Raw genomic sequence first — 57,671 nt, forward strand, 5'->3', positions numbered from 1 at the left:
CCTTTTTCTTCTTACCTTTTTTCTTCTTCTTAGGTTTCTCCGTATGGATAACCTCTTCATCGATTTGCTCATATGGATACCACGTACGTAGTCCCCAACGGTTGTCTCCCAATGTAATGAAACGACCATCAATATTTAAATCTGTATAAAACTGAGATATTTTAGTTGCAACCTCTTGTTCTGTTAGCTCTAGCGTTTTTGCAATTTCGTCAACTAGTTCTTGGAACCCAATCGCATCTTTTCTCCCTAAGAAAATCTCATACGCCACTTCAAGCATTGACATTTCTTTAATTTGGTCTGGTGAGTATTGATTAAGACTCATCAAGGCACTCCCTTTCTATGTAAATAACTGCAATTTTTGGTAAAACATGTTGTATGTAATGATGTAGGCTATGCTGTTTTATAGAAAACTGCATGGCTTTTTAAAAAATAAAAAAGAGTTCTGTAAAATACATATCATTCATTATAAACAAAATCAACCACTTTATGCCAGTCTAATAATTTTTTGGCACTATTTTACTTTATTCAGCAGAAGTTCCCACTAGTATATGCGGTGACATTGACCGCAAATTTAGGAACTAGTTCAGAAGATTTTAACCAATGATTGAATATAGTAAAGCCTCCGGCGGATGCCTCAGATTTTTTATCGGAGATATTCTCGCGAGCTCGAATAAAATCTGGGCGCAAATACGCCAAGGCGCATTTGATTAGTATACCACTACTAAATTAATAAAGCTTGTTGCTGTGAAGAGCCTTAATCAAAATGAAACATTTTATAAGGCTGAGCTATATAAAAAATAAGCTCAGCCTCTATTGTTTACATATTTCTGCGGTATTGTCCACCAACTTCATAAAGAGCATGTGTGATTTGGCCAAGGCTTGCTACCTGTACCGTTTCCATCAACTCCTCGAAGATGTTTCCATTGTTTACGGCAACTTGTTTTAAACGTTGTAATGCTTCTTCTACTCTATCCTTATTGCGTTCATGAAATTCACGCAGATTATTTATCTGAAGCTCTTTTTCTTCCTTCGTTGCCCGAGCAAGTTCGATATTATTTAAATCTTCCTCCGTTGGCGGATTTGGATTTAAGTACGTATTCACACCAATAATCGGCAACTCACCTGTATGCTTTTTCATCTCATAATGCATGGATTCATCCTGAATTTTTCCACGCTGATACTGTGTTTCCATGGCACCTAGCACACCACCACGGTCATTGAGTCGATCAAACTCTTGAAGAACCGCTTCCTCGACCAAATCAGTCAGCTCCTCGATAATAAAGGAACCTTGCAATGGATTTTCATTCTTCGTTAAGCCATGTTCTTTTGTAATAATCATCTGGATCGCCATTGCACGCCGTACAGACTCTTCTGTTGGTGTTGTAATCGCCTCATCGTATGCGTTTGTATGAAGGGAATTACAATTATCATGTAAGGCCATAAGCGCCTGTAAAGTAGTACGAATATCGTTAAAATCAATTTCCTGGGCATGTAGCGAACGTCCCGATGTTTGCACATGATATTTAAGCTTCTGGCTTCGCTCATTTGCACCATATTTTTCTCTCATGACAGTTGCCCAAATACGACGTGCAACACGGCCAATCACCGTATATTCCGGGTCCAACCCATTGCTAAAGAAGAAGGAAAGGTTTGGCGCAAAATCATCAATATGCATGCCACGGCTTAAGTAATATTCCACATACGTGAACCCATTCGAAAGCGTAAACGCAAGCTGCGAAATTGGATTCGCACCCGCTTCAGCAATATGATAGCCAGAGATTGAAACAGAATAATAATTTCGCACTTTATGGTCAATGAAATACTCCTGAATATCCCCCATCATCCGAAGAGCAAATTCCGTTGAGAAAATACACGTATTTTGACCTTGATCTTCTTTTAAAATATCAGCCTGCACGGTTCCGCGAACGGTCTGAAGTGTTTTTGCCCGCACCTCTTGAAACTCCTCAACCGTTAAAATACGACCAAGCTCCTGCTCACGTTTTTCGACTTGCTGGTGAATCGCTGTATTCATGAACATCGCTAAGATAATCGGTGCCGGCCCATTGATGGTCATCGACACAGAGGTGGAAGGCGCACATAAATCGAATCCGTTGTACAGCTTTTTCATATCATCAAGGGTACAAACGCTAACTCCACTCTCGCCAACTTTCCCATAAATATCTGGGCGATATGCCGGATCCTCGCCATATAAAGTCACCGAATCAAACGCTGTACTTAATCGTTTCGCATCATCATCCTTAGAAAGGTAGTGGAAGCGGCGATTCGTTCTTTCTGGAGTTCCTTCTCCAGCAAACTGACGCTTGGGATCCTCTCCTTCCCGCTTAAACGGAAAGACGCCTGCGGTATACGGGAACGCACCCGGTACATTTTCCTTATAGACCCATCGTAAGATTTCTCCAAAGTCCTTATAACCTGGGAGTGAAATCTTTGGTATGGATAATCCAGAAAGACTTTTCGTCTTTAAAAGAGTGACAATTTCCTTGTCTCGAATCTTCGTAATGAATTTTTCACCCTTGTACGTTTCCTTCAATGTTTCCCAGTTCTCTAAGATTTTTTTAGACTCTGCAGTCAGCTTTGCTTCATACTCTTTCTGAAGGGTTTCAAGTGTAGAAAGAACCTCTTCGTTTCCAAGCTCCTTCACACTTTCAATGGTACCGCTGATTTGGAATAGCTTCCTAGCAACTTCAACCTGGGCCGAGGCTTTCTTATGATAGTTTCGAACACTATCTGAGATCTCACGCAAATAATAGCGGCGATCATTTGGAATGATGACATTTTGTTTTTGAACATCTGCCTTCTTATCAAAAGTAGTAGACCAGCCTGTGCCCATTTTCTCGTTAATTGTGTCAACTAGATTGGCAAATAGGGCATTTGTTCCTGGATCGTTAAATTGACTTGCGATTGTTCCGAAGACTGGCATGTCTTCATAGTCTTTTTCAAATAAAAGATGACTACGTTGATACTGCTTTTGGACTTGACGTCTCGCATCCTCGGAGCCTTTTCGCTCAAATTTATTAATAACAATGAGGTCCGCATAATCGATCATGTCTATTTTTTCGAGCTGTGATGGTGCACCAAACTCGCTGGTCATGACATACATGGAGATATCACAAACTTCCGTAATTTCAGCATCACCCTGTCCGATCCCACTTGTTTCAACAATAACCAAGTCGAATCCAGCTGCTTTTACGACAGCGATTGCATCTTTAATAGCAAGTGATAACTCCGTCTTAGATCCCCTTGTGGCAAGACTACGCATATACACCCTTGGTGAAAATATTGCATTCATTCTGATTCGGTCACCAAGTAGAGCTCCACCTGTCTTTTGCTTTGTTGGGTCAACAGAAAGAATTGCTACCTTTTTATCATCAAATTCATTTAGGAAGCGGCGAATTAATTCATCGGTTAAGGAGCTTTTACCAGCGCCCCCTGTTCCTGTAATCCCTACAACCGGGACACGTTGTTCAAGGTCTTTTACTTTTTTAATAATGGTTTCTGTTGCGACTGCCAGCTCGCCGGACACATCAATTTGATTTTCAGCAATTGTGATGAGCTTCGCGATTGCATTGTAATCCCCTTGCTGCAAAAGTGTAAGCTCCTCGGTAAGTTCTGTGCTAGTCGGATAGTCACATTCCTTCAGCATTTTGTTGATCATCCCTTGAAGCCCTAGGATTCTTCCGTCTTCAGGTGAAAAGATTCCTGCGATGCCATATTCATGGAGTTCCTTAATTTCGCGTGGGATGATAACACCTCCGCCACCACCATAAATACGAATATGGGATGCGCCCCGCTCCTTCAGGAGATCATACATATATTTAAAATACTCGACATGGCCACCTTGATAGGATGAGATTGCAATTCCTTGTGCATCCTCTTGGATTGCTGCGTTGACAACCTCCTCGACTGAACGATTATGCCCAAGGTGAATCACCTCTGCCCCGCTTGCCTGCAGGATACGACGCATAATATTAATTGAGGCATCATGCCCATCAAACAAGCTCGAAGCCGTAACAAAACGCACATGGTTCTTTGGACGATATACTTCTACCGTACTCATTTTTATTCCCCCAGTCGTGCTGATATTGAAAAATTGACGTCCCTTTTTGCTGTGGACACCATGACATAGCAATTCCTTTACCGAAAACACTATTTCTTACTCGAAAGACACCAACACCGATTTACTCTACACTTTCTATTCCCTTTAACAGCAACTCTGTTTGCATATCGATATATTCCTCTATCGTGAAAAGCTTGCGCATTGCCCAACGGCGAAAACCCCACATTTGGCCTTGAACGAAAATATTATGTGCGACAAGCTCCACCTGTTTTTTAGGTAAATGAAGTTCACCATTTGAAATACAGTCCTCAATGGCCTTTTCAAACATCCCTACCATTTCGACCTCTTTATTCAACACATATGGAAGTGCATCCTTTGAGAGTGACTTTGCCTCTTGATAGAGGACAAGCACTTCATCCTGCATCTCATCCATGACGACGAAGTAATTGTGTATCGCAAGTTTCAAGCTCTCGATACTACCTTCTTTCGTGTTGATCGCCTGCTGAAGCCGCTCCTGTACCTGGTCATAAATACTATCCACGACCAAATAGAGAACATCCTCTTTTTTTCTAATATATTCATAGAGCGTACCAATACTAAAACCTGCTGCCTTTGCAATTTCTCTCGTTGTAGAACGGTGAAATCCCTTTTCCTTAAAAAGAGTCACTGCACCCTTGATCATCTGGTCGCGCCGTTTCTTAATCAACCGCTCATCCTTCACCGAAGCCGGTACATCATTCCTTCGCATATCCTCACTCCCTGCTGGGACAGGGGGACAGGTTCGTTGTCCCACCATTTTTTTCTTGGGACACAGAACCTGTCCCCTTGACCCACTATTTTGTAAGCATCCTTGAGATAACGAGACGTTGAATTTCTTGGGTACCTTCATAGATTTGAGTGATTTTTGCATCACGCATATAGCGCTCTACAGGGTAATCTTTTGTATAGCCATACCCACCAAACACTTGAACGGCTTCTGTTGTTACCTTCATTGCTGTGTCGCCCGCAAATAGTTTGGACATAGCCGATTCCTTCCCATATGGAAGTCCTTCTGACTCTAACCATGCAGCTTGATAGGTTAATAGACGAGCCGCTTCCACATTTGTTGCCATGTCAGCTAGCTTGAAGCCCACACCCTGCTGGGCTGCAATTGGCTTACCAAATTGAACACGTTCCTTCGCATATTCTGTTGCAGCATCAAGTGCACCTTGTGCAATTCCGACCGCTTGCGCAGCAATTCCATTACGACCACCGTCAAGTGTCATCATCGCAATTTTAAAGCCCTCACCCTCTTCGCCAAGAAGGTTTTCCTTTGGCACACGGCAGTCTTCGAAGATTATTTCAGTTGTTGGTGAAGAACGAATCCCCATCTTCTTTTCCTTTTTCCCAACAGAGAAGCCAGGGAAGTCACTCTCGATAATAAAAGCACTTGTCCCTTTATGTTTAGAGGTAGGGTCTGTTAAAGCAAACACTACATATATATCAGCAATCCCACCATTTGTAATAAAGATTTTTGATCCGTTTAGAACATAGTGGTCTCCATCAAGCTTTGCTGTTGTTCTCATGCCACCTGCATCAGAGCCCGATCCTGGTTCTGTCAATCCATATGCACCGATTTTTTCACCTTGTGCCATTGGTCGTAAGTATTTTTGCTTTTGCTCCTCACTTCCAAACTTGTAAATCGGCCAGCCTGCAAGGGATGTATGAGCGGAGAGTGTTACCCCGGTTGATGCGCACACGCGTGAAAGCTCCTCAACTGCGATACAGTATGCGAGATAATCACTGCCAATCCCGCCGTATTCTTCTGGCCATGGAATCCCTGTTAAGCCAAGCTCCGCCATTTTATCAAAGATTTCACGGTCGAAACGCTCTTCTTCATCACGTTCTGCAGCTGTTGGTTCTACCTCATTTTTGGCAAAATCTCGCACCATTTTACGAATCATTTCATGCTCTTCTGATAGCTTAAAGTACATATCTGTTACCCCCACTTATATTAGAATGATAGTTTTAGGACAGAGGGACAGGTTCGTTGTCCCACCAATTTTTTCCTGGGTCACGGAACCTGTCCCCCTGACCCTATAAATGCTTACTGATGACGATTCTCTGGATTTCGCTTGTGCCTTCGTATATTTCGGTTATTTTTGCGTCTCGGAAGAAACGCTCGACTGGATAGTCTTTTGTATAGCCATAGCCGCCGTAGACCTGGATTGCTTCGGTAGCTACTTCCATTGCTGTCCTCGATGCAAATAGCTTAGCCATGGATGCTTCCTTTGCACACGGCAGTCCCTGTTGGCGTAAAAAGGCAGCTTGATAGACTAGAAGTCTTGCCGCTTCCACATTTGTCGCCATATCAGCTAGTTTAAAGCCAACACCTTGGTGGGCCGCAATTGGTTTTCCAAATTGATAACGACCTTTTGCATAGTCGACTGCATGCTCCAGTGCTGCCTCAGCAATACCTAGTGCCTGTGCGGCAATCCCAATTCGCCCCACATTTAGGTTTGCCATCGCTACTTTGAAGCCTTCCCCTTCTGCACCAAGTACGTTTTCTGCTGGCACCTTTACATCCTCGAATGTGATTTGAACGGTACGCGAGCCAGAAAGCCCCATTTTGTGCTCATCTTTTCCGATGATAAAACCTGGCGTGTTTTTCTCAACAATAAAGGCTGTAATTCCTTTACTACCTGTTTCATTTGGGTTTGTTCGAGCAAATACGATGTAGACATCTGCTTCTCCACCGTTGGTCACAAAAAGCTTTGAGCCATTTAATACATAGTGGTCATCTCGTTTTACAGCCTTTGTTTTTAAACTTGCTGCATCAGATCCAGAGCTTGGTTCTGTTAAACAAAACGCACCAAGGTATTCTCCACTTGCTAGCTTCGGGATATACGTTTGCTTTTGCTCTTCTGTACCAAAGGATAAAATAGGATTCGTTCCAACGGAGGTATGAACCGATAAAATAACCCCAATTGTCGCGCTCACTTTTGATAGTTCATGAATGGCAATAATATAGGAGATAAAATCCATATCTGATCCACCATATTTTTCAGGACTTGTAATGCCCATTAATCCAAGTGAAGCCATCTTTGAAAGGATCGCTCGTGGAAACTCTCCATTTTCCATACGCTCCACAAATGGCGCAATTTCTTCCTTTGCAAAATCACGAACCATTTTTCTCATCATTTCTTGTTCTTCCGTAAACTGAAAGTTCATGCTGTTTCCCTCCAATTTGAAGGTGGATTCTTGGTGCTTTGGCATATTTGTTATAGTCGGCACACTATGTCCCTCCTAGCCTTCGTACGTGTAAAATCCACGGCCAGACTTCTTCCCTAACCAGCCCGCTTTTACATACTTTCGAAGCAATGGACACGGCCTGTATTTGTCATCTCCAAAACCTTCATGAAGGGTTTCCATAATATATAGACAGGTATCAAGTCCGATAAAATCCGCAAGTGTTAGTGGACCCATTGGATGATTCATCCCGAGCTTCATGACTTCATCAATTGACTCTTTTGTGGCAACACCTTCGTAAAGGGTATAAATTGCTTCGTTAATCATGGGCATTAAGATACGATTGGAGACGAAGCCTGGAAAATCATTCACTTCAACCGGAACTTTGTTTAAGGTTTTTGTCATATCTTCAATCACTTGATAGACTTCATCAGCTGTTGCTAAGCCGCGAATAATTTCTACTAATTTCATTACTGGAACTGGATTCATAAAGTGCATACCAATTACTTTTTCTGGGCGTTTTGTTGCAGCTGCAATTTCTGTAATTGGCAGAGAGGATGTATTTGTTGCCAATATGGCATTCTGAGGTGCGATTTCATCTAGTTGAGAGAAAAGCTTTGTCTTGATGTCCATGTTTTCAACAGCTGCTTCAATCACTATGTCAACATCACTTGCATTTTGAAGGTCAGTAGACTGTGAGATTCTGCCTAATGTAGCCGACTTGTCTTCTTCTGACATCCGACCTTTATCAACTTGGCGAGTTAGATTCTTCGTAATGTTCCCTATCCCACGATCAAGGAATTCCTGTTTTAAATCATGGAGCTTAACCTCATAGCCCGCCATCGCACAAACCTGTGCAATCCCAGACCCCATTTGTCCTGCCCCAATCACCATTACCTTTTTCACGCTCATAAAAAAACCTCCTCATTCGGCGACGGTTCCAACGGTCCCTGTCAGCACATATATTTTTTATATTCAGCCTTCGAACAGTCACTCCTCGTTAAACCTGAATCATAATGGCGTCACCTTGACCGCCTCCGCTACAGATAGCTGCAATTCCAATGCCTCCACCGCGGCGTTTTAATTCATGAATAAGCGTAATAATTATTCTTGCTCCACTTGCTCCAATCGGATGACCAAGTGCGACCGCTCCACCATTGACATTCACTTTTTCAGTATCAATCTTTGCAATTTTTCCGCTCGTTAATGCGACAGCTGCGAAAGCTTCATTTATTTCAAATAAATCAATCTCGTCAATGTTTTTACCAGTTTTCTTTAGAAGTTCGTTAATCACAAGTCCTGGCGTCTTGGGAAAATCCTTTGCTTCTACAGAAATCGCCGCGTGAGCCATGATCGTTCCAATAGGCTCTTTTCCATCGCGCTTCGCACGCTCCTCACTCATCAAAACAAGTGCGGCTGCACCGTCATTTACACCGGGAGCATTCCCTGCTGTAATCGTGCCATTTGGACCAAACACAGAAGGTAGCTTTGAAAGTTTTTCAATTGTTGTATCTGCTCGTGGTGCTTCGTCTTGATTTACAACAGTAACAGCACCCTTTCGGCCCTTTACCTCTACAGCAACAATTTCCTCCGCAAGCTTTCCTGATTCAATCGCTTCGACTGCACGTTGCTGACTGCGTAACGCCCATTGGTCCTGTTCTTCACGTGAAATTTCAAGTTCTTTTGCTACCTCGTTTCCATATGTCCCCATATGTACACCTTGGAAGCTACAAGTTAGGCCATCATGAACCATTAGATCCTTCAGACTCGCATCACCCATTCTTAGGCCAAATCTTGCTTTCGGTAAAAAATAAGGAGCATTGCTCATCGATTCCATGCCACCAGCGACGATTACTTCTTCATCACCTGCTCGAATGATCTGATCTGCAAGTGTGACACTGCGAAGCCCTGATGCACATACTTTATTGATGGTTTCCGTCTTTACCTCCCATGGAATCCCTGCATGTCTTGCTGCTTGCCTTGAAGGTATTTGACCTTGACCACCTTGCAAAACAGTTCCAAAGATCACTTCATCTACCGCATTTCCTTCCAACCCAGCACGTTCTAACGCTTCCTTAATGGCAATGCCACCAAGCTCAGATGCTGTTAAGGAACTAAGACTTCCACCAAGTTTTCCAAATGGAGTACGAACACCACTTACAATTACTGTTTTCCCCATGCTCACAACCTCCTTGATATTATGAAATGCGTAATGTGATAGTTTATAGGCGACAAAACAGGACGAGTACTGTCAAAAGCAAATTTTGCCTTCAGAAGCGATTGGCTTGTGACCCCAAGCCAATGGCGCCTAGAGCTAAACACCGAAAACTGAGTTTGAACTCAACTATCAATTGCTTACATCCTAAATTTGTCGAAACCGCTTACATTTTTCTGACTGAACGCTCGCTCGAGGCTTTGTCTCAAAGAAGGAGGCGTACTATGTACACCTCTCTTTGTCTTTTATTCTACTATTCTTACTTGAGTATTCTATATTCCTATTTTACAACATTCACTTTGGAAGATAAATCATAAATTACCAGTAATTATGATGCAATCTCTTTCTTTTCTCCGACGACTGATTTTTCAAGAATCTCAGCAATATCATACGTACCAATCTGATCTTCTACTTCCTTCGCCTTCGTGCCATCGCTTAGCATTGTTAAGCAATACGGACAGCCTGAACCAATCGTTGTTGGATTTACTGCAATCGCCTGCTCTGTTCTCGCCACGTTAATACGTGTTCCAGTATCTTCTTCCATCCACATGAGTCCGCCACCAGCGCCACAACACATACCTGTTTCACGGTTACGTTCCATTTCAACCAACTTCACACCTGGAATTTGTTTTAGTATTTCACGTGGTGGGTCATACACATCATTGTAACGTCCTAAATAACAGGAGTCATGCCATGTAATTGTTTCATTCACTGGATGTTTTGGTACTAGCTTCCCTTCCTTAACTAGGTCATACAGTAACTCTGTATGGTGCAATACTTCCACACCTTCAAGACCTAAATCAGGATACTCATTTTTGAATATATTGTATGCGTGAGGGTCGATTGTGACAATCTTCTTCACTTCTGCTTTTTCAAACTCGGCGATATTGTTTGTAGCAAGCTCTTGGAATAAGAATTCATTTCCTAGACGTCGTGGTGTGTCACCTGAGTTTTTCTCTTTGTTTCCTAGGATTGCAAATTTCACGCCAGCTTCATTCATTAGCTTCGCAAAGGAAAGCGCGATTTTTTGGCTTCGATTATCAAATGCACCCATGGATCCAACCCAGAATAGGTATTCGAACTCTTCTCCGGCTTTTTTAGCCTCTTTTACAGTTGGCACATGAACATCTTCGCGTACTTCACGCCAGTTTTCCTTTTCCTTTCGGTTAAGTCCCCATGGATTCCCTTGACGTTCGATGTTTGTCATTGCACGCTGTGCATCGGCATCCATTTTACCTTCCGTAAGAACAAGGTAACGACGTAAATCGATAATTTTATCAACATGCTCGTTCATAACTGGACATTGATCTTCACAGTTACGGCATGTTGTACAAGCCCAAATTTCTTCTTCGGTAATGACATCGCCAATTAAACTAGGGCTATATGCTAACTCTGACGTCGCAGCTGATTCACTAGCACCTTGACCTGCTGAAGCTAGTGCTAATTGATTCCCTTTTGTATGAGAGAACGCAACAGCCGGTACCCAAGGAACACGTGAGGTCACAACTGCACCCGTCTCTGTTAAATGATCACGTAACTTTACAATCAAATCCATTGGTGACAGCATTTTACCAGTGCCTGTGGCTGGACACATATTTGTACAGCGACCACATTCCACACAAGCATACATGTCAATTAATTGTGTTTGTTTGAAATCTTGAATTTTTCCAACACCAAAGGTTTCCTGTGTTTCATCCTCAAAATCAATTTTTTCAAGTTTACCTGGACTACCAGTTCTCCCTAAGTACACATTTGCTGGTCCTGCGATTAAGTGAGCATGCTTTGATTGTGGTACATATACTAGGAATGTTAATAGGAATAATAAGTGAATCCACCATGCTACGTAAAAAATGACAATTGAAGCTGTCTCACTAATGCCTCCTAAGGCAAGTGAAATCAAGGATGCAATTGGCTCACTCCATGTCGCTTCATGACCATGCCATACGATTCCCGCTCCGTTACCTAGTAATACGGAGAGCATAAGTCCACCAATAAATAGAAGAACAAGCCCAGATTTAAAACCTCTTTTTAGGCGCACTAGCTTTTCAACATAACGGCGATGGAAGGCCCACACGACCGCAACTAGAATCATAAACGTAACGATTTCCTGGAAAAAAGTGAAGCCTGCATACAATGGACCTAGCGGAAGATGCGAACCAGGTTGTAAGCCCTTCCAAATAAAATCAATTGCACCAAACTGAACAAGGATAAAGCCATAAAAAAACATGACGTGGATAGCTCCACTCTTTTTATCCTTTAATAGTTTTTTCTGACCAAAAACGTTGACCCAAATTCGCCCAAGGCGTTCTTTAACTTTCCCGTCAAACTCCACTTTCTTACCAAGTTTGATATATGCAATTCTTGTCTTAATCAAATATACAAATAGATAAAGTGCGTAAGCGGTTACAGCCAGGAATGCAAGAAGGTTTATCAGTAAGAGGGTATTCATTTGTTCAGACTCCTTTCGATGATTTTTATTTGATATGCTACAATTTCAAATTCGTTCTTTCGCGAATTTGCACTGGGTCGAGATTACAAACTCGACTGAATGAAATTAATATTCTGACTACACTATCCATACTTCCATTATATAATGAATGAGCATTCAGTCAATGCTTTTTTATTCGCAAACTCAAATAATCATTCCTTTTTTTGTATAGACTAAGAGAACGCCATCAAGTACAAGTTCAAAAGGAGGATGAAAAGGACCAAGAAGTTCAAGGCGGCGAAGCTTTGAGTACCGGAACGTATGCAATTAATACGTGAGGAACGGAAAAGCAAGCCAACGAAGAAATTCGATGTGTCATTTTCACCGGACTTTTTGGACTCCTCATCATAGGAGGGGTATATTTGCGCACTATCTTCTGGATTGTCCTTATTATCATTATTCTATTACTGCTACTCCGCCTTGATTACAGTCTCGGAAGAAAAAGTCACTTAAAAAAAATGGTTAATCATGAATATCCGTTACGTAACAGCGACTTAACCATGTATACGACTGGTGAACAGCTTTTTTCAGACCTCTTTGAAGAAATTCACCAAGCAACCAATCACATTCATGTTGAATTCTATATTTTGCAGGATGATAAATTTAGCAAGGAATTTGTAAACCTTTTAACAAGTAAATCCAAAGAAGGTGTCGAGGTTCGTCTACTGCTAGATTGGGTTGGAAGTAAGAATGTTACGAAGGAAATGGAAAAGACACTTACTGACGCGGGAGTTCTACTTTCATACAGCAACAAACCCACTTTTCCCTATTTGTTTTATAAGCTCAACGCCCGAAACCATCGAAAAATTTCAATCATTGATGGGAAAACAGGCTATATCGGAGGATTTAATGTCGGGAAGGAGTACCTTGGGCAGGATAAAGAGTTTGGTTTCTGGCGTGATTATCATTTGAAAATGACAGGTGAGGGAGTTGCCGATCTACAAACACAGTTTCTAAAAGATTGGGTACGAGCGACGAATGAGGTATTTACAAACCAGGATTCCTATTACCCACAGCTGCACCAAGGGAATATGGAGACCAAATTAAGCCCAACAGATGGTGCCTATTTAGAGGATAATTTTATTCATTTGATTAAGCAGGCTGAGAAAGAGATTATTATTGGGTCGCCTTATTTTGTTCCTAGTGAGCGTATAAAAAGGGAACTGATAAATGCAGCAAAGAAAAACATCAAAATACGTGTTCTGCTTCCGCAAAAACCAGATCATCCATTTGTTAAAGAAGCAGCCTATCCTTATATGGACGAGCTCACAAAAGAAGGTATACACTTTTTTATGTACACCAAAGGTTTTTATCACGCCAAGGCGATTTGTATTGATGATAAGATTTGCGATATTGGTACGGCAAACTTTGATAAAAGAAGTCTGTATTCCAATTATGAAATCAATTGTTTTATTTATGACAAGGAGTTTATTGCTCACATTAAAAATCGCGTAGCAGAAGACTTCGCAAACTCAACTGAACTTACAAGAGAAGAAATTGATCAAGATATGTCCAAGAAATGGTTGTTAATAAAACTCTCTACACTTTTTTCGCATTTTTTGTAGGTAAATTAGATTCGCTTTTCGCAGGTTACTGCTGTTAAATCAAAGATACGGTTCATAATCGGAAGTTTTTTGCACTTTCAACAAGTAACATAACCAAAAAGAGGCACCCGACTGGGTGCCTCATCTTTGTATGAGCGGTGCTATCCATTGGAAAATCTTAAAACCTAAATAGATTCCAATAATTCCTGTTACTCCAGCTAGCGCAGGCGGTGCTGGGATTGGAAGTTTTAGTAGTGCAAACACAAAGCCAACAATTAATCCAGTAAATAATGCAATGATTACCTCTTTCATATATGTAGCCTCCCTTTTCATTCACTTCCCTCATTATTCCCGACAAAAAGACCCTCTACTCATGGAGTGAGGGTCTACTTGGATTACATCTTCTCTGGCGCAGATACACCAATTAGCTGTAATGAATTTTGTAAGGTTATTTGAACAGCCTTCATTAACGCAAGACGCGCTTTTGTTTTATCGAGATTTTCTTGGTCAAGCACCTTTTCTGCATTGTAGAAGCTGTGTAGTGCTGCTGCAAGTTCATTAATATAATTTGTAATACGATGCGGAATTCGCTTTTCTGCTGCTTCCGTTACAGCTGCAGGGAACTCCCCAAGCTTTTTCAACAGGTCAATTTCTTTTTCAGAATTAATATAGTCTAGCGCAAATTCCCCATCTAGTGAGATATTTAACTCCTCACCAGAACGAAGCATGCTACAAATTCGTGCATGTGCATATTGTGCATAGTAAACTGGGTTTTCGTTTGATTGTGATACAGCTAGATCTAAGTCAAAATCAAGATGGGTATCTGAGCTTCTCATTGCGAAGAAATAACGAACAGCATCTAAGCCTACTTCTTCAATCAGGTCACGCATTGTAACTGCTTTACCTGTACGCTTACTCATTTTCATCTTTTCACCGTTCTTAAACAGGTGAACAAGCTGAATGATCTCTACTTCAAGTGTATCCTTCTCATAGCCTAATGCTTGAATTGCCGCTTTCATACGTGGGATGTAGCCATGGTGGTCTGCTCCCCAAATATTAATCAGCTTTTCAAAGCCACGTTCTAGCTTGTCCTGGTGGTACGCAATATCAGGTGTTAAATACGTATAGGAGCCATCATTTTTAATTAAAACGCGGTCCTTGTCATCACCAAACGTCGTCGAACGGAACCAAGTAGCTCCATCCTCCTCGTAAATATGTCCTTTGTCACGAAGAGCTGCTAGGGCTCTATCAATTTTTCCGTTATGGTAAAGGGATGTCTCAGAATACCATACATCAAAACGAACGCGGAACTCTTCCAAATCATTTTGTAGCTTCGCCATTTCGTACTTCAAGCCATACTCTCTGAAAAAGTTAAAACGCTCCTGTTCCTCAACGTTTACATATTTATCGCCGAATTCTTCCGCAAGTTTCTTCCCAATACCAACGATATCCTGTCCGTGGTATCCATCCTCAGGCATCTGGGCATCCATTCCTAAAGCTTGCATATAACGTGCTTCTACAGATTTTGCTAGGTTGTTAATTTGGTTTCCAGCATCATTTATATAATATTCACGAGAAACATCATAACCTGCTTTTTGTAAAATGTTGCTTAGCGAATCACCAACTGCCGCCCCACGCGCATGTCCAAGGTGTAGATCACCTGTTGGATTTGCTGAAACAAACTCAACTTGAAGTTTCTGATTGTTTCCAACCGTTGTTTCTCCATATTTGTCGCCAGCTTCTAATATAGCTGGAACTAAATCTGTTAAGTATGTATTGTTCATATAAAAGTTGATAAATCCAGGTCCCGCAATTTCAATTTTTTCAATAGAAGCTTTGGATTTATCAAAGTTAGCTACAATGTCCTCTGCAATCATGCGAGGTGCTTTTTTCGCAACACGCGCTAGCTGCATCGCCATATTCGTTGCATAGTCACCGTGTGCTTTTTCCTTAGGTAACTCTAAAATTACTTCCGGGATTTGCTCTTCTGAAGCAAGTCCAGCTTTTAAAACTGATTCTTTGATTTCCGTTTTCAAACGTTCTTTTACTTGATCAACTACGTTCATCTAGTTTCGCTCCTTAAATGTAATGGATATTTTATATAATCCTGACGCTTCACCCTGGAGTGCAAGCTCGTATGATAAAAACAAACTTCCTTTTCGAGAATGGTTGTACCATTTATATTCGATGTTATTTGTTTTTGTCGTAAGGTTATAGGTTCCATACTGATTTTGGAATGATCCATTCGTTATTTCGCTCTTACGGTATACTTGTCTCATTTTTACATGTCCTGACCGAAGGATGAGAACCTCAGTATCCGAAATTTTAACGATAGTTTTCACCGTACCTGTTTCTTGCTTTTCGTCAAATTGCAAATAGGTATTGTTTCCCTTTATGTAGTATAGACCATTTGCGTCAAAAGCAACATTCTCTTTTCGCAAGCCATCCCTTATTTCCGTAACAAATTTAAGTTGAATTGGTGTTCCATCTTGTGAAACAGTACTCATTTTCACACATCCTTACATGTCCTTAACTTTACTAGTATAAGACATTCTACAAAACGATTTCAAATTAAAAAAGAAAACTCGGCAAAAGCCGAGTTAATAAGAACTACTAGTACTAAAAAAATTAGTGCCTTGTTGCTTTCACATTTAGGAATACGTTGATCACAAATAGAACAATGGAGAGTGTTGTTACCGTTCCACCAATTGCAATAAGTGGCTCTATCGCCGTGTTACCAAGCATTAAGAGTGTTAATCCGATCATCATCACGGGTAACCCAATATTATGAAGCCAAAAATGCGCTTTTCCAAGTTTCGATTCCCCTGCTGCCGGAAATAAATAGTACACAATACCCGCTAACCCCATCGATGCCCAACCAAGTAGGTTAATATGGACATGAACTCCTGTTAATGTGTAAGAATGTGACATGGACATACCCATTCCAATGAACACCCCAATCACAAAATACAGACTGGCCATTTTTATAAAACGAATCCCAACCATCTAACTCCCCCTTTTCACGTAAAAATCTAGTTCAAATGTAGTATATTCAACTAGGAAGAAGGAATTGTCATAATTTTTAAAAATCAAATACAAGATAGTTGGGATCTCTCTCAAGGACATTTCTTCATCGAAATCAGTTCAGTATGTCTTTGAAAACACTCCTCTAAGACATTTCAAAGTAATACTTATTGAAAGTGCCTTTGACAGCCTTCCTCAAGATAAAATAGATAGCCCTCGCGGTGTGGATGTCCTTGAGAAGGCTCCTCATGGACATTTCACTCTCTACTTTATATCGGTTCTGTCTCTGAGTCAGAACAGAAATACAAAGGAAGCCTGGGCCACACGACCCAGACTTTCTACTTATTTTTTCTGTACCCAACCTAAAATCATCTCTCGAATAAGCTTACTCGCCGTATTCGCTGTTTGTTCAGATGGATCATAAATCGGTGCAACCTCTACTAAATCAGAGCCGACTACCTTAATATCTGCCTTAGCAATCTCATGAATTGCCCCCAATAACTCTTTAGAGGTAATCCCTCCTGCATCCACGGTTCCAGTTCCCGGTGCATGCGCAGGATCCAACACATCGATATCAATCGTCACATACACTGGACGACCCGCTAGCTTTGGAAGAATCTTTTTCAACGGCTCTAGCACTTCAAACTTCGAAATGTGCATGCCATTTTCCTTCGCCCATTGAAACTCTTCCTTCATACCTGAACGTATTCCAAATGAAAAGACATTTTCCGGACCAATTAATTCCGCAATTTTGCGAATTGGTGTTGAGTGAGAAAGTGGTTCCCCTTCGTAATTCTCACGCAAATCCGTGTGCGCATCCATGTGAATAATCGCAAGGTCTGGATATTTTTTATACACAGCCTTCATTACTGGCCAGGATACTAAGTGTTCTCCACCCATTCCTAATGGATATTTTCCAGCCTCTAGCACCTGATCAATGAACTCTTCAATCATATCTATGCTGCGCTGTGGATTACCAAATGGCAGTGGAATGTCACCTGCATCGTAATATTTTACCTCTTCTAATTCTCTATCCAAATATGGACTATATTCTTCAAGTCCAATTGATACCTCACGAATTCGACTAGGGCCAAAACGCGAGCCTGGTCGGTAACTTACTGTCCAGTCCATTGGCATGCCATAAATGACAGCTTCGCTTTCCTCGAAACTCGGATGGCTTTTGATAAACACATTTCCTGAATAAGCTTCATCAAATCTCATCATAATCCCCCATTACTTCACTAGGTCTGCAACAAACTTTGGTAAAACAAATGCTGCCTTATGAATGTCCTTCGTGTAGTACTTTGTCTCCATCTCATGGAAACGGTCATCACTTACTTCAAGTGGGTCATATTTTTTTGAACCAATTGTAAATGTCCACAGACCACTTGGGTATGTTGGGATATTTGCTAGGTACAGACGTGTAATTGGGAAGATTTCCTTCACGTCACGCTGCACATTTGTGATTAATTCTGGTGTAAACCAAGGATTGTCCGTTTGCGCTACAAATACTCCATCATCCTTTAATGCCTTTGAAATACCTGCGTAAAATCCTTTTGTAAATAGGTTTACTGCTGGACCAACAGGCTCCGTTGAGTCAACCATGATGACATCATACTCATTTTCACTTTGTGCAATATGCATGAACCCATCATCAACCTTCACGTCTACACGAGGGTCATCTAGCTTTCCTGCGATTTCAGGAAGGTATTTCTTTGAGTACTCGATTACCTTTCCATCTATATCAACTAAGGTCGCTTTTTTCACACTTGGGTGCTTCAAGACTTCACGGATAACCCCGCCGTCTCCGCCACCTACTACTAGTACATTTTCAGGATTTGGGTGTGTGAATAATGGTACATGCGCAACCATCTCATGATATACGAACTCGTCCACTTGAGTCGTCATAACCATGCCATCAAGGAGCAGCATGTTTCCAAATTCCTCTGTTTCCACCATATCTAGCTTTTGAAATTCTGTTTGTTCTGTATGTAAGGTTTGTTTAATTTTTGCTGTAATACCAAAGTTCTTTGTTTGTTTTTCCGTAAACCATAATTCCATTTTTCTAACATCCTTTCTCTTGAAAAAATAAGGGATTTCATATTCCCTTATCTTTCCCTATTCCACAAATAAAATTGATCATTTCTACTCTAACTTCAAAAAGTATAGAACAAACGGACAAAATTGCAAGAAAATTTTTCATTAATTAGCAAATAAATGTTTAAAACACAGGAAATGTTTTCATACTGATTGATATATGTCTGCTAAGAAACGCGCACTGCGCCTTCTTATCGGCGATAAGCACAAGAGAAAGTGCAACCCCAAGGCGCTTCTTTGACTTCCGAAGCAATTAGCCTCTTACCTCGCGCCGTTGTCGCCTGGAGGTATATACGGATAACTAATTTTATTTCAAAAAAAGACTTTTAAATAAAGAGAGATTTAGTAAGTAGAGAGAGGTGAACCCCGTGGAGATTATCACAAATGAACGGTTTAAAACGGCATTAAAAATTATGCGTGCCTGTTTTATCATTGGTTTAATCTGTTGTGCAATTGCAGCAGTCGGCCTTTTAGGCGTGCTTGTTTATGCGAAAACACAAGGGGCACCTCCTCTAGCGGTTCCTCTATCTACCCTTTTCTATGCAGAAGATGGGACGTTAATCGGTGAAGAACGACATCATGGGGAAACAAGATATTGGGTATCCCTTGACGATATATCGCAATCCGTTATCGATGCTACCGTCTCCATAGAGGACAGAAATTATTTTGACCATAATGGCTTCGATTACAAACGTATCGGGGGTGCCATTATTGCTGATATTAAAGCGATGGCGAAGGTTCAAGGCGCTAGTACACTCACTCAACAATATGCAAGAAACCTATTTTTGGAACACGAGAAAACGTGGAATCGGAAATTGACAGAAGCACTTTATACGATTCGACTTGAAATGAATTATTCTAAAAGCGAAATTCTCGAAGGGTATTTAAATACAATCTATTACGGACATGGGGTATACGGGGTTGAAGCCGCGGCCAATTATTATTATGGAAAAAGGGCTAGTGAACTCTCTCTTGCAGAGGCGTCTATGCTTGCAGGTATCCCAAAGGGTCCAACCCATTACTCGCCGTTAGCAAATTTAGAAAAAGCAAAACAGCGTCAAAAAATCGTACTGTATTCGATGGTTGAAAATGGCCTATTATCTAAAAAGAATGCAGAACTTGCGCATCAGGAAGAACTTAGTTTTACAGGCAATAAAATGGCAGGAAGAGAGGACATTGCTCCCTATTTTCAGGATGTTGTCAAAAAAGAACTTCATTCAAAGCTCAAGCTTGATCAACAAACCATTGAAACCAGTGGGTTACGTGTTTTCACAACATTAGATACAGAATTACAAAAGATCGCTGAGGAAGAAGCTGCTTCTCATATTAAGCCTGAATCAAAGATTCAAGTAGGGTTTGTTGCGATGGACCCAAAAAATGGTGCGGTACGTGCGTTAATCGGTGGCCGAAATTATGAGGAGAGCCCTTTTAACCGAGTTACACAGGCAGAACGTCAGCCTGGTTCGACCTTCAAGCCGTTTTTATATTATGCGGCACTTGAAAAAGGATACACGCCATCCACTCCCATTCGAAGTGAAATGACGACTTTTTCATATGATGACGATCGCTCTACCTATACACCAAGAAATTATAAAAATTACTATGCGAACGACACGATAACTTTAGCTCAAGCGATTGCCTTATCTGATAATGTCTACGCGGTAAAAACACATCTATTCTTAGGTGACGGCGAACTTGTTAACATAGCGAAAAAGTTGGGCATCACGAGTAAGCTAAAAGATGTCCCATCCCTTGCACTTGGTACTTCAGGGGTGAAAGTAATTGATATGGTGAATGCTTATAGCACGATTAGCAATGGCGGAAATTTACATAAGCCTGTCTACATTACGAGAGTTGAAAATTACAAAGGTGAAGTAATATACGAGAACAAACAAGAGCCAAAAAAGGTACTTGATGAGGATCTCGCTTTTGTTACAACACAGCTTATGACCGGTATGTTTGATAAAAAATTAAATGATTATACAGCTGTTACAGGAACAACTATCAGCAACAAACTAACGCGTTTCTATGCTGGGAAATCCGGTTCGACCAACACGGATAGCTGGATGATTGGGTACTCTCCGCAGCTGGTGGCGGGTATTTGGACAGGGTATGATCAAAATGAATCGATCGATATCACGGCTGAAAAGCAATATGCAAAAAACATTTGGGCTGGGTTTATGGAGGAAGCGCACAAAGATATCGCGCCAACTCCTTTTAAACCAACAGAAGGCGTCGTTGGAGTGTATGTAAATCCAGATTCTGGCCTACTGCCAACTAAGGATTGTCCTGTTTCTAGGCTAACCTATTATAAAATTGGTACCGAACCAACGGAATACTGCTCAAAGAACGCAGACGAAGAAAAAGAAGAGAAACCTGATAACAAGAAGGAAGAAAAAGAGAAAAAAGGGTTGTTTAAACGAATTTTTGATTGGTTTTAAAATGAGGCACATGTGGGTCGTGGGTCAGGGGGACAGGTCCCCTGACCCAAAAGTGCGGAATGTGAAACGCTTATGAGAAAGACCGTTGAAATATAGTTATCACTCTGAATGCTCTTCAGATCACTTATGAAAGGCATTTTTGCTTGTGTTTTCCACTCGTTATGCTCTTCATTCCTCTCTTGAAGGGCTTTTCGCATGTGTTTCTCACCAAATTTGCTTTTCATAGCTATTATGAAGGGTATTTCGCTCTTGTTTCTCACTAGATATGCTCTTCATATCGCTTATGAAGGGCAATTCCAACATGTTTCTCACTCAATTTGCTCTTCATACCACTTGAATTGCTCAGACCCCACTTCCGTAGGGCCTCGCGAATACGCTATGAAGAAGTATTTTACAAAAACGAAACCCCCAGGCTGTGTAGGTCCTGGGGGTTTCTATGTCCTAGCTTCAATGTGTATACATTGTAGATTAAGTGTACTTTATTTTAGGAAAAAAGCTCAAGCATTAGCTTGTTTGTTCACCAAACTGTCACAATTAGAGCGATGGTTTTATTTGTCGCCGTTTACGTTCAAGCCCTCTTTTAATTCGTCACTGGAATTGTCCCATATCTCTTGGTTATGGTTTTGCAAGAAGTCGGCTAATAACTTCTTGGATTTATCATCCATAAAATCAACCATAATATGACGTTTTAACGACTTATCCATTTTGTTCACATGTTCTGGAAGTGATTTATAGCCACGTCGAATTTCACGGTCTACCGTCATTTCACAAGCCGTTACACCTGCATAATATGGACCTACTTCTTTTCGATCAATCGTAACCCAGACCAACCAAAATGGCTTTCCGTTTGGTACATCCGCTTTATTCGGTAGGAACTTAATACCTTTTTCCACTACACTTCTCGCGTGCATGGCACCGACATCTACAAACACATCTTCATTTTCTATATCAACGAAAACCGGCGAGATATTTTCTAAGCTTAGTGCACCAATTCCATATCCTTTATGTCCATCTGTTGGATCATTTTTAATAATGTTAAAAGCGACCTTTTTTTTATTTTGATCCACGTTATATCCACCTTTCCATTCAAATCATTATCAACCATTTTACCACAGTAGTTCCCAATTTTATAATCCGAGGATTGGTCGGAAAATAGCGACCAGCAGGCCAGTAATGGAATACACTCCATTATAAATAAATGGGTAAAGGAAACGGCCTCCCAGTGGTGTAATGACTAGTACAAGAAATAATACAATTCCCAAGCCTTCATATTGCGTAAGCTTTGGTCGAATCCTAGCCGGCACTAAATCCTCTATAATGCGATACCCATCCAGAGGTGGAAATGGAAGCAGGTTGAAAATAAATAGTACTAAGTTAAGGCGTACAAACAGGTTAAAGAATGTTTCAAGACCTTCCCCGTATGCTATAGGCAAGGCTGCGAATACACCCGTGCGGATAAAGACCATATAAATTAGTAGTGCTAGAGCTGCTATGACAAGGTTACTAAGCGGTCCTGCTACCGAAACAAGGATTCCTGCAAGCCGTGGTCTTTTAAAATGAAATCGATTCACAGGTACTGGTCGCGCCCAACCAAAACCAGCGATGAAAATTAGGATTGTTCCAAACGGATCTAGATGCGCAATTGGATTTAATGTCAATCTTCCCTGTCGCTTTGCCGTATCATCACCAAACCGATACGCAACATATGCATGTGCGAATTCATGCACGGTGAATGCGACCAAAAGTGTAATGACTACATACGGTATTAACTGCCAATCAAATGCTAAAAATGAAGATAATTGTTCCACAGGATTTCCCCTTTTTCTAGTAAATTCACTATTTTCAGTATACAATACTATTAGAAACTTTAGCGTAAAAATCTACATAAGAATGGAGAATTGATTATGCCGTACGTAACAGTAAAAATGCTAGAAGGACGCTCAGAGGAACAAAAAAAGGCGTTAGTAGAGAAGGTAACAGCTGCTGTGTCTGAAACAACAGGTGCACCGGACGAAAAAATTGTTGTCTTCATTGAGGAAATGACAAAAAATCATTACGCGGTAGGCGGCAAGCGCCTAAGCGATGAATAGAAAAAGACAAACCCGTGGTCATGTAGCCACGGGTTTACTTGTAGGAAGCACTTAATTACTTTCCAGACTTGAAAAATATACCGCCACATTTTTTGAGTCTTTAACTCCTAGCAGCCACTATTTTCCACCCCTATGAATAACTTCTCTGGGAAAACTAACCTAAAAAAAGGAACAGTATTTATCCCATTTAGTCTTGCAATCTGAACTATAAACGAATATTATAGTAAAGTCTTTTTAAAACGTTCGCCTTTGGAGGTATTATCTACTATGTTTAATCTATCTGAATTAAATACAAACGTAAGAAAGGAAGTTCTCGCAGGGATTACAACTTTCTTTACAATGGTATACATCGTTGTCGTCAACCCTGTCATTTTATCCGATGCGGGTGTTCCCTTTGAGCAGGTATTTTTAGCAACCATAATTGCAACCGTGGTGGGAACGCTATGGATGGCGTTTTTAGCAAATTACCCGATTGCGATTGCTCCAGGCATGGGTTTAAACGCCTTTTTTGCCTATTCTGTCGTGGGAGCTAATGAAAACATTACCTATCAAACAGCATTTGCTGCTGTATTTGTAGCAGGTATTCTGTTTGTCATTTTATCTCTCACACCATTTCGAGAGAAACTAATTGAGGCAATTCCACAAAACTTAAAACATGGAATTACTGCCGGAATCGGTTTATTCATCGCATTCATTGGTTTACGTCTTACAGGAATCATTACAGCGCACGAGACAAACTTAGTAACACTAGGCGACTTACACTCACCACCTGTACTCTTAGCACTTGCTGGCTTAGCAATCACACTGATTTTAATGTCGCTCAATGTAAATGGGGCTTTATTTTTTGGAATGATCATCACAGGTATCATCGCATATTTCACCGGACAGCTTGAATTTAAGGAAGGATTTTTGAGTAAGCCATCTCTACCTGAAGGATTAATCATAGCGAATCCCTTCACTGCGATCGGAGATGTTATTCAATACGGACTATATGCGGTTGTCTTCTCGTTTTTACTTGTGACCATATTTGATACAACAGGTACAATGGTTGGAGTTGCACAACAGGCCGGTCTAATGAAAGGAAACAAAATGCCTCGCGCAAGACAAGCACTACTTGCAGATTCAGTTGGCACAACAGTTGGGGCGATGTTTGGAACAAGCCCGACAAGTGCTTATATTGAATCATCGACTGGAGTTGCTGCGGGTGGCCGTACGGGATTAACCTCTGTAACAGTTGCAGTCCTGTTTGTACTTGCTGCCTTTTTTGGACCTTTGGTCAGCGCAGTATCTGGAATCTCTGCAATTACAGCACCAGCCCTAATCATTGTTGGCTCACTCATGATGGGAAGTATTGCAGAAATTAAATGGAGAGAACTAGATGAAGCCTTCCCAGCATTCTTAATCATTTTAAGTATGCCACTGACATCTAGTATCGCAACTGGAATAGCGTTAGGCTTTATTTCATACCCTCTTATGAAAGTATTCAAAGGAAAATGGAGAGAAGTTCACCCGCTTGTGTATTTGTTCGCGGTACTCTTCTTCTTCCAGCTCGCTTATTTACCGCATTAACTGAAAAGCGCAAGGCGCCTGCCTATCGGCGACAAGCATAAGGCAATCGCTTCTGAAGGCGCTTTTTGCCTTCAGAAGCGATTGACTAGACCATAGAGCCGATGGCGCTGGAACTGGACTACAAAAAAACTCGGCAGATCATATTCTGCCGAGTTTCTTTTTAATGTTTTACTAGATTACGAAGGGAATCAATATAACGATAGGCCTCTTCGACTTCCTCTTCTGTATAACGCTGTTTTGCTTTTAACGTAAATACCTTTTCTTTCACTTCTTCTTTTTCAAGACCATCAAAGTATAATACCGTGGATACAAGCTCTAAGAAGCGTGCGGATTGATTATTTAAGGCTTGCATACAATCATCCAATGGGGGCATGTCCAATTGATAATGACCTAAGAACTGCTCTCCCTTTTCTGTTAACGAATAGCGGTATTGGTAGTAGCCACCCTTTTTCTCTTTTACCTCATCTAAAAATCCTAAATTACAAAGCTCCTCCACTCGAAGTGTTAACTCCTCTGAGTATGGTCCGTAAAAATGGAAGTTGTATTTTTCGTAAAATGGATAATCAATCTTCTTTGCAATATAGATCATCTTCTGCAACTTTTTCCGTCCTGTAATTTCCCCTGATGCAGCGAATGCCTTCATTACTTTTGCATGTTCTGTTAACAAACCCCTTCATCTCCTCACCAAAAATTGACCAATAACATATACACCCTAATGTAGGTTCTCAACATAACCCTCACTGGGCGCTTTATTTTTTCAGTTTGTATTTCCTGAATAACGTTATATACCTAAAGCTTCTTTGATTTTCTGTTTCGCTTGGTTGTCATCTGGTAGATTTTCAATCATATCTTGTGAAAAATAAAGTTTATGATCTGTTCGTCGTTTACCGGAAATAGCATCCACAATTTCGGATTGCCTTGATAATTCACGGATTTCTCCATTTGGCATCAATAGATTAATTGGAAGTCTTTCCTCTTCCTCACCTGGACGGTAAAAATCGTATGGTAAATCTGACGAAGAATCGACGACTAAATAGTATTTAGGGTCAATACCCGCTTCTTGGAAAAGAGACGTAAGCTCTAGAAGCTTCATCATTTGTGCACTTGGGTCAAACTCCACATATTTAAATAGATTACGATTTAAGAAGCGACGGCACAGATCCGATAAAATAGCATCATCTTCGTCTTGCCACACTTGAAAATAAAACGTTACTGTCGCTTCATCTAATTTTACATAATCTTGTAACGTAAGCTTTTCTTCAAAAATAGAAATAAAATGGATTGGTTCTGTTTTAAAGGAGTAGTTTTCCTTGTACAGTTGTTTTGCACGATGGAGTATCTTTGTTAGGATAACCTCTGAGCTCCTGGTCACAGGGTGGAAATATACCTGCCAATACATTTGGTACCGACTCATGATATAATCCTCTACCGCATGCATCCCACTGCTTTTAAAAACAACCTGATCCTCCTGCGGCCTCATGACTCGCAGTATTCGTTCCATATCGAAGTTTCCGTAACTAACACCTGTATAATACGCATCGCGAAGTAAGTAATCCATGCGATCCGCGTCAATTTGACTGGAGATTAAACTCACAACTAATTTATTCTTATACGTCTTCGCAATCACTTCTGATACCTTTTTCGGGAAGTCAGCTCCCACTTGCTTCAGAACACTATTGACTTCCGTGTCCCCAACAATGATTGCTTGTGTAAATTCCTCATGGTCATAGTGGAATACCTTTTCAAATGAGTGTGAAAATGGACCATGTCCAAGGTCGTGAAGGAGGGCTGCACAAAGGCATAATAATCGTTCCTCTTCATCTAAGAATGGTCGGTCACGAAACACATCATCTATGATTCTTCGTACAATTTCATATACACCTAGCGAATGAGTAAAACGACTATGCTCCGCCCCATGAAAGGTAAAATAGGTTGTCCCTAGTTGGCGAATTCGGCGTAATCTTTGAAACTCCGATGTTGCGACAAGGTCCCAAATCACTTTGTCCTGTACATGAACATAGCGATGAACTGGATCCTTAAACACCTTTTCTTCACTTAATTTCCCATTGGAATTTGTCATGTATTCAACCTCTTCCATACTGGCATGCTACTATTATATATATTTATCTTAGACAAAAAAACCCAAAATTCATCAAAAGTCTTCAAGAAATAAGACAGGACTAGCAATTTCACTGTTTGGAAAATTTTTCGACATGTATGAAGGTTTCGAGGTAAACTTTGAAATGCCTGCAAAAAACAATAAAAAATCACCTTTTCTCGTGGTGAGAAAGGCGATGTTTAGTCCTTTTTCAGCTTTTTCTCGATTTTTTCAATCAATTCATCCTCAGTCGGAGCTGATACTGGACGATTATTGACAAATGCGAATGATTTTTTTCTCCCTGGTCCGCAGTAGGATTGACATTTGATATCAATGGAAGCTTCCCCATCTACCTGCTTAAGACGCGGAACTAAGGTACTAATATTTGTTGCCTGGCAATCATCACAAACACGAAATTCATTTGCCATTTTTCGTACAATCCCTTCATGAAAAACTAAATATATTTTATGGTCACGAGAGCAACCATCATGATTAAATTCACTACACGGTATTTTACCTTGTCCCGTTTTTGTTTGCAAGGGAACGATGGATATTTCAATAATTCTCCACAAGTACAAATTTGGGACTTTTGCATATTTTTAATAAATTAATCTACTATCCTTTTATGTTTATGGTATAAAGTTTGAATCTATTGACCAATATATGTAATAACCTAACGCAAATATAAAAGATATATTGGGAGATGAATAAATATGAAAGAAAGACAAGATGCTTGGACAGAGGAAAATGATTTATTACTAGCTGAAACTGTATTAAAACACGTAAGAGAAGGAAGTACTCAATTAAATGCATTTGAAGAGGTTGGCGACAGATTAAATAGAACATCCGCTGCCTGTGGTTTCCGCTGGAACGCTGTTGTACGCCATAGCTATGAGAAGGATCTACAACTAGCGAAAAAGCACCGCAAACAACGCCAAAGAGCCCTTGGTAGAACACAACCTGTAAAGAAACAGCTTTTGTATACACCACCAACTCCGAATCTCGAAGAACTTGCAGAAGAATTGCCATTATTTACGTCTGAACCAACTAGAGTAAAACAAGAGGTACCAGCAGCACAGTATTCTGTGGCTAGACCAACTATGACAATCGATTCTGTCATTTCTTATCTACAGTCCATGAATCAAAGTAGTCTTGGGGTTGAGGCCCTAAAATCCGAGAATGAGAGATTGAAAAAAGAAAAAAATGAGATTCTCCGTAAAAATGAAGAACTTGAGAAGAAAATTGCTCAGCTGGAGCAAAGTGCAGAAAACATCCAAGAAGACTACGAAACACTCATGAAGATCATGAACCGTGCGAGAAAACTAGTCTTGTTTGAGGAAGAAGAACGTCCTGCCACAAGCTTTAAGATGGATCGAAATGGCAATCTGGAGAAATTGGCAGAATAAAGTAGATAAACCCCTGGCTGTTTGTTAATACAAACGGCACAGGGGTTTTGTTTTACCATGGGCCTACTTTTTCAAGTTCTACTTTTTCAATCGTTTTTTCTGGTGTGAAGTAGAACATTACAAATATCGATTCAATACCAACCTCTAAATAGCTCTCTTCCAATAGGGAACTTTGTATTGTGTAAACATATCTTCCAATGTCTTGAAACTCACCGTCTTTCACCGCATCTATTGGCAGATGATCCACCAATAGTTGATAAGCTTCCTCCACATTTGTAATAGGTTCTTTAAATGTAATCACGGGTAGTTCACAACGACCGGCTCCGATTGTTCTACATTTAAGTACGGTTTTATCAGTCTCGTACTCCCGATCTGATTTCTTCTCCATATTGAGTGCAAGGTGCTCTAATTTATCGTAAAGCCCACCTTTTGCAGTGGTCGCAATCGTTTTCGCTACAATTTCGCCCTTTTCAAACGCATATTTTTCTTCATCCAGCTGTACTACTTCATCTTCTACCTCAACCACTACATCTGTTTCATCTATTTCACCTGTTTCCTCAACGGGTGCAGCAGTATCTGTCGCATTTTTCTCAACACCTGTTACAACGACAAATCCTACAATCATAACAAGGACAATTGCTGCTACAGAACCCGCTACTTTGCTAGCAACAAAGGCTTCTGTAACACGTTCACCCAATCTTTTAACAGCTCTATTTTTACCATTCGATGCTCTTCTTTCAAATAGTTTCCGAAATCCCTCACTTAATAATTGGAATGTTAATAAAAGCAGTGTAAGAGCCAGTGCTGGAGACAGTGGAATCCAAACGGCCTTCATAACTTCATAACGGGCTGAAGATAATAACCCTGGCCAGTCAAAGGTACCCGTTTCAGAAGTATAACCTGCCTCCTCATGGAATACTCCACCACCTGGATTATAAAGTATGTTGTGCTCAACAAAATATAGAAATAAAGCAAGCTGCCCCAGTAATAATGTGACACGTGCCAAATCATTAAAAAAGGTAACAACCAAACTTTGTGAAATAGTAGGTAAATAGTGAAGTACTGATAATTGGAATGGAGTGCTCCCCACTGTCACACTTGCTTGCACATACTCTTTTTGTGACACATCATAAATTTCATGTGCAAAAATATAACTAACTCGTCCTACCTCAATAAGTGCAAGAAGGAGTACCTTCCAATATACCCCGTTCTCCAGGTTTTCTGTTGGTATAAGTTCCATTAATAAAATAGCTGCAAAAATTGTTGGTATACTACCAAACAGGGAGTACCAGCCATTGGTTACCATGTAGGCAATTCCTTTTTTGGTAGAAGCTAAAAATGCTAATGGGACTGCAATCAAATAACGAATCACGGTTATAAGAACAATGATTTTTAACGTATCCTTTGCACCAAGAATAATCTGACTTAAAATGTCCCGCGCTTCCCTGTCAGTCCCTAATAGGTCTTCCTGAGAAGGGGGAAATGGCGCTCTCCCAATGGAGCCATCCTCGTAAAATCTCAATCTATGTTCAGGTGGAGAGTCATCAACAAATGGTAAATGTGGTCCAACAAAGCTAATAAATAACATCAATCCGAAAAGAATTAAACCTGTCCAAAGCGACCAATTTTTCATGAGTCCCCCTCCTCCCTAGTATCCAGGCTTTACAAACGAAATAATGAAAAGCACAAAGAACCAAATCGTTACGTATTGAATCATTACTTTTGTAATCTGCATCCATATATTACGTTTTTCAACCTCGTATTTGTTTTGCCAAATGACAGATACAATTCCTGTAAGTAATAGAAGCATGACAAAACAGAATGAAATCTCCACAATTAGACCTATTTCTGGATAGTCCGCATACGGCTGGTTTTCTGGGACTCCTAGATTCAATCTTTTAATAGACACCATCATTCTCCAGGCAGCACCTTTATATTCCATTAACCACTCGACGATTAAGAGATTGGACAACACATAGGTCATGACAACCCCAATATGCTGCAAGATCGAGCGTAAGCATTTTTTAAGAATATGTTTATGAATGACGAACCTTTCAGACAGACCTTTTGCGCGCGCATATTGAATATACATTTCTCCATCTTCACTAGATAAAGTCGTAAAGGTAACTCTTGCAAAATACATCATCGGATATAAGGATACAAAAATACTCGGTAATATAAAGTTAAACCACTGGTCATGTCCAAAAAAGTCAATAAAATTAAAGTGAATTAAAATGACCCATTGTAATACGATAATCATAAAAAAATCTGGTAAGGAATTTATGAAAGAGGTTAAACCGGTACCTAGCACGTTCAAATATGTATGTCGATTGCGATAATCAAAAATTCCCTTTGCCATCCCAAAAGCAATAGCAAGGACAAAAGCTGTCACGATAACAGATAAGCTTCTCGGAAAATTTTCGAGGACAATTTCTTCATAGGTTTCCCCACCTTTCGTTGTCCCAAGACTTCCCTCCGCCAAGAAGTTGCTGAAGAATTGTCTGATTACCTCCCAGCTTTCGGATAAAGGAAAGATCTCTTTTAGCTTTGTAAAAAATGAGGAAACATCCCCATTCCCTAAAAAGTAGGAAATCCCGACAATCACGAGGCCAAAATATAAAATAGAAATGAAATCTCTTCCATTAAGTAGTTTTACTCTCTTAAGCAACTTAATCCCCCCTTCTACCAGACTAGTTAATTGTAAAAAAATAGAAACTCGCACCAATATCCTACCATAGATATTATTTTCAGAAAATACCTAAAATATAAAACATATGAAATTCCACAAAAAAAGCCAGAGAATTATTCCTCTGGCTTGGTAAATCTCATTTATTTTTGAAATAGTTCGATCCATTCTCCGTCTGGACCTGTAAAGAAGATATATCTTGCTCCACTTGGAAGAGTCGTGATTGCTTCATCAATAAACACAACACCATGATCCTTCACTCTCGCAATCTCCTCCTCGATATTGTCAACAGTAAATGCGATGTGGTGCACCTTTCCCTCTGTCGGAAGGTTTGGGTTATAACCGGAAATTAACTCAATGACGGTTTCATCTGAATCACTAAAACCAAGGAACGCTAGCTTTAGGTTCGGATCGACATGGTCCTGCTTTTCTAGTAATTCCAACCCTAATACTCTCGTATAAAACTCAATGGTCGTATCTAAATCCTTTACTTGAATCCCTACATGTTCCAATTTTTTAAGCGGCATTTTGCTCTCTCCTTTTTCGAATAGCTTTTGGTCTATATTTTACACCAATATATGTGACCGCTAGTGCTAACACTAGTACCGATCCTTTTACAATTTCAAATGCATAGTATGGTAGATTCAACATGGTTAATCCATTTAATAGGACACCAATTAGCGCTGCTCCAAAAAAGGTACCAAGAGCATTCGGCTTCCCTGCACCAAGCACTGAGAATCCGACAAACACAGCGGCTACAGCCTCCATTAATAACGATGCACCAGCATCAATTTGCCCTGACCCTACACGAGCACTAAACAAGATTCCGGCCATTGAGGCAAACACACCTGAGACTGTGTATGCAATCAGCTTCACTTTGTTCGTGTTAATACCTGATAATCGTGCTGCCTCTGCATTTCCACCAGTCATGTATAAAATTCTTCCCCATCTCGTATGGTTGAGTACCACGTACGCAAGTAACACGAAGAATAACATAATCCAAACAGGAACTGGCAAACCAAGCATTTCTCCTTGCCCAATCCATAAAAATGCCGTGCTGAACTCTCCAGGTGCGGTTCCACCACTTGTTAACGGCATATGATTATAGATTGAGTATCCTTCTGTATAGGTACGGTGAAGACCAGATACAATGTACATCATTCCGAGAGTTGCCAGTAAATCCGGTATCCCTATTTTTACAATAAGCAAGGTATTCACAAGCCCTACCGCAACCCCAACTAGAAGTGGCAACAATAGTACAACCCAAAGTGGCAGTTCATACCACACCATTAGTGAGGATGTAATGACAACTGATAATGACATTGTTGACCCAACTGATAAATCAAATCCGTCAACCACTAGGGTGAACGTAACCCCCAATGCTAAAAGTGTCACAATCGATATTGACCGTAGAATGTCTGATAAATTTCCATATGAGAAAAATGCATCATTTACAAAACTAAAATAAAGTAAGATAAAGCCCATTAATAAAACGGCCCCGTATTTAAACAGGAAGCTGATGATATTCCCTTTCATGTACTTCTTCCTTTCCACCACTAGCATACAAGAGAATTTTATCCTGAGTTGCCTCTTCTCCTGATAACTCTTTTACAATTTCCCCGTCATACATCACAAGGATTCGATCGGAAATCCTAATAATTTCATCAATCTCACAAGAAAAATAGAGAATTCCTTTTCCTTCATCTGCTAGAGAATGTATGAGCTGAAAAATATCCTGCTTTGCACCAACGTCTACCCCTTTGGTCGGTTCATCAAACAAATAGAGATTTGCATTTCGTGAAATCCATTTCCCGATCGCTACTTTTTGCTGATTTCCACCGCTGAGATGTTCAGCTAGTGTTTCTGTATCATTTGTTTTAATCCCAAGGAGTTCAATAATTGAGTTGGCATGACTCTTTTCCGCCTTACGGTTCATCAATAGGTGCTTAGAGAATTTTTTCAGATTTGTAAAGGATAGATTTGTAGAAATTGACTCGTGAATAAACAGACCTTCCTTTCGACGTTCTTCTGAAATTAGGGCCATTCCCGCTTCAATCGCTTGTTTCGTATGAGTAAAAGTAGCTGATTTTCCTTTTATTCGTATATTTCCTTGTACACTGGGACGTAGGCCAAATAGCGTCTTCGCAAGCTCTGTCTTTCCAGCACCAACCAAACCGACTACCCCAACAATCTCACCCTCTGAAACTGAAAAGGATAGGTTGCTAAGCTTTTCACCATCATCAAGGTCGCTAACTTCTAACAATAAATCACCACGAATAGCATTTCGCTTCACAGACTGTTCATTATAGGAATTTCCAAGCATTGTCTCAACAACCGTCTGTTGTGTAACTTCTTTCGTCGAAAAAGTGGTGATTGTCTTTCCATCACGCATGATCGTTAACCTATCACAAATCTCAAACACTTCAGGTAACCGATGGGAGATAAAAATACAGCCCACACCCTTTTCCTTCAGTGTTGCGACAATCTCGAATAGGTGCCTTGTTTCTTCAATCGACAAAGGTGCCGTCGGTTCATCAAAAATAATCACCTTTGCCTCATGTGCCAATGCTCTCGCAATTAACACCAATTGCTTTTGAGCAAGTGATAGCTCGAGTGCCTGCTTTGTCATTGGTATGTCTGTAACATGTAAAAGCTCTAGAATGGAGGCTGCCTTCTTATGAAGCTTTCTTTTAGAGAGGAACAAGCCTTTTTCAGTAGAAAAGGTATCTAGTAAAATATTTTCGGCAACAGTCAGCTGCGGCACAATCACGGTGTCCACCTCTTGGTATACACAATGGATACCATGGCTCTTTGCATCCCTTGGGGAACGAATATCAACTGCTGTACCCTCTAGTGAAATCTCACCCGAACCCAGTCCATACGCGCCTGAAAGAATCTTGATGAGTGTGCTTTTTCCTGCTCCATTGGCTCCAAGTAAAGCGTGGACTTCCCCTTTCTGGAGTTCAAACTGAGCCTGATCAAGTGCAGCCACACTTCCAAAGCTTTTTGTAATTCCCTTCATTTCTAATAAAGGCATCTACTATCAACCTCCTTCCTAAAAGACCTTGCTGTTTGAAGACAAGGCCTGTTATTGTAATTGGTCAAACGTTATTTCCTCCACCAGTCTCATTTTGTCGTTTTGGTGATTATGGGATATCTGTATCCTCACTCAATCGGTTCAAGTCTTTTGACGGTACGGATACGAGCTTTCCGTACCTTCACTGCGACAACTTAACCTGTGTTACGGTATGATTACGGTCTTTTCTTACCTTCACTCCACTTGGCTCAGTCTTGTGACGGTAAGATTAGTAAGTTTCCGTACCTTCACTGAAACAATTCTCAACCTGTGGGTACGATTGTTTTATAAAGCCGTCAGAAAGAAATCTTGATTTTCACTTACTCTCCAGCTTCTAGTTTTTTCAACTCATCTGTGTATCCTTGTTCGCTTTTACCCCAGCCTTCAATGTACTGGTCAAGATCAGCAGTTGTAATTTTCTCTGCTGGTAGAGCATCCTTTGTCACAAATACTGGCTCAAGTTTCACTCGTTCTGGTGTTTCGTCACCATTTAGTTTTTGGTATGCATAACGAACCTGAATACGTCCGATGTCCTTAGGATCAACCGCTGCAGACGCGACCCACGGGCTGTTTTCTTCTTGGATCATTTGTAAATCCTCATCACTCATATCAATTCCGTATACTTTAATGTCAGTGCGTCCTGCTTGTTGAATAGCACGAACTGCTCCTTTTGCAAACTCATCCCATGCTGCCCATACAGCTGTGATTTGACCTTCTTCAGGATATTGCTTTAAGATTGCCTCCATTTGAGACTGTGTATCAAGTGCTGTATTTGCTGTTGCTGCACCAAATGTTGCAACTTCTTTAATGTCAGGATTGTTATTCAAAAACTCTTGATATGCAACTTGACGTCTTTCCATTGGGGCAAAGCCTGCCACCCAAATTTTTACGATATTCGCTTTTCCACCAGCGTCTTCTGCTAATTTTTCCAGCGTCATTTGCGCCATTTGTTGGTCACCTTGTTCAAGGACAGTAGTACCCTCTACCTCTACTTCTGCATCAAACACAACAACCGGAATTCCTTTGCCTACTGCTTTTTGCACACTGCTTTGAAGAGCTTCCTTCGTACCGTGGTCAATTAAAATTGCATCAAAACCTTGGTTTATCGCTGCATCTACATTTGAAGCCATTTTTGCTAAGTCCCCATCAGATGTGAAAACAGTAGTCTCGCCAGCAAAGCTTTTCACTTGCTCCTCTACCCCTTCAATATACTGAGCTGAAAATGTACCTAGGTTCTGCTGCATGATCAAAGCTATTTTTTTATTCGCTAACGGATGATCTGAATTCTTAACTTCTGTGCTATCTGTTTTTGTTGTTTCTTCTGCTACCTTTGGTTGGCAGCCGACCAATACCGCTAGGATTAGTAAAATGGTAAATACGTATTTTGATAGTTTCATTGTGTTCTCCCCTTTTTTTGTATGTAATCATTGTTTTCATATCTATTTACTGCGTTTAGAAGCTATCACTCTCCTGTTTTTCGAGGCCTTCTTTTTAAGATATAAAAAAGCCCCTTTCTTAGGTCAGAAAGAGGCTTGAAGTATCCAAAAGTCTTCTCACCTCTTATCTACCAGAAGAAACATTCTTCTGTTGGAATTAGCACCGTGCCTTACGGGTATGTAACCCGGCGAAAGCTTTCGCCCCATTTCACAATGGTATTACGGTCGGTTGCTGGGCATCGTCGGGCCAAATCCCTCCGCCTACTCTTGATAAGAGAAAATACAGCAATACTATTCAATTATGCCTTTGCGTAGTAGCGCCCGATTATTTTCGAGCTTGCTCGAAAGTTTCCTTTGAAAAATCGAGGCATCCGCCGGAGGCTTTACCTTTTATTCAGCTGGGGTTAATCCCAGTTGAATAAAGGTAATTAATCTTCTTGACGAGAATAATACCACGCCCAAAAATGAAATTCAATATTTTTATTATAAAAAATATTTGAATAGTGGAAAGTGGGATTTTGTCGAAAGATTTTGCTAACATGCAATTATTGTGCGGGAAGGCGCAATTCTCAAAACGAGGGTGCAATTTTCCCCTATGTAGGTGCAATTCTCAATTTGAAGGACCAATTATGCCCAACGACGGTGCAATCCCACAAAATTAAGTAGTACCTAACGCAAAAAAACCGGGAACCCCACCCCCGGTCAAAGTGCTTTTTCATTCCGATCTAGCACTCGTACATAATTTTGTTCAAATAACTGCATTTCTTGCTCTGTAAGCTGTGAAGCAAAGATATGCTCACTTTCAGTTTGTAAAGTTTGCAGTAGACGTAGCATAATCTCCTGGACAGTAATGGTTGGATCCACTAGTTCCGCTAAGGATGCCATCGTTTCTGGCTTGATTGATGGATAGACAAACTTTGTCTCCTCACCTTGCAAGCCAGCTTCATAAAACTGACGAATCACATCGGCTCGATGTGAACCACTACCTGTGACTCCCAAATAGATTTGAACAGCAACGCCATTTCTAAGTCTCCGTTGTGAAATCCCGGCAAACTTTTTCCCGTTTATACTCAAATCATAGCTACCTGGGCAATATGATCCCACAACTTCACGGGCAACAATATCGACATTATGGCTTTGAAGCATTTTTCGAATCAGTTCAAGCATCGTATCATAGCCACGATTGATATCAATCTTTTTTTCCGTTTCAGGGAAAATAAGTGAAATGTTAAGGACTCCTTCGTCAAGTACCACTGCTAGTCCGCCTGAATTTCGTACTATCACCCGATACCCCTTTGATTCAAGGAGTTTTATCCCATCCTGAAGGTGTGGCAGTTTTGTATCTTGAATTCCCAAAACAATGGTTTGATGATGGACCCAAGTCCGTGCGGTAGGTGCGGATTCCCCTTTTCCCACAAACGCACATAATGTATCATCTATTGCAAATGACTGTAACGCATCAAATTGATATCCAAGGCTGGATTGATCAATAATCCGCCAGCTTGGCTGCTGTAAAAGACTCTCGTTCATACGGCATACTCCTATATGTAAAAAGTACTTAATTATATCATATCTGAGACGCAGGTGCCCTGTCGCACCACAAAATGGAAGATGGGATGAGATTTGGGTCAAAGAACCTGTCCCCTTGACCCACAAGGTGCACGTCCCGCCATAAATCAGAAATCGATATGACATTGGGTCAAAGAGCCTGTCCCCCTGACCCACTAGAGCAATCCCATCCCTCTGCGCAATAGAAATAAGCCAGGCAGCAGCCTAGCTTGTTTTATACGTCAAGGTTTTTTACGTATTTTGCGTTTTCTTCGATGAATTGACGACGTGGTTCGACCTTTTCACCCATGAGCATTTCAAAGGTTTCGTTTGCATCAATGGCGTCATTTAAGTTTACTTGAAGAAGAGTTCTTGTTTCAGGGTTCATGGTTGTTTCCCATAGTTGCTCTGGATTCATTTCTCCAAGCCCTTTATAACGCTGAAGCGCCGGTTTTGGACTCTCCGGTAAGCCAGCAAGAATTTCTTGCAGTTGTTCATCATTATACGCATATTGAATCTTTTTACCTTGTTGTATTTTATACAACGGCGGCTGCGCTACATAGATATAGCCGTACTCGAGCAATTTTCTCATGAATCGATAGAAGAACGTAAGCATCAGTGTACGAATATGTGCTCCGTCAACGTCTGCATCCGTCATAATGACAATTTTATGATATCTAGCTTTTTCAATAGTAAAATCGTCCCCGATACCAGCTCCGAAGGCCTTAATCATCGTTCCAATTTCGGTATTATGAAGGATTCGATCCAACCTTGCCTTTTCCACGTTTAAGATTTTTCCTCTTAGCGGTAGGATTGCCTGAAAATGACGATCTCTTCCTTGCTTTGCCGAGCCTCCCGCAGAGTTACCTTCTACGATATAGATTTCACTAATAGACGGATCCTTTGAGGAACAATCTGCTAGTTTACCAGGTAGAGTTGAGATTTCGAGTGCATTTTTTCGTCTTGTTAGCTCTCTCGCTTTTTTGGCAGCCATCCGAGCTCTAGATGCGAGAATTATTTTATCTATGATTTTTTTCGCAAGTGTAGGGTTTTCTAATAGAAACTCTTCAAATTTTCGTGAGAAAACTGAATCTGTGACTGTTCGCACTTCTGAATTTCCAAGCTTTGTTTTCGTTTGGCCTTCAAATTGAGGTTCAGGATGTTTAATCGATATAATGGCTACGATCCCTTCCCTGACATCCTCTCCAGAAAAATGAGGTTCATTCTCTTTCCCAATTCCACTTTTCTTATAATAATCATTGATCAACCGGGTTAATGCGGTTTTAAAACCAGCCTCATGTGTACCGCCTTCATACGTATTGATATTGTTCGCAAAGGAAAGCAGTAAACTATCATATCCTTGATTATATTGAATCGCAATTTCAACAGAAATTCCATCTTGGTTGCCCTCCATATAAATCGGCTCATCAAGAATAATCTCCTTCGAACGGTTGAGTAGCTCGACATAAGATTTAATTCCACCTTCATAGTGGTAGTTATCCTTGCGTCCTTCGCCTCGTTTGTCCTCGATGTTGATTGATATCCCCTTATTTAAAAAAGCCAGCTCACGCAAGCGGTTGGCTAGGACCTCATATTCATATTCGCGGGTTTCCGTAAAAATTTCATCATCGGGTGTAAAATGAATTTTCGTTCCCGTATAATCTGTTTCGCCAATTATCTTTAAATCTTCTTGTGGAACACCTCTTGTATACCGTTGATAGTGAACTTTTCCATCACGGTGAACAAACACCTCTAATTCACTCGAGAGCGCATTTACAACCGAAGCACCTACACCATGAAGTCCTCCAGAAACTTTGTAGCCTCCGCCACCAAATTTACCACCGGCATGAAGAACTGTTAGTATTACTTCCACAGCCGGCCTTCCCATTTTTTCATGATTCCCGACTGGAATTCCACGGCCATTATCAGTTACTGTGATACTGTTGTCTTCTTCTATAATCACATTGATTTCATCACAGTATCCAGCAAGGGCTTCATCAATACTATTATCAACAATCTCCCATACGAGATGATGAAGACCCTTTGCCGATGTTGCTCCTATATACATACCGGGGCGCTTTCGTACTGCTTCAAGTCCTTCAAGTACCTGTATCTGACTCTCATCGTACGTGTTTGTTACTGTATTCGCTTGTTCCATCCTCCGATGCACCTCTACTTAGTTAACTATATTTGCTACTTCATGTGGTGAAGATTTACTCATCTTGTAACTAATCATTCGATTGATCTCTTTAGAGATGGCATCAACAGACTTATCCAAAGATATCGCTAACTCTTTGAACAATATTTTTTGAACATAAAGTAAGATTCTACGGTCATGCTCACTTACCTTTTTATCAATTATTTCAAATTCGTATTTTTTACACATTAGGGTATTGATAATCCCTGCTATTTCCATCCGGCTTCCATTCGCTACTCTTTCCGAATATACCTTGTTCCGATCCGTACCGTTTTCAATCCATTGAATACCGGGTAGTCTGAAGGATTCAAGAATCTCTTCTGCCTCACTACGGTTAATAATTCCTTGCATTCTAATTCGGTCATTGTCTACCGGGTTATGGATAGTTAGAGTGCTATCTTCAATTGGGTGTATTACATAATAGCTGCGAGTCGTACCTGAATATGTTTTTTCACAAATGTCATCTATTCTGCAAATTCCCATATTTGAATAAATAACTAAATCCCCAATACTAAACATTTATCATGCTCCTATCCAATGGATTGTCAACTCAGTTGACTAAATCTATCATAACCCAGATATTACAAATTGTCAACTTGGTTGACATTTATACATACTTTATGTATAGTTGTTCCGATATTAAAGATGGAAGTGACAATATGAGCCAGGAACTACAAAACTTAGACTTACTTGACCTAATAAGTGAAAGACATTCTCAACTTCGGGAAATTGCTGAGGTATTATGGAACGAACAAAGCGATATCACGATTTCCAATTCAGAATGGTACATCATGTCTCGAATTTATAAAAAGCAACCTACCATTGCCTATGTATCGAAAAATGTTGATTTTACTAGGCAAGCAACTCATAAATTCATTAAAAACCTACGACAAAAGGGCTTAGTTAACGTAATGAATGTTCAACATAATAAAAAGGAAAAATGTATTGAATTAACTCCTCTTGGAGTAGAATGTTACGAAAAAAATGAAGCACTTAAAGCAACACTCGAAAAAAAAATTGCTGAAAAAATCGGGGAAAAAGAACTCCTGTTCCTTAAGGACATATTGAAATCCGATTGGGGAATATAATGGGTCACGGGGACAGGTACTCTGTCCCACCAGATATTGGCAGACTGGGTCAGGGAACCTGTCCCTCTGTCCCACAAAAAAATGGCCATGCACATCGCATGGCCATTTCTACGTTATAGGGCTTGTGCTGCTGTGATTAGCGCAAGTTTGTATACGTCCTCTGCGTTACATCCACGTGAAAGGTCGTTTACTGGCTGGTTTAGTCCTTGTAAAATGGGACCTACTGCCTCAAAATTTCCTAGTCGTTGGGCAATTTTATACCCGATATTACCCGCTTCGAGACTTGGGAATACAAATACATTTGCATCACCCTTGATCACGGAATCAGGTGCTTTTTTCGTTGCAACAGATGGTACAAATGCAGCGTCAAATTGGAATTCTCCATCTAATACGATAGTTGGATCCATTTCTTTTGCAAGTTTAACGGCATCTACTACTTTTTCTGTTTCAGGAGATTTTGCAGAGCCCTTTGTTGAAAAGCTTAGCATTGCAACTCTTGGCTCAATATCAAACATCTCTGCTGTATGAGCACTTTCAATTGCAATTTCCGCTAAATCTTGGCTATCTGGCGCAATATTGATCGCACAATCAGCAAATACATATTTCTCATCATCACGCACCATGATGAAGACACCCGATGTTTTCTTCACACCTTGTTTTGTTTTAATAATTTGAAGAGCCGGACGAACAGTATCAGCTGTAGAATGTGCTGCCCCACTTACTAATCCATGTGCTTTTCCAGTGTAGACAAGCATTGTACCGAAGTAGTTTTCATCTTGAAGAATCTTGCGTGCATCCTCTTCCGTCGCCTTGCCTTTACGTCTTTCTACAAAGGAAGATACCAATTGGTCAAATTCCGGATAGGTAGCCGCATCGTAAATTTCAACACCATCAAGGGAAACACCTAGTTCATTCGCCTTGCTTTCAACTGCAGCTTTCTCGCCAACCACAATTGGTACGAGTACCTTTTCGCTTGCCAAACGGCTTACAGCGGTTAAAATTCGCTCATCTAGTCCTTCTGGAAAAACAACTTTTAGGTCTTTTCCAGTTACCTTTTGTTTTAATTCTGAAAATAAATCGCTCACTTTACATCCTCCTAGACTGTTGTGCATTGAATAATACCAATGCAATTAATTATGTAATCATCAAAAGAAGGGGTATTTTATCCCGCATACCTTGATTGCCATCCATAAGGATACGGCACTTTTCACAAATTTAAAACCAAAATGCATTAAAAATTCTGTGACAGTATTATGACACTACCCTAAATTTTCCCCAACAACGTACTAAATTACTCACAGCCTTACACAAACACAGGTTTATAACGCAAAAAAAGAGAGCTTTTACGCCCCCTTATTGTACCCCACCGTTTTATTCTCTTATTTGGCCGTTTCCACGGATTATAAATTTCGTTGAGGTAAGTGCAGGTAATCCCATCGGCCCACGTGCATGTAGCTTTTGCGTACTAATCCCGATCTCAGCACCAAACCCGAATTCAAACCCATCCGTAAAGCGTGTTGACGCATTGTGATAAAGTGCAGCTGCATCAACTTGGTTGAAAAACGCTAACACATTTTCTTCCCTTTCTGTAACGATGGCTTCCGAATGTTTTGAGCTATAAGTTTGAATATGTGAGATAGCTTCTTCTAAATCAGGGACGACTTTAAGCGCAACTGTTAGAGTCAGGTACTCTGTTTCCCAATCTTCTTCTGTTGCCTGTAATAATGTATGATCTAATGCCCTTGCTGCTTCGTTCGCACGAATTTCAACATTCTTGTCCTTTAATGTTTGAATCAGTACATCAAAATGCTTTTCCGCCCAGCCCTGATGAACAAGAATCGTCTCTGCAGCGTTACAAACGGATGGTCGTTGTGTTTTTGCATTAACAGCAATCGCCACTGCCATATCTCTTTGTGCACTTTCATCAATATATATATGACAGTTCCCAACACCTGTTTCGAGTACTGGTACAGAAGCATTGTTCACCACATTTTGGATTAAACTTGCTCCACCTCGTGGAATAAGAACATCCAGATATTCAGTGAGTTTAAACATTTGCGATGCCGTTTCTCTACTCGTATCTTCTAGTAATTGAACAGCTTCACTTGGTACTTCCGATGTTTCAAGAGCGCGATGAATCACCGCTACGATTGCTTTATTTGAATGAATGGCAGATGAACTCCCACGTAATAGGACTGCATTACCAGTTTTTAAGCAAAGTGTGGAAGCATCTACTGTCACATTAGGTCTTGCTTCATAAATCATCCCAACAACACCAAGTGGAACACGAACCTTCTCGATTTGCAATCCATTTGGACGGTCCCATCCCTCTAATACTTCACCAATTGGGTCTGGTAATTCAACCACCTGACGAACTCCTACTGCCATGTCCTCAATTCGTTCTTCTGTTAGTCTAAGGCGATCAAGTAGATTATCACTCATACCCTTTTCTCTTCCAGCTGCCAAATCCTTTTCGTTCTCGGATAAAATAAAGTCTGTTTCCTGTAGTAATTGTGAGGCAATTCGGTTTAATGCCTCATTTTTTTGCTCAGTCGTACATAACCCCAATTGGGTCGCCACATCGCTAGCCAGCTTTGCTTTTTGTAGTAATTCACTCATTTCAATTCCCTCTCCTTTGTCAGAGTTACCCAATTGTCTCGATGAATGACTTCCGCTTTATTGGAGGTAGTCTGTACCTTTGCTATGTCACTAGATAACCCTTTTATTTTTTCAAGCTCGTCAAACGAGTAGTTTATTTGACCTTTTCCAATCAGCTTTTCATCTTCATTCAACACTTCCACAACATCACCAGACTTGAAATATCCTGCTACCTTTTTCACACCCGCTGGCAATAGGCTCTTCCCATGTAGGATCACAGCATGTTCGGCGCCTTTATCAATGATTACTTGACCCGCAACTTCTGAATGAATCCCGATCCATTGTTTTTTATTTTTAAGTGAAGTCTGAGTTGGATATCCAATGTAGGTTCCATCACCTTTACCAGAAACAATATCCACTAATTTATCCGGTCCTTCCCCTTTTCCGATAAATATCTTAACTCCGAACGAGGTTGCTGTCTTTGCTGCTTCTAGTTTTGAGCGCATTCCGCCTGTTCCAACCTTCGAACCGGAACCCCTCGCAATCGCAAGAAGCTCTTCCGTAATTTTGGGTAAGAAATTATATCGTTTTGCTTGCGCATTCTGGTGAGGGTTTCCATCATACAGACCGTTTATATCGGTTAGTATGATAAGTGAATCCGCATGGACAAGGCCACTCACTAACGCAGAGAGCATATCATTGTCACCAAAGGTTAGTTCATCAACAACGACTGAATCATTTTCATTAATAATTGGGATGACGCCACGCTTTAACAGTTCAGATAGCGTTGAGTATGCATTATTGTATTGTTCTTGTTGAGAAAAATCATGACGAGTTAGCAATAGCTGCGCAGATACAATCCCTTCCTTCTGAAATTGCTCAAAGTAGCTTTGCATCAGTAATCCCTGTCCTACTGCTGCCGCTGCCTGTTTTCCAGAAATAGTTACAGGTCTTGTTTGATACCCTAGTACAGTAAATCCTGCCGCAACAGCCCCTGATGAAATCAGAATGACATCATTGCCATCCTTTTTCAATTTAGAAATGGCAGCAACATGTTCCGCTATTTTTTCCTTAGAAAGACCACCATGTGAATTCGTTAATGAACTACTTCCTATTTTTATAACAATTCTCTGCTTAGCCATGACAATCCCTCCTATCCTATTGTGATAAACAAACGTTTCTTCTATTAGTGCGTGTTCAAAAGGGCGACGAATCAGAAGCGAGAAGATTAAGGAAGCACAGCCTCGAGGACCGGGGCGTATGGTTTTAATACGCGTGGACTGTAGAGGACAAGTGACGCCGAGATTCGAAGCTTATCATTTGATAACTCTTTGAACATCCTCTATAAATAAAAAACACCTCCATCCTGTAAAGGACGGAAGTGTTATATCCGTGGTACCACCTTTTTGACACACCTTATGTAAGGGTGCCACTCTTTACCCGGTAACGAGGGGGTTCGGTTAGTTTTTGCTAACTGCTCAAGGACAGGTTCTATCTCTCAGAGGCGGCGAGAACCTTTCAGCCTATGGGTTCCACTCTCTTTGCACATGAACGAGATATACTAATTCCTTTCATCGCTTTCGTATAATTATTAAAATATTAGAACTTATTATAAGTACAGAGCGTTTATTCGTCAAGATAGAGGTTTAAAATCTTTTTTACGCACATAAATAGGGTCTCCTAAACGTAACTCTTTGTTCACAGAATTGTCTAGGGTTTATACAGTTGGCTATAGGGAAAACTATGGTATAGTAGTGGTTGAATACAGTTCAATACATATTATATACGTAATTATAGGAGTGATAGTTATGGCTGAAGCAGCACAAACACTTGATGGTTGGTATTGCCTACATGATTTCCGCACAGTTGATTGGACTTCTTGGAAAACTCTTTCAAGTGATGAGCGCCAAGCAGCAATAAATGAATTTCTTGGCCTAGTTGAGAAATGGAATAAAACACAAAGTGAAAATCAAGGCAGTCATGCTTTATACACAATTGTTGGCCAAAAGGCTGATTTTATGATGATGATTCTTCGTCCAACAATGGAAGAATTAAATGAAATTGAAACAGAATTTAATAAGACTACACTTGCAGAATACACGATTCCTGCTCATTCATATGTGTCTGTTGTTGAATTAAGTAATTATATTGCAGGGGGCAGTGACGAGGATCCATATCAAAACCCTCATGTGCGGGCTCGCTTGTACCCAATTTTACCGAAAAACCAATATGTATGCTTCTATCCGATGGACAAGCGTCGCCAAGGTGATGACAACTGGTACATGCTTTCAATGGATGAGCGTAGAGAACTTATGCGTAGCCACGGAATGATTGGTCGTCAATATGCGGGGAAGGTAAAGCAAATCATCTCCGGTTCTGTCGGCTTTGATGATTACGAGTGGGGCGTGACTTTATTCTCTGACGATGTTCTCCAATTCAAAAAACTTGTATATGAAATGCGTTTTGATGAAGTGAGTGCACGCTACGGAGAATTTGGAGCATTCTTTGTAGGTAACATCTTAACGGAAGAAAAAGTACCGCAATTTTTACATGTGAACTAAATAACTTCATCCACAAGCAGACAAAGTCTTATGGCTTTGTCTACTTGTTTTTCCAAAGGAAGTCTACATATAAAACACTTCCACAGACTGTCTTGAAAACGTTTGTCAGACAAGGCGCGAAGCCGGTCGAAGACGCGAATAGAAGTAGCCTTCATGAGTGTATGAGAGCAGCAAGCAACGCAGTATGCGAGCGTTTGTCAATAGTCTGACTAAACAAAGTTTATGGCCTTGTCTTCTTCTTTATAACATAGAATAGGATCGCTCTTTATAGAAGAGGCGGTCTTTTTTTTAATCCCTATTCATATTCCAAATCCCTCGCTCATACAATTGCTAGTGATGAATCCTCAAAACATATCCACCAGAAGTTCTAATCAGATATCCCAAAAAATACGCAAAAAGTAGGAACCCATTTTTCACCTTATCAATACGTTAGTAAAGAGTCTTTATCATTCTCTTTTTTGTAAGTGAGGTGAAAAAATGGCAGTCGTAGCGCACACAGAGGAAGATGTAAAACTTCTTGCAAGGCTGTTACGGGCTGAAGCAGAAGGTGAAGGTAGGCAAGGAATGCTTTTAGTAGGGAATGTTGGAGTAAATCGTGCAAGGGCTCGTTGCCTTGACTTTAAAGACATTAACACTATCCGAAAAATGGTCTTTCAAAGTCCGGGTGGGTTTGAGGCAACCCAAAAGGGCTATTTTTACCAGGCAGCACGTCCCGTTGAGATTGAACTGGCACGAAGGGTACTTAGAGGAGAACGATTTCAACCCGCGAGATTTTCTTTGTGGTTTTTTGAACCACCTGGAGAATGTCCAGCACAATGGTACAATCAGTGGAACGTCGGAAGGTTTAAAGCTCACTGTTTCTACCAGCCTACACGAGAGGATTGCCCGGATGTTTTCTAGTTTTCTATGTTTTTGATTAGCTTTAAACATATACAATCTGAGGAGGGCTTACATTGAGTAAAGATAATCAAAGAGAGGCAATGCAGAACCAAAATCCATATGCAGCTTACGGCTATAATCCACAGCAAAGCTATGGCCAATATGGAGGCTATATGGATCCAAGTCAATTTGGATATGGGTACCCATACCAACAACAAGGCCAACAAGGAGGCTTACAGGTTCCTCCTATGCCAACACAGCAATTTCCACAACAAGGTGTAGCAGATCAAGTACCAGGAATGCTTCCGATAGAAGAATCGTATATTGAAAACATACTTCGTTTGAACAAAGGGAAACTCGCTACTGTTTATATGGGCTTTGACAGTGGGTCTCAAGCTAAAGTATTTAAAGGTTTGATTGAAGCTGCTGGTCGTGACCACATTATTTTAAGCGACCCACAAACAGGTATGCGTTATCTACTTCTCATGGTCTTCTTACAATACGTAACATTTGATGAGGAGTTAGAGTATCAATATCCATTCGGAGCAGGAATGGGGATGGCAAATTACCCGCCAAGATAAGTACAAAAGCGCTGCAACTGGATGCCGACCCGCTAATCCAATCATTTACCAAACTAAGAAAAGGAGTGCTCCCGGGCACTCCTTTTTGAGTTATTAAAGATGTTTTACTGCCGCCACTATAAGTAAGACCCAGCCTACTAAAAAGGCTACTCCACCAAGCGGTGTGATGGCACCGAGGACTTTTATTCCGGTTACACTTAACACGTACAAGCTTCCCGAGAATAAAAGAATACCAATAAATAGGCTCCACCCAGCAGTAATGATGAGATTCGTTTGTGCGAGCTTGTCTGATAAGAAAGCTACGATAAATAGACCAATTGCGTGAAACATTTGATATTGAACTGCTGTATTCCAGGTTTTCAAATACTTTTCACTAATTTTCCCCTCTAATCCATGAGCTCCAAAGGCACCTAGTGCTACAGCTAAAAATGCATGAATAGCCCCTAGTATTAAAAATAGTTTCATTTTGTTCTCCTACCTTTTTCAAATTTCCTCTTTTATTTTAGCATATTCATTATAAGATAGTAGTAAGACTCTTTAAGTGAGGGTGTTTATTATGGATTTTGACATTCTTCCTGTTGGAGATATGGCTTTGCAAGTATACTATCATCTTCCAGCTTCCGACACCCTGCAAAGGCGTATCCAACAAACAACAAAACAAATTGAAAAAAAGCACATATTTGGGATTACCGAGCTCGTACCATCCTACCAATCCATCACAGTTTACTATAATCCTATTCTTACAACCTATCAGGAGCTTACTCAAATAATTACCGAAGTTTGTAAAGAAGTTCCGTTGGAAGGTATCTCTTCTTCAAGGAAAGTTATCCTCCTGCCTACCTGTTATGGTGGAGAATGGGGTGAAGATCTTGAACATGTAGCTACCAGCAACAACCTTACAACCGAAGAGGTTGTTACCATCCATAGTAGCATGGACTATCTTATCTATATGATTGGCTTTCTCCCAGGTTTTCCATATTTAAAGGGGCTTTCTAATCGGATTCATACGCCACGTCTCTCGAGTCCAAGACTTGTCGTTCCAAAAGGAGCTGTTGGAATTGGCGGGGATCAAACAGGGGTATATCCGCTAGAATCTCCAGGAGGATGGAACCTACTTGGACGAACTCCCATACCTTTATTTGACCCAGTAAAACGAAATCCATTTTTACTCAGGGCAGGGGACTACTTGAGATTTATTCCCATTTCCTCTAATGAATTTTATGAAATTGAAAATCTAGTAAAAGACAATCGATATCAAGTTGAGGTGGTAGAAGTTGAAAACAATAGATTTGAATAGCGATCTCGGAGAAAGCTTCGGTGCCTATCAAATAGGAAATGACAAGCAGGTTTTGTCACATATATCTAGCGCCAATATTGCCTGTGGTTTTCACGCAGGTGACCCACACGTAATGATACAAACCGTACAGCTTGCTAAAGCATACGGCGTAGCTATCGGTGCCCATCCAGGCTTTCAAGACCTCGTTGGGTTTGGAAGAAGAATCATGGCCGTATCTCCATCAGATGTGTACGATCTGGTTCTCTATCAAATTGGAGCACTCGCCGCTTTTTGTCAGGTGAATCATGTAACCCTATCTCATGTCAAACCTCATGGAGCCCTCTACAACATGGCTGCAGTGGATAGCACTATAGCGGACGCAATCGCTAAGGCTATTTATACCTATGACAAAACTCTTTTGTTATACGGATTATCTGGAAGCAAACTAATTGAAGCTGGAGAAAAATACGGTATCAAAACTGTTTCAGAGGTGTTTGCTGATCGTACCTATCAACCTAACGGTACACTGACACCGCGCACACAGCCTAACGCTCTGATTCAAAACAGTGACGATGCTATTAACCAAGTCCTTCAAATGATAAAAGAACAAAGTGTCCAAACTGTTACGGGAGAGATTATCCCAATAAAAGCGGATTCGATTTGCGTTCATGGTGATAGCAGCCATGCTCTCCAATTTGTAAAAGAATTACGAGACGCACTAACCAATGAAGGCATTACGATTAAGGCAATTAGGTGATAGAGATGGCAAAACCACTTTTTACAATCCTAAAAAAAGGACTCTATACAACCTTCCAAGACCTCGGACGATATGGGCATCAGCAGTTTGGAGTCGTTACAAGTGGAGCGATGGATTCGTATGCGGCACAGCTAGCAAATATCTTAGTTGGGAACCATAGGGGTGAAGTGACCCTGGAAGTAACCACGCTTGGTCCAACAATGAGGGTAGAGGCTGAAGCAATCATGATTGCGGTTTGTGGGGCAGACTTAACGTTGACTGTAAACGGAAACCCAGCACCATTATGGAAATCCTTTGTTATGAGGAAAGGGGACATCCTATCATTTGGAAAGCCTGTATCAGGCATGCGAGCGTACATAGCGGTTGCTGGTGGTTATGTAGCTGAAGAAGTACTTGGAAGTAAATCATATTATGCAAAAGCTAAGCTTGGTACGGAGATAAAAGACGGAGATATCTTATATGGGTTTGTAACAAATCCTCAAAAACGGGTAGGGCTTTCTCGTGACTTCATACCAATCTATTCAAAAGATGTCTCAATTCGAGCGATACCGGGGCCACACGAGCATTACTTTACAGAAGACTCCATGATTCAGTTTTTTTCAAGTACCTTCCGGGCGATCCAAGGTGACCGAATGGGGTACCGGATAAAGGGGACAAAACCTTTGGTACATAGCGGAAAGTCAGAAATCGCCTCAGACGCCATCCCGCTTGGAGGCATTCAAGTGCCTAGTAACGGAGAGCCTATTGTTCTGTTGGCCGACCGGCAAACGACTGGCGGCTATCCACGTATTGCGACGATAATAACCGTTGACTTTTTTAAAATTGCCCAACTGCCTCCTGGTGGAACAATTCGTTTTGAGCGTTGCACTATTGAAATAGCACATGAACTATATAAAAAAAGAGAAAAATTTCTCCACAACCTCCAAGTGTAGCGTTCTTGGGGGTTCTTTTTTGATTATGCGTACCTAGTTTTGAGGAAATGGGACACACTTTTACATACATGGGACATATAAAGAAAGAAATGGGACATACCTTTCCATTTATGGGACAAATCAAATTGGATATGGGACTCAACTCTGCAATTATCGGACACAACCATAAAAAAAGGGAGACCCCAGTTAAAAATCAAATAGAGAGTCTCCGTTTGCATCTTCTTCTTTTAATTTACTAGCATTGGTAATCGTAGCGGTTGGTAAGGCAGAGGGTGGTTGTACCGGAATTGCTTCGATCCTTCTCGGCTTTGAAGCCGTAGGGGCTTCATCCAAAACAAGGTCACATAACGTCCGGATTGCCAGAAGGCGTTCTCTGACTTTTTGTTCATTCGCTTCAGTTTTTGCTGTTTGCAGCTCTAGTTGCATTTTATCTAATATCTTAGTTACAGATATATTCACTCTATTCACTCCATATGCTTTAATTCGCCACATGTCCTTATACGCGAATGTCTCTAGTATAAGTAGTTTGCGTATGAGTTTTCGCAGGCTTCTCCTCATATTTCAAACAATGGGCACCAGAGGATCTAAATACCGTCACAGAAGGCATTGCTTGTGTTTTAAAATTAAATGCACGACAGCCTCGAGGGAACTTCGAATCCCACGTTGTATAGAAATGCTTGCATTTTATGCAATTAATTCTCGTTTGCATACCCTCACTACCTTTTTCTGATCGATACTACTATTTTTACACGAGATAGATGGGGCGTCAAACTCTCATTTTGACAATCTAGCAATACACCGTATAAAGCCTTATATTAAAGCGTTTAGCCTTTTACAAGCCCTAGGGTCAAACTACATGAAAAAACCCCTCAGATCTACTCTGAAGGGGATTTACGCAGGCTTATGTATTATTTACCAGCAACTGCGTCTTTAAGAGCTTTACCTGGTTTGAAAGCAGGTACTTTGCTAGCTGCGATTTCGATTTCTTCACCAGTTTGTGGGTTACGACCTTTACGAGCTGCACGCTCACGAACTTCGAAGTTTCCGAAACCGATTAATTGTACTTTATCTCCGCTGCTTAAAGCGTCTTGAACTGCTTCAAATACTGCGTCTACAGCTTTTGTAGCATCCTTTTTTGATAGTTCTGCACTTTCAGCAACAGCGCTGATTAATTCTGTTTTGTTCATAGTTAATTTCTCCTCTCCAATTAAGCACATATTCTTTTTACCACTTTTTTCATAGGTTCGCAAGATTTAGCTTCAAAATCATCTTAATTCACCCTATTAAACTGGTGGTATAAGCTATTACATCACTAGATTAGCCAAAAAACAAGCATTTCAAACTAAAAAATCCTTAATTTACCTAAAAAATTTTATCTACTACCAAGTTTTACCGTATATTGAATTTTTTATTCTAGTAAATGATTTTTTTTAGGGGAATAGTATAAAAAATAGCTATAAAAAGGAGAGTTAACATCATGGCTAGAAGGAAACGTCGACCATTAATCCCAGAAGCAAGAGAAGGACTAGACAAGTTAAAAGCGGATGTAATGAAAAAACAGGGGTTTAAGACGGACTCGTCCAACCCTGATGGCGTAAAATATGAGGTTGCAAAAGAATTAGGAATTCCATTAAATGACGAATATAACGGAAATCTCACTTCAAAACAGGCCGGAAAGGTAGGAGGAAATATCGGGGGCAACATGGTCAAAGAAATGATTCGAATGGCTCAAGAAAATTTAAACAAAAGACAATAAAGGAGGGGACTTCCATGACTGAAAACAAAAATCGCGTGGGGCAAGCCAACCATAGTCAATATAAAGTGGCAAAAGGCCCAAAAGCAAGAGAATCAGGCTATGAGGCAAGCTATGAGTATACAACAGGAAATGAAGTAGGAGAGAAGGATAACAAATAAGCTAACGAAATAAAATTACCCCTAAGATAGATGATCATTCAATCTTAGGGGGCTATTTTATACCAAACGATATACTCGTGCTTCATATGGTTGTAATTCTATTTTATCTAATTGATCATGAGTGCTTACACTGTAATTGGATAGTAACAGTCCTTCTTGCTTAAACTCTACCTCGGAAAGATGGCAGACTGCTTTTTCTGATGAAAGATTAGCAACCACAATCACCTTATCCGACTCCATTGTCCGTGTATAAACAAATAACTGCGGATCTTCCTCTACTAGCAGATCATACGTCCCGTAAGTGAACACCTTGTTTTCCTTTTTTAGCTCAATCATTTTCTTATAAAAATGGAGAACAGAATGTTGATCCTGCTTTTGTTTTTCAACATTGATATCTACATAATTTGGGTTAACCCCAATCCACGGGGTTCCCGTTGTAAAGCCAGCATTGGCCTCATCTGACCATTGCATCGGCGTTCTCGAATTATCACGACTGGTTGCCCAGATATTCTCCATAATGTCTTCATGCGAAATACCTTCGCTACGCTTCTCCTTATAGAGATTTTTTGTAGCAACATCGTCGTACTCGTCAATAGATTGAAATTGAACATTTGTCATACCCAATTCTTGCCCCTGGTAGATGAATGGAGTGCCTTGCATGAAAAAGTACATTGTGCCAAGAGCCGTTGCACTTTCCATCCAATACTCTTTATCATTCCCCCAAGTTGAAACCACACGAGCCTTATCATGGTTCTCAATAAACAAGGCATTCCAACCTTTGTTTTCTAGGCCTTTTTGCCATCTTGTAAATACTTTTTTAAGACCTAGCAGGTCTAGCTCATTCTTTGCTTCATCCCACAGTCCTAAATGTTCAAACTGAAATACCATATTAAATTTCCCTTGCTCCTCGCCAACCCATTCTTCGGCATCGTTAACGCTCACACCATTTGCTTCACCAACGGTCATGATGTCATATTTCGCAAAGGTTTCTTCTTTTAATTCCTGTAAGAACTCTTGGATTCCTGGCCGATTCATATGTCCATCAAAGGACGGAACATATTTTAATCCGTTTGGATTTGGCAGGTCGGGGAATCCTGGAAGCTTTTTAATATGACTTATTGCATCAACTCGGAATCCATCAATTCCTTTGTCGAGCCACCAATTAATCATGCCATATAATTCTTTGCGAACCTCTTTGTTTTCCCAATTAAGATCAGGCTGCTTTGTTGAGAAGATATGCATGTAATACTGCTTCGTTGCTTCATCATATTCCCAAGCAGGTCCACTAAAAATACTCTCCCAGTTATTCGGTGCCTTTCCATCTTTGCCGTCACACCAAATATACCAATCCCGCTTTGCGTTGTCCTTGGAGGAACGTGACTCGACAAACCATGGGTGCTCGTCACTTGTATGATTAATAACCAAATCAATAATCAATTTCATTCCGCGTTTATGCGTTTCCTTTAAAAGCTCATCAAAATCGGCCATCGTGCCAAAGTCAGCCATGATATCTTGATAATCACTTATATCATACCCGTTATCATCATTCGGAGATTTATAAACAGGGCAAATCCAAATGACATCGATCCCTAGGTCTTTCACATAATCTAATTTTGAGATAATCCCTTGTAGATCACCGATGCCATCTCCATTTGAATCCATAAAGCTTCTTGGATAAATTTGATAAGCGACAGCTTCCTTCCACCATGCTTGCTTCATTTTGTATCCTCATTTCTCTTGTTTGCTATGTCAAATCCATGGTTACGATAGAGTTAACCGATAAACCCGCGCTTCATATGGTTTTAATGTTATTTTTTCAATTGACTCATCTATATTCACATCGTAATTGCTGATAAACAATTCCTTTGAGCTATACGTAATTTCTGATGGAAGCTCAAATAATGACGTCTCTTTTGAAAAGTTTAAAACAACGAGTAGCTTTTCATTACCTAATATTCTAGTATACGAATAAATCGTAGGATGATCTGGTAAAAGGAGGTCATAGGACCCATAGACTACGATTTCATGCTGTTTTCTAAGTTCAATCAACTTCTTGTAATACTGATAAATAGATGAAGGATCATGAACCTGTTGCGCAGCATGAATTTGTTTATAATTCGGATTTACCTGTAGCCAAGGTGTTCCCGTCGTGAACCCTGCATTTTCACTGTCATCCCATTGCATAGGAGTTCTCGCATTGTCTCTTCCTTTTTTATAAATGGACTGCATGATTTGTTGAGGTTCCATGCCTGATTCTACTTTTTCCTTATACATATTCAGAGTTTCGATATCCTTGTATTCTTCGATTGAATTGAAATGAACATTCGTCATCCCAAGTTCTTCACCTTGATATATATATGGCGTCCCTTTCAACATATGCAAGAATGTTGCCAGCATCTTGGCGGATTGAAGCCAATATTCACCATCATCTCCAAAGCGTGATACCATTCTTGGTTGATCGTGATTATTCAAATACAAACTGTTCCAGCCATTATCTTCTAGTCCTTTTTGCCATTTCGTAAATGTGTTCTTCAAATCAAGCAGGCTCAACGGACGTACATCCCATTTTTCTGTCGGACCTGAATCTAAATCCATATGTTCGAACTGAAATACCATGTTAAGCTCATTTCGAGCTGCACCTGTATAAGCTTGTGCCTCATTCGTATCGACACCTGGCATTTCACCGACTGTCATAATATCGTATTTAGAAAGTACCTTCTTATTCATTTCTTGAAGAAATTCGTGGATACGTGGACCATTCATGTAGTGGTCAGCACCCGAAACGAAATTTTTCCCTTCATGAGGTTCTCCGTCTGGTAAACCTTGTGCCTTTGAAATCATGTTGATAACATCCATACGGAAGCCATCGATTCCTTTTTCAAGCCAGAAGGTCATCAGATCGTAAACCTCTTCACGCACCTTCGGATTTTCCCAATTCAAATCAGGCTGTTTTTTACTAAATAAATGTAAGTAATATTCTTCCGTCTGCTCATCGTACTGCCATGCCGACCCACTAAAAATGGATTCCCAATTATTCGGTTCCTTCCCATCTCGGGCCGGGCGCCAAATATAATAGTCACGGTATGGATTATCTTTAGATTGTCTCGATTGCTTGAACCACTCATGTTCATCTGATGAATGGTTTACAACCAAATCCATCATTAGCTTCATGCCTCTGTCATGCATTTGGTTCAGTAGCTCGTCCCAATCCGCCATTGTTCCAAATTCCTTCATGATCTGACGATAATTGCTTATATCATACCCGTTATCATCATTAGGGGACTCATAGACAGGGGAAAGCCATATGACATCAACACCGAGTTCTTTTACATAGTCTAATTTTTCTATGATACCTTTTAAATCACCGATTCCATCGCCGTTTGTATCTTTAAAGCTTCTTGGGTAAATTTGATACACAACACTTTCTTTCCACCATGTTTTGTTTTCCATTTCCCATTAACTCACTTTCTAGATGGTGTTCGATAAGTCAGATGAAATGACACAGAGTACCGCTCGGTCCTTTCAGACTTCCTCTTTGAACACGTATTTTGATAATGTCTATTATTTAATCCTTGCACTTGATTTTCGTTCAATCAGTTTTGCAGGAATCGTAATTCGTTTAGGTAATACGCTGGGGTCTTTAATTTTTTCAAGTAAACACTTTGCTCCTTCGAACCCCAGTTGAAAAATATCAATATCAACTGAAGTGAGGGGAGGCTTTGAATATTCTGCAAGTAGCACGTTGTTGAAGCTTACAATTGAAACATCCTCTGGCACCCTAATATTCATGGCTTCAAAATGACTCATTAGCTCAATCGCAATAAAATCATCTGCACAAACTAATGCTGTTGGAGGTTCAACAGATGCTAAGTAAGAGATTATCGCCTTATTGCCTTCATCCAACATGCTTTTATGAAGAATATAGTCCTCTCTAAAAGGAACTCCAGCTTCTTTCAAAGCTTGCTTATAACCCTCAAGTCGGTCAATTGTAAACACAAAGTCGAAGTTAACACCAACAAACGCAATTTTTGTATGTCCTAATTGAAGTAAGTACTCTGTAACAACCTTTGTGATGTATATATTGTCGTTATCAACATGTGTCACACGTTCCGCACCTACAAAAGGACGACCTATTACCGTAAATGGGAAATCAACTTCTGACAAATACTTTATTAGTCGATCATCTGTACGTGAATATAACAAGATCAAGCCGTCCACACGTTTCCCCTGAACCATTCCAACAACTTCCTCAAAAATTTCATCCTCTGTGCCAGCTGTCGAAAGATACAAACCATATTTATGCTCTCTCGCCTGTACACTAATACCTCTAATTACTTCTGGGAAGAAGGGGTCTTGAAGCACCTGTGAAGCTGAAAAAGGCATCACAACACCAATTGTTGCTGTACTTTTAACAGCTAGGCTTCTTGCTTGAAAATTGGGATGATACCCGAGCTTTTCCATCGCTTCTCGTACTCTTCTTTTTGTTTCCTCGCTAATTCGAGGGTTGTCCGCGATGACCCTGGAGACAGTGGAAGGTGATACATTTGCCTCTTTTGCTACATCTTTAATTGTAATAGCCATACATACCCTCCATTTAATAAAAGCGCAAGGCGCCGTCCTACCGGTGACAAGCATAAGACGAGCGCTGAGGAGAAGGTGCATTTTACCTTCCGAAGCGATTGGCTTAGACCCTAGAGCCGATGGCGCCTGGAGCTAGATATCGAATCTTATCTTTATATAAAAGGAGCAAGTCTCCTTGATTATCCAAATTTATTTAACAGATCCTTCTGCAATTCCTTTAATGATATGTTTTTGCAGGAAGAAGTAAACTAGAATCACTGGAATAATGGCAATCGTTAATCCAGCTAATGCTAGATGCCATTGCTTTGTATATTGACCAAAGAAGAAGAACATCTTCAACGGAATCGTATGCATTCCCTCTTGGTTGATAACAAGTGAAGGTAATAAGTAGTCATTCCAGATCCAAATAATATTTAGGATCGCCACTGTTACTGAGATAGGCTTCAACATTGGGAAAATAACATGCCAAAACACTTGCCAACGATTTGCACCATCAATGGTTGCCGCTTCATCTAAAGATTTTGAGATTCCTTGTAATGAACCGTGATATAAGAAGATCGATAAACTACTACCAAAGCCAAGATACATAATGATAATACCAAAACGATTTAACAGTTCCATTTTTCCAAAAAGGGAAACAAGTGGAATCATAACCGATTGGAACGGAATAAGCATCGCTGCAATAAATAGGAAGAAAATGAATCCACTAGCCTTACCTTTTCTGCGGTTCAATGCGTATGCTGCCATTGATGAAAAAATAACGATAACGGCAACACCAAGTACACTAATAAGAACGGAATTAAAGAATGTTCGAATAAAATCTAGTTCTACAAAAGCCTGAACATAGTTATCAAAGGTAAATACATCTGGAAGCTTTAACGTATCAGTAAAAATTTCTCTCTTCGTTTTAAATGAGTTTACAATCATCAAATAGAAAGGGGAGAGCCATAGTAATCCAAGTACAATGCCTAGAATTTCAAGCAAGTATAATTTTCTTTTTTTGCTTTTCATTACATTTCGACCTCCCGTTTCTTATTAATGTAAACCTGTGTTAAGGAAATAGCTGCTACGATTAAGAAGAAAATAATCGCTTTTGCTTGTCCGTACGCATAATTGTTTTCTGAGAATGCTGTTTTAAAAATTTCCATCGCTACCATTTGTGTTGAGTTATAAGGTCCTCCACCTGTTAATGACAGGTTTTGGTCATACAGCTTAAATGTGTTTGATAATGTAAGGAATAAACTTACAGTAAATGCAGGCGCAACAAGTGGAAATGTAATATT

Annotated in this window: 53 protein-coding genes, 1 riboswitch and 1 other annotated feature (2 of these 55 running past the window's edge); of the genes, 14 read left to right on the forward strand and 39 right to left on the reverse strand. The window is 40.4% G+C overall.

Annotated features, from left to right (window positions below; all coding sequences use genetic code 11):
- The 8 genes from rpoE to ACWNMY_RS10110 form a co-directional block, all read right to left on the reverse strand.
- Positions 1–322, reverse strand: partial view of a DNA-directed RNA polymerase subunit delta gene (gene rpoE, locus ACWNMY_RS10075; protein ID WP_449538093.1) — the 5' portion only. The gene continues 245 nt to the left of window position 1, outside the view; only the first 322 of its 567 coding nucleotides appear in the window; it begins with the start codon at positions 320–322; its stop codon lies beyond the left edge, outside the window.
- Positions 323–817: 495 nt separating this feature from the next.
- Positions 818–4,078: a fused isobutyryl-CoA mutase/GTPase IcmF gene (gene icmF / locus ACWNMY_RS10080; protein ID WP_449538094.1), complete on the reverse strand. Its 3,261-nt coding sequence runs from the start codon at positions 4,076–4,078 to the stop codon at positions 818–820.
- A gap of 121 nt (positions 4,079–4,199) precedes the next feature.
- Positions 4,200–4,826, reverse strand: coding sequence for a TetR/AcrR family transcriptional regulator (locus tag ACWNMY_RS10085; RefSeq protein ID WP_449538095.1), 627 nt, complete (start codon positions 4,824–4,826; stop codon positions 4,200–4,202).
- Positions 4,827–4,911: 85 nt separating this feature from the next.
- A complete protein-coding gene (locus tag ACWNMY_RS10090) occupies positions 4,912–6,051 on the reverse strand; it encodes an acyl-CoA dehydrogenase (RefSeq protein ID WP_449538096.1) in 1,140 nt (379 codons plus the stop codon).
- A 103-nt stretch (positions 6,052–6,154) separates the two neighbouring features.
- Positions 6,155–7,288 (reverse strand): acyl-CoA dehydrogenase, encoded by a 1,134-nt coding sequence (locus ACWNMY_RS10095; protein ID WP_449538435.1) that lies wholly within the window; start codon positions 7,286–7,288, stop codon positions 6,155–6,157.
- Between the two features lie 75 nt (positions 7,289–7,363).
- Complete coding sequence (locus ACWNMY_RS10100; protein WP_449538097.1) at positions 7,364–8,218, reverse strand: 3-hydroxybutyryl-CoA dehydrogenase; 855 nt, start codon at positions 8,216–8,218, stop codon at positions 7,364–7,366.
- A gap of 88 nt (positions 8,219–8,306) precedes the next feature.
- Positions 8,307–9,485 carry an acetyl-CoA C-acetyltransferase gene (locus ACWNMY_RS10105; RefSeq protein ID WP_449538098.1) on the reverse strand — a complete coding sequence of 393 codons (1,179 nt, stop codon included), beginning with the start codon at positions 9,483–9,485 and terminating at the stop codon, positions 8,307–8,309.
- 364 nt (positions 9,486–9,849) lie between these two features.
- Complete coding sequence (locus ACWNMY_RS10110; protein ID WP_449538099.1) at positions 9,850–11,970, reverse strand: (Fe-S)-binding protein; 2,121 nt, start codon at positions 11,968–11,970, stop codon at positions 9,850–9,852.
- Positions 11,971–12,371: 401 nt separating this feature from the next.
- Between ACWNMY_RS10110 and cls the strand changes: the two genes are divergently transcribed.
- Entirely contained in the window at positions 12,372–13,574 is a 1,203-nt protein-coding gene (gene cls / locus ACWNMY_RS10115) for a cardiolipin synthase (RefSeq protein WP_449538100.1), read from the forward strand.
- A gap of 120 nt (positions 13,575–13,694) precedes the next feature.
- Here the strand turns inward: cls and ACWNMY_RS10120 are convergent, their stop codons facing one another.
- The 6 genes from ACWNMY_RS10120 to speE form a co-directional block, all read right to left on the reverse strand.
- Positions 13,695–13,865, reverse strand: coding sequence for a XapX domain-containing protein (locus tag ACWNMY_RS10120; RefSeq protein WP_449538101.1), 171 nt, complete (start codon positions 13,863–13,865; stop codon positions 13,695–13,697).
- Between the two features lie 83 nt (positions 13,866–13,948).
- Positions 13,949–15,619 carry an arginine--tRNA ligase gene (gene argS / locus ACWNMY_RS10125; RefSeq protein WP_449538102.1) on the reverse strand — a complete coding sequence of 557 codons (1,671 nt, stop codon included), beginning with the start codon at positions 15,617–15,619 and terminating at the stop codon, positions 13,949–13,951.
- Positions 15,620–16,060: a DUF1934 domain-containing protein gene (locus ACWNMY_RS10130; protein ID WP_449538103.1), complete on the reverse strand. Its 441-nt coding sequence runs from the start codon at positions 16,058–16,060 to the stop codon at positions 15,620–15,622.
- A 121-nt stretch (positions 16,061–16,181) separates the two neighbouring features.
- Entirely contained in the window at positions 16,182–16,559 is a 378-nt protein-coding gene (locus tag ACWNMY_RS10135) for a cytochrome-c oxidase (protein ID WP_449538104.1), read from the reverse strand.
- A 360-nt stretch (positions 16,560–16,919) separates the two neighbouring features.
- The gene (gene speB / locus ACWNMY_RS10140) at positions 16,920–17,798 is read right to left on the reverse strand and encodes an agmatinase (RefSeq protein WP_449538105.1); all 879 of its coding nucleotides are present in this window, start codon (positions 17,796–17,798) and stop codon (positions 16,920–16,922) included.
- Positions 17,799–17,810: 12 nt separating this feature from the next.
- Positions 17,811–18,638, reverse strand: a complete 828-nt coding sequence (gene speE, locus ACWNMY_RS10145; protein WP_449538106.1) for a spermidine synthase — start codon at positions 18,636–18,638, stop codon at positions 17,811–17,813.
- A gap of 404 nt (positions 18,639–19,042) precedes the next feature.
- Here speE and ACWNMY_RS10150 point away from each other — a divergent pair, with 404 nt between their 5' ends.
- Positions 19,043–21,115, forward strand: a complete 2,073-nt coding sequence (locus tag ACWNMY_RS10150; protein WP_449538107.1) for a transglycosylase domain-containing protein — start codon at positions 19,043–19,045, stop codon at positions 21,113–21,115.
- Between the two features lie 548 nt (positions 21,116–21,663).
- On the opposite strand, the gene ACWNMY_RS10155 is transcribed toward ACWNMY_RS10150, so the two are convergent.
- Positions 21,664–22,182 carry a YwhD family protein gene (locus ACWNMY_RS10155; protein ID WP_449538108.1) on the reverse strand — a complete coding sequence of 173 codons (519 nt, stop codon included), beginning with the start codon at positions 22,180–22,182 and terminating at the stop codon, positions 21,664–21,666.
- A gap of 60 nt (positions 22,183–22,242) precedes the next feature.
- Positions 22,243–22,923, reverse strand: a complete 681-nt coding sequence (locus ACWNMY_RS10160) for a site-2 protease family protein (protein WP_449538109.1) — start codon at positions 22,921–22,923, stop codon at positions 22,243–22,245.
- 96 nt (positions 22,924–23,019) lie between these two features.
- Between ACWNMY_RS10160 and ACWNMY_RS10165 the strand changes: the two genes are divergently transcribed.
- Together ACWNMY_RS10165 and ACWNMY_RS10170 are read left to right on the forward strand one after the other, a co-directional pair.
- A complete protein-coding gene (locus ACWNMY_RS10165; protein ID WP_449538110.1) occupies positions 23,020–23,205 on the forward strand; it encodes a 2-hydroxymuconate tautomerase in 186 nt (61 codons plus the stop codon).
- A gap of 267 nt (positions 23,206–23,472) precedes the next feature.
- Entirely contained in the window at positions 23,473–24,774 is a 1,302-nt protein-coding gene (locus ACWNMY_RS10170; RefSeq protein ID WP_449538111.1) for an NCS2 family permease, read from the forward strand.
- Positions 24,775–24,934: 160 nt separating this feature from the next.
- On the opposite strand, the gene ACWNMY_RS10175 is transcribed toward ACWNMY_RS10170, so the two are convergent.
- The 3 genes from ACWNMY_RS10175 to ACWNMY_RS10185 form a co-directional block, all read right to left on the reverse strand.
- The gene (locus tag ACWNMY_RS10175) at positions 24,935–25,441 is read right to left on the reverse strand and encodes a YwgA family protein (protein WP_449538112.1); all 507 of its coding nucleotides are present in this window, start codon (positions 25,439–25,441) and stop codon (positions 24,935–24,937) included.
- Between the two features lie 114 nt (positions 25,442–25,555).
- The gene (locus ACWNMY_RS10180; RefSeq protein WP_449538113.1) at positions 25,556–26,854 is read right to left on the reverse strand and encodes an HD domain-containing protein; all 1,299 of its coding nucleotides are present in this window, start codon (positions 26,852–26,854) and stop codon (positions 25,556–25,558) included.
- A 218-nt stretch (positions 26,855–27,072) separates the two neighbouring features.
- On the reverse strand, positions 27,073–27,300 hold the full coding sequence (locus tag ACWNMY_RS10185) for a DUF1450 domain-containing protein (RefSeq protein ID WP_449538114.1): 228 nt from the start codon (positions 27,298–27,300) through the stop codon (positions 27,073–27,075).
- A gap of 285 nt (positions 27,301–27,585) precedes the next feature.
- Between ACWNMY_RS10185 and ACWNMY_RS10190 the strand changes: the two genes are divergently transcribed.
- On the forward strand, positions 27,586–28,278 hold the full coding sequence (locus tag ACWNMY_RS10190; RefSeq protein WP_449538115.1) for an RsfA family transcriptional regulator: 693 nt from the start codon (positions 27,586–27,588) through the stop codon (positions 28,276–28,278).
- A gap of 52 nt (positions 28,279–28,330) precedes the next feature.
- Here ACWNMY_RS10190 and ACWNMY_RS10195 read toward each other — a convergent pair whose 3' ends face one another.
- From ACWNMY_RS10195 to ACWNMY_RS10235, 9 genes are all read right to left on the reverse strand, one after another.
- On the reverse strand, positions 28,331–29,911 hold the full coding sequence (locus ACWNMY_RS10195) for an ABC transporter permease subunit (protein WP_449538116.1): 1,581 nt from the start codon (positions 29,909–29,911) through the stop codon (positions 28,331–28,333).
- Positions 29,912–29,926: 15 nt separating this feature from the next.
- Complete coding sequence (locus tag ACWNMY_RS10200) at positions 29,927–30,946, reverse strand: ABC transporter permease subunit (RefSeq protein ID WP_449538117.1); 1,020 nt, start codon at positions 30,944–30,946, stop codon at positions 29,927–29,929.
- A gap of 161 nt (positions 30,947–31,107) precedes the next feature.
- On the reverse strand, positions 31,108–31,491 hold the full coding sequence (locus tag ACWNMY_RS10205) for a VOC family protein (RefSeq protein WP_449538118.1): 384 nt from the start codon (positions 31,489–31,491) through the stop codon (positions 31,108–31,110).
- Complete coding sequence (locus tag ACWNMY_RS10210) at positions 31,481–32,500, reverse strand: ABC transporter permease (protein ID WP_449538119.1); 1,020 nt, start codon at positions 32,498–32,500, stop codon at positions 31,481–31,483. The genes ACWNMY_RS10205 and ACWNMY_RS10210 overlap by 11 nt, the downstream gene beginning before the upstream one ends.
- Positions 32,469–34,001 carry a sugar ABC transporter ATP-binding protein gene (locus ACWNMY_RS10215; RefSeq protein ID WP_449538120.1) on the reverse strand — a complete coding sequence of 511 codons (1,533 nt, stop codon included), beginning with the start codon at positions 33,999–34,001 and terminating at the stop codon, positions 32,469–32,471. The genes ACWNMY_RS10210 and ACWNMY_RS10215 overlap by 32 nt, the downstream gene beginning before the upstream one ends.
- A gap of 359 nt (positions 34,002–34,360) precedes the next feature.
- Positions 34,361–35,437 (reverse strand): sugar ABC transporter substrate-binding protein, encoded by a 1,077-nt coding sequence (locus tag ACWNMY_RS10220; RefSeq protein WP_449538121.1) that lies wholly within the window; start codon positions 35,435–35,437, stop codon positions 34,361–34,363.
- Between the two features lie 160 nt (positions 35,438–35,597).
- Positions 35,598–35,753, reverse strand: a riboswitch (SAM riboswitch).
- Between the two features lie 425 nt (positions 35,754–36,178).
- Positions 36,179–37,006: a lipoate--protein ligase family protein gene (locus tag ACWNMY_RS10225; protein ID WP_449538122.1), complete on the reverse strand. Its 828-nt coding sequence runs from the start codon at positions 37,004–37,006 to the stop codon at positions 36,179–36,181.
- Positions 37,007–37,259: 253 nt separating this feature from the next.
- Positions 37,260–39,182 carry a DNA topoisomerase (ATP-hydrolyzing) subunit B gene (gene gyrB, locus ACWNMY_RS10230; protein WP_449538123.1) on the reverse strand — a complete coding sequence of 641 codons (1,923 nt, stop codon included), beginning with the start codon at positions 39,180–39,182 and terminating at the stop codon, positions 37,260–37,262.
- A gap of 18 nt (positions 39,183–39,200) precedes the next feature.
- Positions 39,201–39,740 (reverse strand): CarD family transcriptional regulator, encoded by a 540-nt coding sequence (locus ACWNMY_RS10235; RefSeq protein ID WP_449538124.1) that lies wholly within the window; start codon positions 39,738–39,740, stop codon positions 39,201–39,203.
- Positions 39,741–39,880: 140 nt separating this feature from the next.
- On the opposite strand from ACWNMY_RS10235, the gene ACWNMY_RS10240 reads away from it, so the two are divergent.
- The gene (locus ACWNMY_RS10240) at positions 39,881–40,309 is read left to right on the forward strand and encodes a MarR family winged helix-turn-helix transcriptional regulator (RefSeq protein ID WP_449538125.1); all 429 of its coding nucleotides are present in this window, start codon (positions 39,881–39,883) and stop codon (positions 40,307–40,309) included.
- Positions 40,310–40,422: 113 nt separating this feature from the next.
- Here ACWNMY_RS10240 and pta read toward each other — a convergent pair whose 3' ends face one another.
- The 3 genes from pta to proB all read right to left on the reverse strand — a co-directional run bounded on the left by pta (position 40,423) and on the right by proB (position 44,049).
- Positions 40,423–41,421, reverse strand: a complete 999-nt coding sequence (gene pta, locus ACWNMY_RS10245; RefSeq protein ID WP_449538126.1) for a phosphate acetyltransferase — start codon at positions 41,419–41,421, stop codon at positions 40,423–40,425.
- Positions 41,422–41,680: 259 nt separating this feature from the next.
- Positions 41,681–42,928 (reverse strand): glutamate-5-semialdehyde dehydrogenase, encoded by a 1,248-nt coding sequence (locus ACWNMY_RS10250; protein WP_449538127.1) that lies wholly within the window; start codon positions 42,926–42,928, stop codon positions 41,681–41,683.
- Entirely contained in the window at positions 42,925–44,049 is a 1,125-nt protein-coding gene (gene proB / locus ACWNMY_RS10255) for a glutamate 5-kinase (RefSeq protein WP_449538128.1), read from the reverse strand. The genes ACWNMY_RS10250 and proB overlap by 4 nt, the downstream gene beginning before the upstream one ends.
- Positions 44,050–44,275: 226 nt before the next feature.
- Positions 44,276–44,491: a binding site (T-box leader), on the reverse strand.
- 224 nt (positions 44,492–44,715) lie between these two features.
- Between proB and hemQ the strand changes: the two genes are divergently transcribed.
- The 3 genes from hemQ to gerQ all read left to right on the forward strand — a co-directional run bounded on the left by hemQ (position 44,716) and on the right by gerQ (position 46,928).
- On the forward strand, positions 44,716–45,468 hold the full coding sequence (gene hemQ, locus ACWNMY_RS10260; protein WP_449538129.1) for a hydrogen peroxide-dependent heme synthase: 753 nt from the start codon (positions 44,716–44,718) through the stop codon (positions 45,466–45,468).
- A gap of 477 nt (positions 45,469–45,945) precedes the next feature.
- Positions 45,946–46,368: a cell wall hydrolase gene (locus ACWNMY_RS10265; protein WP_449538130.1), complete on the forward strand. Its 423-nt coding sequence runs from the start codon at positions 45,946–45,948 to the stop codon at positions 46,366–46,368.
- A gap of 80 nt (positions 46,369–46,448) precedes the next feature.
- The gene (gene gerQ, locus ACWNMY_RS10270; RefSeq protein WP_449538436.1) at positions 46,449–46,928 is read left to right on the forward strand and encodes a spore coat protein GerQ; all 480 of its coding nucleotides are present in this window, start codon (positions 46,449–46,451) and stop codon (positions 46,926–46,928) included.
- 93 nt (positions 46,929–47,021) lie between these two features.
- Here the strand turns inward: gerQ and ACWNMY_RS10275 are convergent, their stop codons facing one another.
- Complete coding sequence (locus tag ACWNMY_RS10275) at positions 47,022–47,393, reverse strand: DUF423 domain-containing protein (RefSeq protein ID WP_449538131.1); 372 nt, start codon at positions 47,391–47,393, stop codon at positions 47,022–47,024.
- A gap of 91 nt (positions 47,394–47,484) precedes the next feature.
- Between ACWNMY_RS10275 and pxpB the strand changes: the two genes are divergently transcribed.
- From pxpB to ACWNMY_RS10290, 3 genes are read left to right on the forward strand one after another with little or no spacing between them, the layout of a single operon-like run.
- Entirely contained in the window at positions 47,485–48,225 is a 741-nt protein-coding gene (gene pxpB, locus ACWNMY_RS10280; protein WP_449538132.1) for a 5-oxoprolinase subunit PxpB, read from the forward strand.
- Complete coding sequence (locus ACWNMY_RS10285) at positions 48,203–48,961, forward strand: 5-oxoprolinase subunit PxpA (protein ID WP_449538133.1); 759 nt, start codon at positions 48,203–48,205, stop codon at positions 48,959–48,961. Before pxpB ends, ACWNMY_RS10285 begins: the two co-directional genes overlap by 23 nt.
- Before the next feature lie 5 nt (positions 48,962–48,966).
- Entirely contained in the window at positions 48,967–49,893 is a 927-nt protein-coding gene (locus tag ACWNMY_RS10290) for a 5-oxoprolinase subunit C family protein (RefSeq protein WP_449538134.1), read from the forward strand.
- Between the two features lie 186 nt (positions 49,894–50,079).
- Here the strand turns inward: ACWNMY_RS10290 and ACWNMY_RS10295 are convergent, their stop codons facing one another.
- Positions 50,080–50,352: a YwdI family protein gene (locus ACWNMY_RS10295; protein WP_449538135.1), complete on the reverse strand. Its 273-nt coding sequence runs from the start codon at positions 50,350–50,352 to the stop codon at positions 50,080–50,082.
- A gap of 449 nt (positions 50,353–50,801) precedes the next feature.
- The gene (locus tag ACWNMY_RS10300; protein WP_449538136.1) at positions 50,802–51,080 is read right to left on the reverse strand and encodes an HU family DNA-binding protein; all 279 of its coding nucleotides are present in this window, start codon (positions 51,078–51,080) and stop codon (positions 50,802–50,804) included.
- 290 nt (positions 51,081–51,370) lie between these two features.
- Between ACWNMY_RS10300 and ACWNMY_RS10305 the strand changes: the two genes are divergently transcribed.
- Positions 51,371–51,649, forward strand: a complete 279-nt coding sequence (locus ACWNMY_RS10305; RefSeq protein ID WP_449538137.1) for an alpha/beta-type small acid-soluble spore protein — start codon at positions 51,371–51,373, stop codon at positions 51,647–51,649.
- Between the two features lie 14 nt (positions 51,650–51,663).
- Entirely contained in the window at positions 51,664–51,807 is a 144-nt protein-coding gene (locus tag ACWNMY_RS10310) for a hypothetical protein (RefSeq protein WP_449538138.1), read from the forward strand.
- A gap of 57 nt (positions 51,808–51,864) precedes the next feature.
- Here the strand turns inward: ACWNMY_RS10310 and ACWNMY_RS10315 are convergent, their stop codons facing one another.
- The 5 genes from ACWNMY_RS10315 to ACWNMY_RS10335 all read right to left on the reverse strand — a co-directional run.
- Positions 51,865–53,526, reverse strand: coding sequence for a glycoside hydrolase family 13 protein (locus tag ACWNMY_RS10315; RefSeq protein ID WP_449538139.1), 1,662 nt, complete (start codon positions 53,524–53,526; stop codon positions 51,865–51,867).
- A 42-nt stretch (positions 53,527–53,568) separates the two neighbouring features.
- Positions 53,569–55,257: a glycoside hydrolase family 13 protein gene (locus ACWNMY_RS10320; protein WP_449538140.1), complete on the reverse strand. Its 1,689-nt coding sequence runs from the start codon at positions 55,255–55,257 to the stop codon at positions 53,569–53,571.
- A 111-nt stretch (positions 55,258–55,368) separates the two neighbouring features.
- Positions 55,369–56,388, reverse strand: a complete 1,020-nt coding sequence (locus ACWNMY_RS10325; protein ID WP_449538141.1) for a LacI family DNA-binding transcriptional regulator — start codon at positions 56,386–56,388, stop codon at positions 55,369–55,371.
- A 189-nt stretch (positions 56,389–56,577) separates the two neighbouring features.
- A complete protein-coding gene (locus ACWNMY_RS10330) occupies positions 56,578–57,399 on the reverse strand; it encodes a carbohydrate ABC transporter permease (protein WP_449538142.1) in 822 nt (273 codons plus the stop codon).
- On the reverse strand, positions 57,399–57,671 hold the final stretch of the coding sequence (locus ACWNMY_RS10335; protein ID WP_449538143.1) for a carbohydrate ABC transporter permease. 588 nt of this gene lie beyond the right edge of the window; 273 of the gene's 861 nt are visible here — the last part of the coding sequence; the start codon falls outside the window, past its right edge — the gene reads right to left on this strand; its stop codon occupies positions 57,399–57,401. Before ACWNMY_RS10335 ends, ACWNMY_RS10330 begins: the two co-directional genes overlap by 1 nt.

The organism is Ferdinandcohnia sp. Marseille-Q9671, assembly GCF_976954385.1.

Bases quoted from the DNA above. Each gene is read 5' to 3' on its own strand.
- ACWNMY_RS10290 (WP_449538134.1), top strand. From the start codon at position 48,967: ATGGCAAAACCACTTTTTACAATCCTAAAAAAAGGACTCTATACAACC.
- ACWNMY_RS10195 (WP_449538116.1), bottom strand. From the start codon at position 29,911: ATGAAAAATTGGTCGCTTTGGACAGGTTTAATTCTTTTCGGATTGATG.
- ACWNMY_RS10120 (WP_449538101.1), bottom strand. From the start codon at position 13,865: ATGAAAGAGGTAATCATTGCATTATTTACTGGATTAATTGTTGGCTTT.
- ACWNMY_RS10315 (WP_449538139.1), bottom strand. From the start codon at position 53,526: ATGAAGCAAGCATGGTGGAAGGAAGCTGTCGCTTATCAAATTTATCCA.
- proB (WP_449538128.1), bottom strand. From the start codon at position 44,049: ATGGCTAAGCAGAGAATTGTTATAAAAATAGGAAGTAGTTCATTAACG.
- ACWNMY_RS10205 (WP_449538118.1), bottom strand. From the start codon at position 31,491: ATGCCGCTTAAAAAATTGGAACATGTAGGGATTCAAGTAAAGGATTTA.
- ACWNMY_RS10310 (WP_449538138.1), top strand. From the start codon at position 51,664: ATGACTGAAAACAAAAATCGCGTGGGGCAAGCCAACCATAGTCAATAT.
- ACWNMY_RS10225 (WP_449538122.1), bottom strand. From the start codon at position 37,006: ATGAACGAGAGTCTTTTACAGCAGCCAAGCTGGCGGATTATTGATCAA.
- ACWNMY_RS10240 (WP_449538125.1), top strand. From the start codon at position 39,881: ATGAGCCAGGAACTACAAAACTTAGACTTACTTGACCTAATAAGTGAA.
- ACWNMY_RS10100 (WP_449538097.1), bottom strand. From the start codon at position 8,218: ATGAGCGTGAAAAAGGTAATGGTGATTGGGGCAGGACAAATGGGGTCT.
- pxpB (WP_449538132.1), top strand. From the start codon at position 47,485: ATGGATTTTGACATTCTTCCTGTTGGAGATATGGCTTTGCAAGTATAC.
- ACWNMY_RS10105 (WP_449538098.1), bottom strand. From the start codon at position 9,485: ATGGGGAAAACAGTAATTGTAAGTGGTGTTCGTACTCCATTTGGAAAA.
- ACWNMY_RS10130 (WP_449538103.1), bottom strand. From the start codon at position 16,060: ATGAGTACTGTTTCACAAGATGGAACACCAATTCAACTTAAATTTGTT.
- speE (WP_449538106.1), bottom strand. From the start codon at position 18,638: ATGGAATTATGGTTTACGGAAAAACAAACAAAGAACTTTGGTATTACA.
- gerQ (WP_449538436.1), top strand. From the start codon at position 46,449: ATGCAGAACCAAAATCCATATGCAGCTTACGGCTATAATCCACAGCAA.
- gyrB (WP_449538123.1), bottom strand. From the start codon at position 39,182: ATGGAACAAGCGAATACAGTAACAAACACGTACGATGAGAGTCAGATA.
- ACWNMY_RS10210 (WP_449538119.1), bottom strand. From the start codon at position 32,500: ATGAAAGGGAATATCATCAGCTTCCTGTTTAAATACGGGGCCGTTTTA.
- ACWNMY_RS10305 (WP_449538137.1), top strand. From the start codon at position 51,371: ATGGCTAGAAGGAAACGTCGACCATTAATCCCAGAAGCAAGAGAAGGA.
- ACWNMY_RS10300 (WP_449538136.1), bottom strand. From the start codon at position 51,080: ATGAACAAAACAGAATTAATCAGCGCTGTTGCTGAAAGTGCAGAACTA.
- ACWNMY_RS10135 (WP_449538104.1), bottom strand. From the start codon at position 16,559: ATGGTTGGGATTCGTTTTATAAAAATGGCCAGTCTGTATTTTGTGATT.
- argS (WP_449538102.1), bottom strand. From the start codon at position 15,619: ATGAACGTAGTTGATCAAGTAAAAGAACGTTTGAAAACGGAAATCAAA.
- ACWNMY_RS10180 (WP_449538113.1), bottom strand. From the start codon at position 26,854: ATGACAAATTCCAATGGGAAATTAAGTGAAGAAAAGGTGTTTAAGGAT.
- pta (WP_449538126.1), bottom strand. From the start codon at position 41,421: ATGCACAACAGTCTAGGAGGATGTAAAGTGAGCGATTTATTTTCAGAA.
- ACWNMY_RS10320 (WP_449538140.1), bottom strand. From the start codon at position 55,257: ATGGAAAACAAAACATGGTGGAAAGAAAGTGTTGTGTATCAAATTTAC.
- ACWNMY_RS10110 (WP_449538099.1), bottom strand. From the start codon at position 11,970: ATGAATACCCTCTTACTGATAAACCTTCTTGCATTCCTGGCTGTAACC.
- hemQ (WP_449538129.1), top strand. From the start codon at position 44,716: ATGGCTGAAGCAGCACAAACACTTGATGGTTGGTATTGCCTACATGAT.
- ACWNMY_RS10275 (WP_449538131.1), bottom strand. From the start codon at position 47,393: ATGAAACTATTTTTAATACTAGGGGCTATTCATGCATTTTTAGCTGTA.
- icmF (WP_449538094.1), bottom strand. From the start codon at position 4,078: ATGAGTACGGTAGAAGTATATCGTCCAAAGAACCATGTGCGTTTTGTT.
- ACWNMY_RS10265 (WP_449538130.1), top strand. From the start codon at position 45,946: ATGGCAGTCGTAGCGCACACAGAGGAAGATGTAAAACTTCTTGCAAGG.
- ACWNMY_RS10165 (WP_449538110.1), top strand. From the start codon at position 23,020: ATGCCGTACGTAACAGTAAAAATGCTAGAAGGACGCTCAGAGGAACAA.
- ACWNMY_RS10325 (WP_449538141.1), bottom strand. From the start codon at position 56,388: ATGGCTATTACAATTAAAGATGTAGCAAAAGAGGCAAATGTATCACCT.
- ACWNMY_RS10085 (WP_449538095.1), bottom strand. From the start codon at position 4,826: ATGCGAAGGAATGATGTACCGGCTTCGGTGAAGGATGAGCGGTTGATT.
- ACWNMY_RS10330 (WP_449538142.1), bottom strand. From the start codon at position 57,399: ATGAAAAGCAAAAAAAGAAAATTATACTTGCTTGAAATTCTAGGCATT.
- ACWNMY_RS10190 (WP_449538115.1), top strand. From the start codon at position 27,586: ATGAAAGAAAGACAAGATGCTTGGACAGAGGAAAATGATTTATTACTA.
- ACWNMY_RS10215 (WP_449538120.1), bottom strand. From the start codon at position 34,001: ATGCCTTTATTAGAAATGAAGGGAATTACAAAAAGCTTTGGAAGTGTG.
- speB (WP_449538105.1), bottom strand. From the start codon at position 17,798: ATGAGATTTGATGAAGCTTATTCAGGAAATGTGTTTATCAAAAGCCAT.
- ACWNMY_RS10235 (WP_449538124.1), bottom strand. From the start codon at position 39,740: ATGTTTAGTATTGGGGATTTAGTTATTTATTCAAATATGGGAATTTGC.
- ACWNMY_RS10095 (WP_449538435.1), bottom strand. From the start codon at position 7,288: ATGAACTTTCAGTTTACGGAAGAACAAGAAATGATGAGAAAAATGGTT.
- ACWNMY_RS10090 (WP_449538096.1), bottom strand. From the start codon at position 6,051: ATGTACTTTAAGCTATCAGAAGAGCATGAAATGATTCGTAAAATGGTG.
- ACWNMY_RS10185 (WP_449538114.1), bottom strand. From the start codon at position 27,300: ATGGCAAATGAATTTCGTGTTTGTGATGATTGCCAGGCAACAAATATT.
- ACWNMY_RS10250 (WP_449538127.1), bottom strand. From the start codon at position 42,928: ATGAGTGAATTACTACAAAAAGCAAAGCTGGCTAGCGATGTGGCGACC.
- ACWNMY_RS10220 (WP_449538121.1), bottom strand. From the start codon at position 35,437: ATGAAACTATCAAAATACGTATTTACCATTTTACTAATCCTAGCGGTA.
- ACWNMY_RS10170 (WP_449538111.1), top strand. From the start codon at position 23,473: ATGTTTAATCTATCTGAATTAAATACAAACGTAAGAAAGGAAGTTCTC.